This window comes from Bacillus sp. PK6-025, assembly GCF_056530265.1.
The window spans coordinates 447,194-504,864 of the sequence record NZ_CP096509.1; the positions used below are offsets into that span (position 1 = coordinate 447,194).

Here is a 57,671-nt window from a genome sequence, read left to right on the forward strand (position 1 = left end):
GCGTCAAAGCGCTCGACAATGTCCACCTCCGCGTTAAAGCGGGCGAAATCCATGCCCTCTGCGGTGAAAACGGGGCGGGCAAGTCGACTTTGATGAAGGTGCTGAGCGGTGTATATCCGTACGGTACGTATACGGGCGACATTTTGTATAAAGGGGAAGTATGCCAATTCAAAAATATTAAGCAAAGCGAGGAAGCGGGGATCGTCATCATCCACCAGGAGCTGGCGCTCGTCCCCCAGCTTTCCATTGCGGAAAATCTTTTTTTGGGCAATGAACAGGCGAGCCGCGGCGTCATCAATTGGCGAAAAACAAAGCTGGAAACGCTCGAGTTAATGAAAAAAGTCGGGCTTCATGAATCTCCGGATACGCTTGTTTCCCAAATCGGCGTCGGAAAGCAGCAGCTTGTTGAAATCGCCAAAGCGCTGGCAAAAAAGGTGCAGCTCTTGATTTTGGATGAACCGACTGCGGCTTTAAATGAAGCGGACAGCGAGAATCTGCTGCGGCTCTTACTCGAACTGAAAAAACAGGGGATCTCTTCAATTATGATTTCCCATAAATTAAATGAGGTTACGAACGTCGCAGATTCGATTACCGTGCTCCGTGACGGACAGACGATCGAAACGCTTGATGTGCAAAGCGGGCAATTGACCGAAAACCGGATCATCAGAGGCATGGTCGGCAGGGAGCTGCAAAACCGCTATCCTGCCAGAAGCGCCAAGATCGGGGACGTCATCTTTGAAGTGAAGGATTGGACAGTTCATCATCCTCTTCAACAGGACCGCAAAGTGGTAAACACGGCGGCCCTTTCCGTCAAAAGAGGCGAGATCGCAGGAATTGCCGGCTTGATGGGCTCCGGAAGGACGGAGCTGGCGATGAGCATCTTTGGAAGATCATACGGAAAAAACATCTCCGGCACAATCGAAAAAGACGGGCGGGAGCTTTACATCCGCCACCCTGAAGAAGCCATTAAAAACGGCATCGTCTATGTGACGGAGGACCGGAAAGGAAACGGTCTGATTCTGGATGACAGCATTAAAGAAAACATTACGCTGTCCAAACTGGAGAAGGTGTCGAGCCGATTGGTGATGGACGAGCGCCGCGAAAAACATGAAGCGGAGGATTTTCGCAGGAAATTGAACATCAAGACGCCCGACATCGGCCAGCGGACCGGAAATTTAAGCGGAGGCAACCAGCAGAAGGTCATGCTGAGCAAGTGGATTTTTGCGGAGCCTGACATTTTAATTTTGGATGAACCGACGCGCGGCATCGATGTCGGCGCCAAATACGAAATCTATGGCGTCATCAATCAGCTTGCCGAAGCAGGTAAAGCGGTTATTATGATTTCTTCGGAGCTTCCCGAGCTGCTGGGAATGTGCGACAGAATCTATACGATGTGTGAAGGGGAAATCACCGCTGAATTTTCCAAAGAAGAAGCTGATCAGGAGAAGCTGATGAAATATATGACCATCCGCATGAAGAGAGGGGGAGAGGCGTATGCAGACACCGGTGCAAACGGATAAAGACCGCGCTCAGCCCGGTTACTTTCAGCTGTTTCGCGACATGTATAAGCAGAACATCCGGAAATACAGCATGGTCATTGCGCTCGTGTTTATTATGCTGCTGTTTCAAATACTGACAGACGGAATTTTGCTGAGGCCGCTGAACATTACGAACTTGATTTTGCAAAACAGCTACATTCTCATTTTAGCCATCGGGATGATGCTCGTCATCATTACGGGACACATTGATTTATCAGTCGGTTCAGTCGCCGCTTTTGTCGGCGCCGTCTCCGCGATGATGATCATCGAAAACGATATGCCGCTGTTTGCGGCGGTCGTTCTGTCGTTGCTTCTGGGAGCGGCAATCGGCGCCTGGCAGGGATTTTGGATCGCTTATGTCAAGATTCCGGCCTTCATCGTGACGCTGGCGGGAATGCTATTGTTCAGAGGACTCACGATGATCGTGCTTGAGGGGAAATCGATCGCTCCATTTCCCGTGTCCTTTCAAAAAATGGCGTCCGGCTTTATCCCGGACTGGCTGAACGGAGGCGCGCTCCATATGACGACGATTGTCGCCGGAGCGGGAGTGTCGATTCTTTATCTCGTGTATCAGCTTCAGCAGAGAAACATGCAGAAGAAATTCCAATTTGACTTGCAGGGAAAAGGTCTGTTTGCAGTTAAGGTGTTTTTTATCATCGCCATTATCAACCTTTTTACCTACATTCTCGCGACGTACGAAGGCATACCTCTCATTTTGATCACATTGTTCATCTTAATCGCCGGGTATACATTCGTTATGAAAAAAACCGTCATCGGGCGGAGAATCTACGCAATCGGCGGCAATGAAAAAGCAGCCGAGCTTTCAGGAATCAAAACAAAACGGCTTACCTTTATGGTTTTCGTCAATATGGGCGTCTTAGCTGCTCTTTCCGGATTGATTTTTGCCGCCCGTTTAAACGCGGCCACTCCGAAAGCAGGAAACCTGTTTGAACTTGACGCCATTGCGGCCTGCTTCATCGGCGGTGCTTCAGCTTACGGCGGAATCGGCACGATCGGCGGGGCCATCATCGGCGGCCTTGTCATGGGGGTCATGAACAACGGTATGTCGCTGCTCGGTCTGGGCATTGACTGGCAGCAAGCAATTAAAGGCCTCGTCCTTCTGATTGCCGTTGCATTTGATATTTACAATAAGAATAAAACTTCTTAATTGATAAAGAAAAACCTGTTTTTGAACATCAAAAACAGGTTTTTTCATTATTGCTGGACTGAACGTCCTTCCTGATTCAGTGTGGGGTTTATTTTTTTAGGTTCCGGCAGCAGGATATTCAAAATGCTTGCTGCCGCCAAAATAACGATTGAAAGGTAGAAAGACAGGTTATAGTTGCCTGTTTGGCTGTACCAGACGCCGGGCAAATAAGCGCCGAGCGCCGAACCGAGCTGGTGGCTGAGGAACAGCCAGCCGAGAATGAACCCGACGGAGTACTGCCTGAAATACTGGGTTGCGAGCATTTGCGTCGGGGCGACGGTCGCAAAGTCGACCAAACCGAACAAAACCGCGAAGCAAAGCAGGAGGACCGAGTTGTGGCTCGACAACAAAATGACAAGCGACAGCGCCCTTACGGCATATAAAAAGCACAAAATTTTTCGGCTGCTCCAGCGGTCAGCGACGACGCCGGAAATCAAAATACCGATGATGTTAAACCCGGCCAGCAGGCTGACAGCGGCGCTTGTTACTTCGGTCGAAAACCCGTGGTCATGCGAAAAAGGGATAAGATGGGTATCCATTAACCCCGTCGTTGTAAATCCGCAAATGAAAAACGGCAAGACGAGGAACCAAAACGTTCTTTTGAGAAAAACGGCTTTGTATGGAATCTTTTTAGGCTGGGCGTCCGGCTCTTCTTTTATCTCGCCGCCCTGAGTGCCGCCGATCGGCTGTACATTTTTTTCCGAAGGATGATTCCGCAATAACAAGATGACGATCGGAAATACGATAACAGCTAAAAACAATCCGAGAACGATGACGGTCACTTGCCAGTTAAACCAGTGGATCAACATGAGCGATCCAGGGACAAGCAGCATCTGCCCCGCGCCGAATCCCGCTTCCATAATGCCGAATGCAAGCCCCCGCTTCTCATTGAACCAGTTGGTCACGATCACGGTCGATGCGACATTCGACGCACCGCCGACGCCGAGAGAAACGATGATGCCGTACAAAATAAACAGTTGCCACGGAGAAGTCACGAGATATGTAAAAAAGATGCTCAAGCCGACCAGAAGCGTGCTGAGAGATAAAATGATCCGCGGTCCGAACCGGTCGACAAGCCTGCCGATTACCGGCTGGGATACACCGTAGACAATGAAGCTCAGCATGGAAATAAGCGAAATCGTGCCCCTGTCCATTGAAAATTCCTCTTCCCAAGGCTGAATAAAGGCCCCGAAAGAAAGGCGCACTCCTTGAACGGCCAAAAGCGTCAAAAACGTCACAAAAACGATAATCCAGGCGTAGTGTATTTTCCGTTTCATAGATCCTCCATTTCGTCAGCCTAACTCGGCATCCCAGCGTTCTTCCCGGAGCCGCTGTCCCCATAATAAAGTCTCGTCTTTCACTTCCGTCAGTCTGAATCCGAATTTTTCATACAAAGGCCGCGCTTCAGCCATCGTACTTACCGTCCATAGAAAAATCCGCTCAAATTGATTGTCTTTACAATAATCGATGAGATGCTTCAAAAGGCGCGTGCCGACTCCCTGATGCCGAAAAGCGGCATCGACCAGAAACCATCTGAGCTGTACGGTTTTGCCGGGATGTTTGACGAGCCCGACGCATCCCGCAAACCTTCCGGCGCTCTCTGCGATCCAGATGTTTTCGATATCGGCATCAAATGTTTCGTGAAGGTAATCCAAAAATGAATCGTCCCAGCCGTGTGTCTCCGCATAAAACGCACGTTGTTTTTCGATCATTAGTTTGATATCGTCCGATATATAGTAATCTCTTATGGAAACGTCCGATTTTTCGGGCGGCAGGTGTTCTGACAATATGGATTCAATTGTATTCATCGCCTCCGTCAGCTTTTCCTGATGGGGGCCGTCGATATGCTTCAGCATGTATTCGATTTGCTGATTGGCTTTTGCCTCCAGCTTCTTATAAATGGATTCGCCGAAGCTTGTTAAATAGATATAGTGGTTGCGGCTGTCCTCCTCGCTTCTCTTTTTATAGACCATATTTTCCTTTTCGAACCGCTTCAGGATCCGGCTGACATAGCCCCGGTCCAGGCCGAGCGTATCTTGAATCAGCTTGGCTGTACAATCGGCCGTATTGTGAATTTCGAATAATATCCGGGTTTCCGTCAATGAAAAAGGGCTGTCATAAATATGTTCATTCAGAAAACCGAGCACGTTTGTATAGAATCGATTGAACTTTCTGAATTTTAATGTGATAGAATGATTGATTTCTGTCATCTCAAAACCTCTCTTTCTATAAATCGTTGCTTTAATCAATTATAATAAAATAGTTGATTTAGTCAAGTGTATGGAAATAAAGTTAAAAATGTTAATGATAGATTATATTTTACAAATAAAGAAAGATAAATTCAATCATACAGGAAAATTCATCCACCAGGCAGGAAAGAGGGAAGAAAACAGAGTATATAATCTAACAACCTGTTTTTGTAAGCGTTTAATGTCTGTCTCCGCGTCATATGAAAACGAGGAAGAGAGGATGAAACTTTACGATGGTCAAACCGTATCCCCCGATCAGCCGGAAAGTTCCCCGACTATTGCATGGAGCCGATTACAACCCTGATCAATGGCTTAAATATCCGGACGTTTTAAAAGAAGATATCCGCCTGATGAAGCTGTCCCGCTGCAATGTGATGTCTGTCGGCATTTTCTCATGGGTTTCGCTCGAGCCTGAAGAAGGAAGGTTTACATTTGATTGGCTCGATCAGGTTCTTGATACTTTCAAGGAAAACGGAATTTATGCGTTCTTGGCTACACCGAGCGGTGCCAGACCGGCTTGGATGTCCAAAAAGTATCCCGAGGTGCTGAGAACGGAGCGCAACCGGATCAGAAACCTTCACGGAAAGCGGCACAATCATTGCTATACGTCGCCTGTCTACCGCAGGAAAACGGCGATTATAAACGGAAGGCTTGCGGAGCGCTATGCGCATCACCCGGCTGTCATCGGCTGGCATATCTCCAATGAATACGGCGGAGAGTGTCATTGTGAACTTTGCCAAGATAAGTTCAGAGAGTGGCTGCTCGCGAAATATAAAACGCTGGACCGCCTTAACCATGCATGGTGGACATCGTTTTGGAGCCACACCTATACAGATTGGGACGAGATCGAGTCGCCGGCTCCGCACGGCGAGGATGCTGTTCACGGTTTGAATTTGGACTGGAAGCGTTTTGTCACGGATCAGACGGTTGATTTTTGCCGGCATGAAATTGCCCATGTCCGTTCTTTTAACCCCGACCTGCCCGTGACGACGAATTTTATGGGAACATACGCCGGATTGAATTATTGGAAGTTCGCCGACTTGCTTGATGTCATCTCGTGGGATTCTTATCCGGCATGGCACAACAGCCGGCAGGAAGACAGCCGGCTTGGAGCCGATATTGCTTTTGTTCATGATATCAATCGGTCTCTTAAAGGCGGCCGGCCGTTCATGCTGATGGAAAGTACGCCGAGCATGACGAACTGGCAGGACGTCAGCAAGCTGAAGCGCCCCGGTATGCACGAATTGTCATCATTACAGGCAGTCGCTCACGGATCGGACACTGTTCAGTATTTTCAATGGCGGAAAAGCCGCGGCTCAAGCGAAAAGTTTCACGGGGCAGTCGTTGATCATGCGGGATCAGAGCATACGCGCGTTTTCCAGGAAGTAAAAAAACTTGGGGAAAAGCTCGAAAAACTTGAGGATGTCGCAGGAACGACAGTCGAACCCGAGGCCGCGATTATATTTGACTGGGAGAATCGCTGGGCTTTGGAAGACGCCCAAGGTCCGCGCAATATCGGCATGCATTATGAACGGACAGCCAAATCGTTTTATGAACCGTTTTGGCGTGAAGGTGTACCGGTTGATGTGATTCATATGGAGGCCGATTTCTCCCGCTATAAGCTTTTGGTCGCCCCGATGCTCTACATGCTGAAAGAAGGCACCGCCGAAAGGATTGAACAGTTCGTTCAAAACGGGGGTACATTTGTCGCCACTTATTGGTCGGGCATTGTCAATGAGAATGATCTTGTGTTCTTGGGAGGGTTTCCTGGAGGCTTAAGAAAAACGCTCGGGATTTGGTCTGAGGAGATCGATGCGCTTCATGACGGACAGAAAAATACGATTGTGATGGATGCAGATAACCGGCTCGGGTTAAGCGGGAGCTATGAAACCAGTGAGCTTTGCGACCTGATTCATTTAGAAGGAGCCGAAGCGCTCGCTCTGTACGGGGAAGATTTTTACGCGGGCCGGCCCGCGCTGACGGTCAATTTGTTCGGAGACGGGAAGGCCTACTATATCGCTTCAAGGAATGAGGCGGCGTTCCAAGAGGCGTTTATATCGAGGCTCATTGAAGAGTGCGGGATTGCCAAAGTGCTCGATACAGAGCTTCCGAAAGGCGTCACCGCCCAGCTCCGCACAGACGGCCGCCACGATTATATTTTCGTGATGAATTTTACAGCGGAAAACCGCACGGTCTCGCTTCCGGAAGAAACATATACGGACGTCTTAAAAGGAACCCGGAAAAAAGGCGCTCTCAAACTGGTTCCATACGGAACGAGCATTTTGCGGAGAAGCCGCAAAGCCTAGGAATCCTCATTCTTCAGGCCGACGCTTCGTGCAAAATGCAGCAGCGAGCAGGAAAATGACAGCTGAAGTATACGCCAACACACCTTGATCGAAAACGCAGAGAAGCACGACATTTGATAAAACAGCCAACATGATAAACACTACAGCATAAAGATTTAGACGCAATACCATCCCTCCATTAATTGTTATCTTAACATGAAGGGATGTGAAAAATCCGCGGGAAATACCCGCGGATCCGTCCTTATTTGGCTCGGTTTTTCAGTTTTCGGGGATCGACCTGATCATCGATATCAGGTTTGTCGTCCAGCGCGTCGGCGATTTTTTCCCAGGAGACAATTTTGAAGTTCTGATTGGCCGGTTGTCCATTTTCCGTATTTTCGCCGTCTTGGGCGACAAAGATGCCGTATGGATATGTTTTGCCGAGGCCGAAGCCGATGACGTCGATTCCATCGGTATCGCTTGTCCCGTCGATTTCTTTGCCGTCCTCAATTGAAAAAGCAGTGACGTAGTCGTTTTTCCCGCGCCGGTCATAGATGGCATAGCGGTTATCGCCCTGACTGGACGCGATCAAATACCCTTCTCCGTCTTCTCCGTAGTAAATCGTCAGCCCTTCAATATCAGAAGTTAGATGCGGTCCGTCGGCACGATCGACGATTTTTCCTTTATCTCCGCCGTCCGGCTCGGCGCTGAAAGACCAAATCGCAACGTCTTCTTCGGCGATGTACATTTTGCCGTATTCATCATCTGCCGCAAGCCCTTCTGTTTGAGAGCTCATTTTGAATGAGCGGACCTTTTTGCCCTCGACTTGTCCTTTTCCGTTGTCAAACAGTTCATATTGCTCGAATTCTCCGTTCTTTCCGGTCACCATGGCGTAGAACTTGCCGGTTTTCTGGCTGTGATACAGGCTGAAGCCATATACCTCCTGGATATCGGTTTGAATAGGTTTTTGAGGATTGACGATGTTCTTCAGCTTGCTTTTTTCGCCGTCAAAGGCGTAAATTTCAACCGTGTTTTTGCCGTCTGACCGGTTTGAGGCCCCGGCAATATCAATTTTTTTGCCATCGAGCGGAAAATTGTAGCGCAGGTCGACATTGTTTAATTTGCCAAACGGATAGGCCGCAAGCTGTTTTCCCTTCAAATCATAGACGATTAAGCCCGACTTTTTGTTTGTGGTGATGAGCCTGCTTTTTTCAGGCTGCTTCGGATGAACCCAAATCGCCGGGTCATCTGCCGCGTCGTCAGGGGTATCCACCGGCTCTGTCTCTGCATCGGCAGTCACCGTGAATTCTTTGTGAGCCGCAGCTTCGTTATGGGGGAGACTGCTCCATGAGGGAGACCATAAGGATGCTGCGAGTGTTGATAAAGCGAGCGTTTTGTAAAAGTTCATATATTAACCTCCTTTTCATAACATTTATCCTAGCAAACCAATGAAAATTATCATTTGAGGGTATGTAAACTTTTGTTAAAAGTGATGGCTAAAAAAGACCGCCGATACTCTAGAGTACGAAACCCAAAGAAAACCCCCGGAATTTTTTCCGGGGGCTGCCTTTAACATCGCTATCTCTCAATGAATCGGAATGTATATCTCAAACGCAAGTTCGTTTAAATCCCCATCCATCGGGTAAAATTCCAATTGTGTAAAAGCGTCACAATTTAAACGAAGACCTTGATCTTTGATCCATTGATATACTTTTTGATAAGTCACTTCAGGCCGCTCATGCTGCGGATGCCTTGTCTGAGCATATGTTAGAGCGGGCGCCTGATAGCTGATCATTCCTTCCGGAAGGGTTTCAGGGAGGTTCTCCGTCTCCATTAATATATAAAAAGTGAATTCCCCTTCGCCGTGATGATCCGATATGGCCCACATGCCGCTGTCTTCTTGAACACCGACTATTTCTCCGCGCCGGTCTTTCAGCTGCTGAATGACGCCGTGGAGCTTTTTCGCCCGGGCTTCTTCGAATGAAACGGTTTGTGAAAAGCCAACACCGGCAAATCCGGGCTTTGCTGTCTTTTTGATCTCCAAATTTTATCCTCCCATCCTGCACCGATTGGTTATTCAGTTATTCGCTGGACAAGAAGCAAATCCTTCAGAAAAGGAGTATCGCCTGTTGCTTTTTAATTGACACCCTTCATAAATTTCTGAATTTTCGGTGACAGCAACATCAAAATGATTCCGAGCAGGATGGATACACCGCCGATGACTCCGAAGTAGGCGATCTCTGTATCAGCGCTGTAAAATCTGACGATCTGTGCATTGATAGCCTGTGCAGAAGCGTTTGACAGGAACCACAGGCTCATCGTCTGCGCTGAGAATGCCGCAGGAGCCAGCTTTGACGTTGCGGATAGCCCGACTGGAGACAAGCACAATTCCCCTAGAACGACGATCAGGAAGCTGAGCACAAGCCACATTGGATTGGCAAGTGATTCAGTGCCGTTGATATAAGCAGGGAAAATCATGACGACAAATGAAAGTCCGGCTAAAATCAAGCCGAGTGAAAATTTCGTCGGCGTTGAGGGCTGACGGTTGCCGAGCCTCATCCAAATCCATGCGAAAACCGGTGCAAGCACAACGATGAACAACGGATTCAGCGACTGGAACCAAGATGAGTGCAATTGGACACCTAAAAATTCTAAATGAGTGCGTTTATCTGCATAGGTGGCTAAAATATTGGCGCCTTGTTCCTGAATCGCCCAAAACATCATCGATGCGACAAACAGCGGAATGTAAGCTGTGAGACGGGAACGTTCATCACTCGTCGTTTTGGAGCTTTTAAACATAACGATGAAATAAATCAGCGGGATCAAAATACCGAGACAGCTGACAATCATCGTAAACAGCTCAATTGTCATCCAGCCCATAAAGACGGAATAGCCAAAGATGGCAGCGATCACCAAAACACCGATTCCAATCCGTCCGAATACCATTTTTCTTTCAGCGGGTGTCAGCGGATTCGGTACCGTTCTTCCGGCCGGTCCGAGGTTTTTCTTCCGTGTCGCCAAATAGGTCAGCAGCCCGAACAGCATGCCGATGGCAGCAAGGCTGAAGCCGAGATGGTAGTTGTATGTCTGGCCGACTGTGCCGACGATAATCGGCGCAAGAAATCCGCCAAGGTTGATCCCCATATAAAAGATGCTGAAACCTGAATCGCGCCGGGTGTCTTCAGGGCTGTATAACTCGCCGACAACGCTTGATACGTTTGGTTTTAAAAGGCCTGTCCCAATGATGATCAAGAACATGCTGATGAAAAACGCGGGGACGCTTCCCGGGAATGACAAAAGTATGTGTCCGAACATAATGAGCACGCCGCCGTAAAACACGGTGTTTGCAGTTCCGAGGAGCCTGTCCGCTATCCAGCCTCCGATGATGCCGGACATATAGACGAGGGAACCGTATACGGCCATAATCGAGTTTGCTGTGGTTTGATCAAATCCGAGGCCGCCTTTTGTTACCTCTGTATACAAATAGTAGATAAGGATGGCTCTCATACCGTAGTATGAAAAACGCTCCCAAAATTCAGTGAAGAATAAAGTGAAGAGTCCGCGGGGATGTCCAAAAAACCCCTTTTGCGGAATGTTTTGAAAAGTTTCTTTTTGATGGTTTGACATTCGCAATACTCCTTCTCTTTCTATGTCTATTATAAAAATCATATTCTTATATAATGTTCGTGTCAATACACCTTCAATCGATTTGAATTTTTGATCGCTAATGCAACAAGTTGTGAAGCGCTTTACAAGCGGATAGTAAAAACTTTTGGAAAAAAAATTAGATGAAAAGATTTTTTAATAAAATTTTACCTATCTTATGTACAAGCGGATTTTACTAGATTGGCATATATATATCGGAAACCGTTTTACAAAAGGAGGCTGAAAACAGCGTGCAGCAGCAACCTGAGGAAATGAGAATGACAGTGGTTGACGCGACAAAGTTCGGTGCTGTCGGCGACGGCAAAACAGACTCCACAAATGCGATCAACGAATGTTTGGCGTGGACAAAGTCGATGGGATACAACACGGTATGGATACCGAACGGCACGTACCTGATTGACGGGACGAAAAACAGCGACCCGCGTGCTCCGTTTCGCGGAGCCGGCATCAATGTTCCGGGCAATATTGAAATTTTGATGGACGCGGAGACCGTCATCAAGGTAAAACCGAACAGCTCATGGGGATACGCTGCTTTTTATATAGGCGGAACATCCAATGTGAAAATATCCGGAGGCAGCATCATTGGGGAAAGGGGTGAACACACATATACACCGGCGCCGAGACCGACCCATGAATGGGGATTCGGAATTTGTATCGAAGGGGCGTCAAATGTCGTTATTGAACATGTGAGAATAGCCGATTTTACAGGAGACGGAATCATTATCAGCAACGGAGGAGACGGCTATAAGCCGTCAAAGCGTATTAAGGTAACCAATTGTGAAATCAGGCGCTCCAGAAGAAATAATCTGTCAATCACAGGGTGCGACAATGTTCTTGTTGAAGGATGCGAAATTGCAGATGCGGGGACAGGCAACGGCACGGCTCCCCGTTTTGGGATTGATATAGAAGGCTACAGTGAAGGAAACATCGTCTATGAAGAACCCGTTAATGTCATCATCCGAAACAACGTGTTAAAAGGCAATGTCAACAATGCCATTTCCAATTTCAACGGCACTTCTGTCATCATCGAAGGCAATATCGCAGACAGTACCATTTCATACGGATACGGGACGAGTACGACGATTGCAAACAATATCATCAAGAAAAATCCCGAATCCACCGGACAGAGCATCGGAATTAACGGCCTCGGTGTAGGGGCTTTGGAAGCAAGAAGCGATGCCGTTATAAAGGGGAATTTGATTTCGGGTTTTACGACAGGCATCGATATCCGCGGAAAAAGCGTTTTTGCCACGGGAAATCAAATCCGTGATTTTGTAAATGCCGGAATTCTTGCTTATCAAGCGTCGCAAATCTTCATTGAAGGGAATAATATCGAAAACGACGTGCCTGAGCAAAGGTCCGGCACCGCTCTCAGCATCACGCAATCAGACAATGTAACGTTTTCCGGCAATCAGATCGCAAATGTCGTACTTGCGGTCAGGAGCACAGGCAATGACGTCCAAATAAAGGATAACGTCATCAAGCAATTCTCCAGAGGCATCTGGATATCGCAAGGAAATGCTGTGATAGAAGGAAACTTTATTTCGCCGGCCGGCTTTCAAACGGTGCCGGAGTCATATGCCGTATCCGTCACAAATACGGCTTCTGCAGTCATTCGGAAAAACACCTTCACCCGCTTCAGAAACTTTCCAATATACTGCTCGACAAATGAGCATACAAAAATTATCGGAAACGACATCGAAGATTCTCCGCTGATTGTCACGCTGTATCTCACCCGCGGAACCCACGAGATTATTGGCAATACGATCACGCTCGGCAGGCCGACCTTGCCGGCTATCCTCATTTATCTCGACCAATCGTCGAACTCGGCGATCCTCGACAACACGCTCCGCAGCAATACCGCTGCAAGAGTGACGGCAATTCAAACCAATACGTCCAGGCAAACGCTGATCATCGGCAATACGGTTGTAAAAGGTATGATCCATTCCCACGAGACAGATACGGTTCATGGAAATATTGAAGTTTAAGCTCCCTTTTGATAGGGAGCTTTTTATGTCCTTTTTTTCTTCTTGCGGAAGTTCGCCGAGGCTTCGAGAAAAATGATAAACAAAAATAAAAGGATCATGATCCACTCGCCTACCTCTAAGATGGCAAACGTCAGGGAGTTTATTACGGCTCTTTGCAAGGTCATGCCTTGAAATACATCAAGCATGACAGCAAAAGTCTCTAAGGAAACAAATAATAAAAGCCCGATTCCGATCAGTTTCAACTTTTCACCACTCTCCGTTCCCCGTTATTTTTTCTCTTTTCATAAAGCACTATTCCCCCGGGAATAGTATAAATGTGCTTTTGCAAGGAAAAATATGAAAAACGAAAAGGGGATTCTGACAGCCATGCCATTCTTTTTTAAAGGTCGTCATCAAAAGGATAACAAACAAGAATCTCTTATGAGCGGAGATAAAAACCCGGAAACCATAAAAGTATCCGGGTTTGTGCGTCCCTTGCTTGCCGAAAACCTGAGCGTGATTAAAGAAATAACCGGAAACAGCGCAGATGTCGTCATCCGCAAATTAAAAACGGGCGCTGACGAGAAAATCGAATTGGCCGTCGTTTATGTCGGCGGCATTACAGATGAGAAAGCCATCCATGACTTTTTGCTGGAATCGATCATGAGCTCTGAAGAATTAGCGAAAAAGGAGTACGGACAGGATGTTCTTGAGACGATTGCAGGTGATGCCGTTGCGCTGGGCGGTGTCGAAAAAGAAAAGCGATTAGACAAGATGCTTGAATCGTTGATGGCAGGGGATACGATCATTTTGGCCGAGGGAACGGAAACAGCGGTTATTACGACCACGAAAGGCGGGGAAAAGCGTTCGATCAAGGAGCCTGAAAATCAGCAGGCATTCCGCGGTTCACGTGAGGGATTTATCGAATCTCTCGACACGAATATTTCTTTGGTGCGCCGAATCATTAAAAACCCAAATCTTTGGGTTGAAAAAATGACGATGGGAAGCGTCACAAAAACCGATGTGGCGATCATGTATATCAACGGGGTGTGCGACCCGAAAACGGTGAAAGAAGTCAAAAAAAGGATGGCTGGTATTGAGATCGACAGCATCCTTGAATCGGGGTATATTGAACAGTTTATTGAAGACGCTGTGTTTACGACCTTTCCAACGATATATCATACCGAAAGGCCGGACATGGTCGCAGGGAATCTGCTTGAAGGAAGAATCGCCATCTTTGTTGACGGTACACCGTTTGTCCTGCTTGTCCCTGCCGTTTTTATTCAATTTTTTCAATCTGTTGAGGATTACTATTCACGCTTTGACATTGCGACGTTCATCCGCTTTTTACGCGTGTTGATCTTTTTTATTTCGCTTATTGCACCTGCCGTCTACGTCGGTGCGACGACGTTTCACCAGGAAATGATCCCGACGGAGCTTTTGATCGTAATTGCCGCGCAGCGTGAAATCGTGCCGTTCCCGGCTGTGGTGGAAGCGCTGATCATGGAAATTTCGTTTGAAATTTTGCGAGAGGCGGGCATCCGGCTTCCGAAAGCGATAGGTTCTGCCGTTTCGATTGTGGGAGCCATCGTCATTGGACAGGCGGCTGTTCAGGCGGGGATTGTGTCGCCGGCGATGGTCATCGTCGTAGCGATCACAGCGATTTCAAGTTTTGCCACACCTTCCTTCGCCATGGCGATATCCGCCCGGCTGGTTCGGTTTTTCTTCATATTAGCCGCGGCGACGACGGGTTTTTACGGCATTATTCTTGGACTGATCATCATGTTTGTCCATTTATGCAGCCTCCGTTCGTTCGGTGTTCCATATATGACTCCTTTTGCGCCGTTTATTCTGAAAAACTGGGGCGACTCCATCGTTCGTTTGCCTTGGTGGACACATGAGAAGCGGCCTGAACTGATCGGCAATGACAATAAGGTGCGTCAAGGAGAATACCAGAAACCCAATCCGCCGGAATCAGGCGATATGAAGACAAAACAAGAAGATGGTGATCCAAATGAAACGAAGCCTTAAGATTGTGCTCCTGCTGGCCGCCATTGTTCTTCTTCAAGGATGCTGGGATAAAAGAGAACTGACAGATTTGCTGCTGATCACTGCCATCGGTATTGATAAAGGTAAAAATACAGATTACGAATTGAGCTATCAGATCGTCAATCCGATCAATGTGACAGGAGGCCTTCAAGGCGGACAGGGAGGAGACAGGCCGCCGGTTTCAAGCTATTCTGTGACGGGCAACAATCTGACGGAAATGAGCAGGCACGCGTCGGCGAAAATGTCGAGGGAAATTTATTACTCCCACACGAACCTCGTGGTTGTTGATGAAAAACTCGCCAAGGAAGAAGGCTTGATTAAAATTCTTGATGTTCTTGACCGGGACACCGATTTTCGTTCAACGGCGACGATTATTATTTCCCGCGGCCAAAAAGCGAAAACATTCATCCGGACGCTGACGCCGATCGATAAGATCCCGTCAAATAAAGTAAACAAAACACTGCAATTTACTGAAGAGCATTTGGGAGAACATATGAAGACGAGCGTGCAGGATGTCATCAAGTGCTTGACATCGAAGGCAAAGCACCCGATTATTACTTCTTTTAAAGTATCCGGAAGCAAGGAGAAGGGTGAAAAGATGGAAAACGTGCAGTCTACATCTCCTGAGGCAATAGTCGAAGCGGACGGGCTGGCAGTCATTAAAGAGGGCAAGCTCGTCAACTGGCTTGAAGGCAAAACCGCGCGGGGCGTTTTATGGCTGCGCAATAAAATCAGCAGAACGTATTTGACAACTACATTGAATCACGAAAAAGAAGCCGTCTCATTTGATGTCATCCGCCAAAAAACAAAAATCAGATCACATCTTAAAAACGGCAAACCGGCGATTTCGGTTGAAATAGACATGGAAGGGGACATCGGCGAAACCACTGTGCCGATTCACCTGGATGATCCAAAAGTGCTGAGCGACATCGAAAGGAAGGTGGCAAAGGAGCTGAAAAATGAATTGCAGAATACCATTGACGTTGTTAAGCGAAACAAGACGGATGTTCTGCAATTCGGTGACGTTGTGTATCGCAACCACCCAAAAGTGTGGGAAAAGATGGAGGGCGAATGGAGCAACCGGTATTTTCCTGATACAGATGTCGACATTACGGTTAACGCATATGTACGGAGAACAGGTTTAAGGAACAACCCGAACATTTTGAATCATCACGAAGGGCGTTCTTGAATGAAAGAGAGAGGAGGGCTTTAAATGGAGAAAGCAAAAATCAGTGCTGCACAGCTGTTCGTGCTGATTGTTCTGTTTGAACTCGGCAGCTCTCTGCTGATTTTTCCAGGACAATCTGCCGAACAGGACGCTTGGATCGCGATCTTGTTCGGAACAGCTGGGGGGCTGGCTTTGTTTATGATGCACCACTTTTTCTACCAAGTGAATCCCGATGCCTCTCCCTATGAAACGCTGATGAATATTTTTGGAAAACCGGTTGGCTGGGGCCTGACTTTTATCTACATTGTTTATTATTGTTATATTGCGGCAAGGGTTCTGCGCGATTTTGGCGAAATGCTGCTGACGTCGGCTTATCCGAACACGCCGATTATCTTCGCGAATGGTTTGTTGATTGCAGTTTGTATTTTTACCGTGAGGAAAGGAATCGAAGTCCTGGCCCGTTCAGGCGAGCTGCTGTTTGGCATCATGTTTTGGCTCGCTGTCATAGGCCTCATCTTAATTGTTTCGTCAGGCTTGATTAAACCGAAAGAGCTTTTGCCTATTTTTGGAAATGGACCTGGTCCGATGTTCCATGCCGTGTTCACGCAAACGCTGTATTTTCCGTTTGGCGAAATTATCGTCTTTACATTGATCCTGCCGTATTTAAAAGAAAAGAAACAGGCAAAAAAAGCGGGGCTGTTGGGAATCGCCATCAGCGGCATCATCCTGGCTTTTAATGTGGCATTGAACATCAGCGTGCTTGGCGTCGACCTCAATATGAGGTCGCGCTTCCCATTGCTGAGTACGATCCAGACGATTCAAGTCGCCGAATTTCTGGACAGGCTTGATGTATTTTTCATGCTCGTGCTGGTGATTGGCGGTTTTTTTAAGATGAGCATTTTCATGTATGCCGTAACCGAAGGCGTGACCGTCTTATTCAAGCTTAAAAACCCCTCCAAAATTGTTCATGTCATCGGCATTATTATTTTGATTTTATCTGTCTCCATTGCCAGCAACATTTCGGAGCATGTTAAAGAAGGAATCGAGTTTGTTCCTTTATATGTCCATTTGCCGATGCAGGTGATCTTTCCCGCTTTTATTTGCCTGGTCGCTTATGTGAAAATGAAAAAAAATAAAAAAAAGGCCATGTAATGGATTGACCCCGCCCTTAGGGCACCCTTTAACATGACAGACGAGGTGAGGTTTGATGCTCTATACGGTAAAAGAAGTGGCTCGCTTGGCGAATATCACGGTCAAAACGCTGTACCACTACCATAAGATCGGCCTTTTATGCCCCGCGGAGGTGACGGATGCCGGCTACCGCCTTTACGGGGTAAAAGAGCTGGAACGGCTGCAGCATATCTTGTTTTATCGGGAGCTCGAATTTCCGCTCAAGGAAATTAAGCAAATACTGGACGGCGAAGCTGATCGACTGACGATTTTATCTGAGCAGAAACGTCTTTTTACTGCCCGTTTGGACAGGATAAAACAGCTGATTTCTACGATCGATCTCTCGATTCAGCAGGCCGGGAAAGGAGAAGCAATGGATCAATCAAGCATGTTTAAAGGGTTTTCAAGCAGCAGGGAATGGGAGGACGCACTCGCTGAACAGAACCGCTATTTGAAGGAGGCATATGATGTCGATTTGCTGAGAGGAGAACCGGTCATCGCGGAAGAAATGAATGAAAAAGCTGAAGAGGCAGCCCGTTTTATGAATGGAATGGCCGAAGCGCTCAGAGATGGAGTCAAACACGACCATGAACAAGTAAAGACTGCCATTAAACGGCACCTTAAGTTTTTGGGGATCACGCCCGGCGATTTTCAGACGCAGACACGCTTTTTTATCGAAGATGATTTTCATCGCGGGATGCTTGAAAATCAGCAAACCGGCCTCTCGTATTATTTGGCGGCGGCTGCAGAAGCTTTTGCTTCATCATAAAAGAAGGGGAACGGCTCATGCCGTTCCCCTTATCCTGCTGATCTGCGGTCTTTGACGGTAAAGCCGCCTCTTGAAAGCCGGATGTTGACATCGGATACCTTTGCGATCTGTTCGTCATGGGTGACCATGATGACGCATTTGTTTTCTTGGTGGGCAAGGTTTTGGAAGAGCCGGACGATGTCCTTTGATGTATTTTCATCCAAGTTGCCGGTCGGTTCATCGGCGACGATTAAGTCCGTGTCGCAGCAGAACGCTCTGATGATGGAGACACGCTGCTGCTGCCCGCCGCTTAATGTCAGTACTTTCTGTCTGGCCTGCTTTTCACCGATGCCGACTTTTTCGAGCATCTCCAAAGCGTATTGTTCTTTGTTTTTGACCTGAGATCCGGTAATTTCCATGGCCGACGTGATATTTTGGAGAGCCGTCATATACGGGAGCAGGTTATAGGACTGAAAGACGATCGATACATATTGATTGCGGAAGCTGGTCAGCCCGATTTTTGAAATGTTTTCTCCTTTATACAGGATGTCTCCCTCTTTTGGTACATCAAGTCCGCCTGCCAGCGATAAAAAGGTGGTTTTGCCGGAGCCGGAAGTCCCGACAATCGTATACAAAAGCCCTTGGCTGAATTGAATGCTGATCTCTTCGAAAAGAGGCTGATCCTGATTTTTATACCAATAGCCGACATTCTGAAATTCTAAAATAGTGCCCATGATCTTCACTTCTTTCTATTCTTGTTTTGTTAAAATCGTTTTCGGATGGAGTCTTAAAACAGATATTGACGGAAGGAGCGTCGCGAACAGCGCGATTAAAAGGCCGATGCCGCCGAGTGCCATCAAGTCCCCGAAGGATACTTGAATGTCAAGCTGATCAATGGCCGAGACTTGGGCGGTCCTTTGTCCGAAGAAGCCTCCGCCGCCAAGGCCCATCATTCCGCCTGCAGACTGGCCAGCTGACGTTTGTTCGATTTGCTGGCTCAAGAGCTGGTTCCCGATTTGCCCGGCAATCAAGCTGCCGGTTAATGCTGAGATGCCGATGGCAAGCACTGCGATCATTAAGATTTCGGTCAAAAACTGTCCGATGAGTTTCCAGCGTTTTTCACCGATCGCCATCAGAACGCCCATTTCGTATTTTCTCTCCCTGATTGACATCATGACGATCAGTCCGAGGATCACCGCTCCAGCGATCGTGACGAGATAGACGACATTTTTCGAGAAGGACGCGACATTTTCAATCGGGCCGACCATCTGCTGGTACAACTGATCATTGGCATCCAATGTGAATGTATCCAAATCAATGCCTGTTTTCTTGGCAGCCGCAATGAAAGTGTCGATGTTGGAGGCGTCGTCCATATTGTAGACCGCTTCATCAATCGCGTTTTTATAATCGTCACCTTTTAAGGCCGATGCCGCCGTATATGGTGTGTAGATTTTGTTATAAGGGTTTAAAAAGGCGAAGTTTTGCGCTTGATTGTCTCCGGATGAAGTCGTTTGATAGATTCCGACGATTTTCAAATTGATTGTTGTAGCTTCATCGCTGCTCGTTTTGACTTTGATCGTATCGCCGACTTTCAGAGCGTTTTCTTCGGCAAGCGTTTCTTCAATCACGGCGACTTTTTTATTCACATCATCCTTTGTTAAAGCACGGCCTTCCGTGATCTTGGACGTCCCGTTGGAAAATTCGTCGACAAGGGCTGTGCTTGTCACACCTTCGATTGATACGTCAGCCTGCATCATTTGCCGGCCGCCCTGTTCATTGCCGCCCGGTCCGGCCGGCTGTTCGCTGTTTGAGGCCGAAGAATCCTCGTCACCGCTTTCGATCGGATCGAAATTGTCCGCTAAAGCAGACGTAGAGGAGATGTAGTTATAGCTTTTGACATGGTCAAGGCCCGCAAGCTTCTCGGCTGATTTAACAGAAACGGGGGTCGATTCAAACCTTTTCCGTTCTCCTGATTCCTGCTGTTCTTTCATCATTTTTTCCCTGTCAACTTTGAGCGTGACGCTGCCTCCAAGCTGCTCCCTTGCCAGTTCGCTCGATTTCACGGCCGCCGACTGGATCGTAATTCCTGTCAGCACGAGCACGCAAATCATCGTGAAAACAAACAATTGTAAAAGTGTTTTTCCTTTTTTCGCTTTCATGCTCCAAAAGGCTCGTTTGAAAAAATTCATAACGCGTGATTCCTCCGTATCTATTTCATTTATTATGGCCGCGAAGTCAAACGGCAGCAGGACTTTTGCCTTATGCTTGATTTCATCTTAGCCGCTACTTATGAATAAATTATGACCAAACTGTTGCCAGTCCTTTAAATGTTCAGAATGGAATTGAGAAATGGCTGAGCCCTGTGTAAAATGAATCTAACGTTTGTCTAGCGGAGGCATATTGACGATGAAAATATTAATGATTGAGGATAATTTAAGCGTATGTACAATGACAGAAATGTTTTTTGCAAAAGAAGGATTTGAAACAGAGTTCGTCCATGACGGACTTGAAGGATATAACCGTTTTAAATCGGATGATTGGGATTTGTTGATCATCGATATCATGCTGCCGTCCATGGACGGGGTCACGATCTGCAAAAAGGTCAGGGAAGAGAGCACGGTTCCGATTATTATGCTGACGGCAAAAGATACGGAATCAGACCAGGTGCTCGGTTTTGAGCTCGGAGCTGATGATTATGTGACAAAGCCGTTCAGCCCTTTGGCGCTTGTGGCGAGAATCAAAGCGGTGAGCCGGAGGTATCAAAGCGCCGGCCGGCAGGATTCCGCTGACAGCGACTCGCTTGAAACGGAACATTTTAAAATCAATAAAAAAACGAGAGAAGTGTTTTTGGACGGCGTTCAAATTCAAAATTTGACGCCTAAGGAGTTCGATTTATTGTATTACCTGGTGCAAAGTCCAAAACAGGTTTTCTCAAGGGAGCAGCTGCTTGAGCAGGTTTGGGGATATCAATTCTACGGAGACGAGCGGACGGTTGATGTTCATATTAAAAGGCTGAGAAAAAAGCTTGGCAGCGACTCGCGGCCGTTTCTTTATACCGTATGGGGAGTAGGGTACAAGTTCGATGAAGATTAAGTATCTCTATCAGCTGCTGGCCAGTCACATCACTATATTAATCATGGCTTTTCTCATTACCGGGGCGCTGTTTTCCCACTTTGTCAAAGACTTTGCATACGAGAGCAAAGTCGATGAGCTGTCTTCATACGGCTATCGCATCATGGGCGAAATGGAGATGCGGCCAAAAGGCGCACCGGCCATTATGAAGCCGTTTGAGGAAATTTTGCGAAGCAGGAAGATCAGCTTCTTTCTTTTTAATGAAAAGAAAGAGGTCTTGATGACGCCGGCCGATTTGCGGCCGCGAAAGCTGCTGCTCAGTGATGAAGAATGGAAAGAGCTTAAAGATGGAAAGGCCGTGGTCGTCAAAACCGATTTTAACCGTTTTAATGAGGAAGTATCGGTTGTGGCGCTGCCCAACATCGTCAACAATGAATTTCAGGGAGGCATTCTGCTGACCGCTCCGATCAGCGGGACCGAGGAAATGATCAGCGACATGAACCGCTTTATGCTCTTTACGGCGGCGGGTGTTATCTTAGTCGCTATTCTTCTAAGCTGGCTGACGTCCAAATTCCATGTCGCCCGCATTCAGAAGCTCCGCGATGCAACGAAAAAAGTCGCCGCCGGAGATTATGACATCCATATCGAAAACCGCAATAAGGATGAGATCGGTGATTTGGGCGACGATTTTAACATTATGGCTCGCAAGTTAAAAAGCTCAAGCGAAGAAATCGACAGGCTTGAAAAGCGAAGAAGGCAGTTTATCACTGACGTCTCACATGAGCTGAAGACGCCGCTGACGACGATCAGCGGTTTAGTGGAAGGGATGAACAGCCAGACGATACCCGAAGATCAGCAGGATAAATGTATGAAGCTGATTACGGAGGAGACAAAAAGGCTGATTCGCCTCGTCAACGAAAACCTTGATTATGAAAAAATCCGTTCCAATCAGATTACACTGCAAAAACTGCATTATCCGCTGATCGAAGTGTTTGAAATCATTAAAGAGCAGCTGGCGCTTCAGGCTGAGGAGAAACAGAATCAGCTGATCCTCGATGTGGAGGATCATGTGATGGTCAATGCCGATTACGACCGGCTCATCCAGATACTCGTCAATATTACGAAAAACAGTATTCAATTCACAACGAACGGAACCGTTTGGCTGAGAGGCCGGGAAGACTATAAGGAGACGGTGATCGAAATAGAGGATACCGGAATCGGCATTGATGAAAAGGATATTGAAAACATTTGGGATCGTTTTTATAAAGCAGATTTATCACGGACGAACACCCCTTACGGAGAATACGGGCTGGGGCTGTCGATTGTCAGACAGCTCGTCGCCCTGCACAACGGTACGGTAGAGATTGAAAGTGAGAAAAACAAAGGAACAAAATTTATCATCCGTCTGCCGCTGACAGCGAGAGATGATGATGAATAGAAACCCGCCAGACAGCGTCTGGCGGGTTTTGTTAATCTTTAATTTTGAATTTCTGGATCAGGTGCTGCAGCTCTTCGGCGTTTTGCGCGAGGATCTGTGATGCGGCGGCGATTTCTTCCATTGAAGCAAGCTGCTCCTGAGTTGCCGCACTAACCGTTTGCGTGCCTCCCGCTGCTGTTTCGGCTACTTCTTTGACGCCGGAAATGGCGGTTTCGATTTCGCTTGCGCCGGCTGTCAGGTTTTTCACCAAGTTTGTCACGTCATTGATCTGTGTGACGACCTCCGTAATCGAGTTTTCGATTTTTTGGAACGCGCCTCCCGCTTCATGAACGACGACAAGTCCTTCTTTGACTTCGCCGGTTGCCGAAATGACCGAGTTCATTGTCTGCTTCGTATCGTTTTGAATGATCGTAATCAATCTTGTAATCTGTTCTGCTGAGCGGGCCGATTGCTCGGCTAATTTCCTGACTTCATCCGCGACGACGGCAAAGCCTTTTCCTTGTTCTCCCGCCCGGGCCGCTTCAATGGCCGCGTTTAAAGCAAGCAGGTTCGTTTGTTCAGCGATGCTCGTAATCACTTCGGTAATATTTCCGATCTCATTGGAACGCTCTGTTAAATGTTTAAATGCTTCTGAGAGCGAGACGACCGTTTCATTAATAGACTTCATTTGAGTGCTCACTTTATCAATGGCTTTCGTGCCTTCAAGCGACATCTTCGCCGTCTGGTCAGCGGTGGCGGCCGCTTTTTCGGCATTTGAAGAAATTCTTCCGGCAAACTCGGTCATTCCCATAATAACGGTTCTGCTGTTTTCAACGCTTTCCACCTGCTGATCGGAGCCTACTGCAAGCTCCTGGATCGTTGTTGAGATGTACTCGCTCGCCTTTGTGCTTTCATCCGCACTGGCGCTCAGCTCTTGTGATGAAGAAGCAACTTGGTGCGACGTTTCGCCGACCGTTTCAATGATCGAACGGACGCCTCCTACCATTTTGTTAAATGATGATGTCAGCAATCCCAATTCATCTTTCGATTGATATGTTCCTTTGACAGTAAAATCGCCTTGCTCAGTTTCTGCGAACAGCGCCTGAATGTCTTTGATCGGCTTTGTGATCAGCCTTGTCATTAAGAGGCCGATCGAGATGGATAAAACAAGCGCTACAGCAATGACAATGATGAGAAGCGTGATGATTGAACCGGCTTCTTTAGAATCCTGCTGATAGATTGTTTTGGCGTTATCAGCATTTAAGGTTTGAATGTCTTCAATGAGCTGGTTGACCGTTTCTCTTTGAGGCTCCATCTTTTTTAGATAGACGTCATATGCTTTATCATTTTCGTTCTTCACCGCCAAGCTGAGCATCTCGCTGCTGATATCTTGCAATTTCTTGTATTCGGTTTTGAAATTTTCGTATTTTTTAGAGACGTTGTCCATTAATTTCAGCTGATCGATTTTTTCCATTAAGGTGCTGTTTTCTTCGTTTTTTTCCCTAATGTGTTTTTGCAATGTTTCATTTCGATCGTTGTCTTTCGTCACCATCAGCTCGAATTTGTACGTATCAATATCAAGGTTGTTCGCTTTTAAATTTGCAAACAACTGGTTGGGAACCAATTGATCTTGATAGATGATCTCTGAACCTTTGGAAAGCTTGTTCAGCCCGCCTATCCCCTGGATGCCGACAATCGACAAAGCCAGCGCTGAAATGATAATGATGACAAATAGTTTGCTTCTGATTTTTATATTTTTCAACAGATTCATAAGTGTTCTCCCATCAGTTTATTTACTTTACATATCGGCTTTCAAAACGGTTTTGTGAATGAATTTAAGGCAGGCAATTTTAGGGAAGGGTATATTTTCTGACAGCAAAAAAACCCCATAAAAAAAGGGGTTTTTTTAAACGAGAACTTTTGCGAAAAATTCCTGGTATAACGCGCGGACCGCTTGTTTTTCCTGAGCTTCCTTAACGCCGAACATCATGCTGACTTCCGAGGAGCCCTGGTTGATCATTTCGATGTTGACACGCGCATCGGACAATGCTTTTGACGCTCTTGCCGTCGTTCCGACGTTATGGCGCATGGCTTCGCCGACGACCATAATCAGGGCAATATTGTGTTCAATCGTCACTTCATCGGCATCCAGTTCTTCCTTAATCCGTTTGATTATCCGTTTTTCTGCTGCTTGATCCATTTGATCCTGCCTTAAAATGATCGTAATATCATCAATGCCGGATGGAATGTGTTCATACGTCAGTCCGTCATCTTCAAGGATTTGCAGAACGCGGCGTCCGAAGCCGATTTCGCGGTTCATTAAATATTTGCTGATGTAAATGCTGCAAAATCCGCTGTCGCTGGCGATCCCGACGACAGGTCCGTTCGTATTGTCGCGTGTGGTGACAACTCTTGTCCCCTCCGCGTCCGGATTGTTTGTATTTTTGATCTGAACCGGTATGCGCGCCCGGAAAGCAGGGATCAATGCTTCATCATGAAAGACGGAAAAGCCTGCATACGACAACTCCCTCATTTCCCGGTATGTCAGCTCGCGGATTTCTTTCGGGTTGGATACGATCGCCGGGTTGACAGAATAAACGGCGTCAACGTCAGTGAAGTTTTCATACAACTCGGCTTTCAATCCATTCGCTAAAATGGAACCTGTAATGTCAGAGCCGCTTCGCGAAAACGTCATGACTTCGCCTTCCCGGCTGAATCCGAAGAAGCCGGGAAAGATGATGATGCCCTTTTGCTGTCTCAGCTGAAACAGATTGTCATACGACTCGGGCAGGACTTGTGCGTTGCCTGGCTCGCTCGTCACAAACAGCCCGGCGTCTTTTGGACTGACATAGTGCGCTTCAACTCCCTGGTGCCTGAAGTAAGCCGCTACCAATTTGGCATTGTTATCTTCGCCGCTTGCTTTGACCGCATCGATAAACCGTTCCGGATTTGTTTTATCACCTTCGAGCAGCTGAAGCAGGTCGGCCCGGACCCGGTCGATCACGACATCGTCAAGTCCGAGCTCAAGCGCGATATCGGCATATCGTCCGACAATCGCCTCAACCAGATCGGGCGCTTTTTTTGATGATAAGTACTGTTCGGCGCATTCGATTAAAAGGTCCGTTACTTTCGTATCCTCGGGGTGCCGTTTTCCGGGTGCTGATACAACGACGGCCTTCCTTTCCGGATCAGAAGTGACAATTTGAAATACTTTCTCTAGCTGAGCCCCTGAAGCGAGCGAGCTGCCCCCAAATTTAACGACTTTCATTTGTTACATCTCCCAAAGTTTAAATTTTCGAAATAAATTTAATCTTAATTATTGCGCTTTTTACAAGAAGAATCAAGGTTTTTCTTTCACGAATGAACAAATGTATTTTTGAGGAGGACTAAAGATGGGGAAATCGCATGGTTTCAACCTTTGTATCTATTAATCTTATTGACTATGTCAGAAAAAATGGTAAGATATATGAAGACCCTTATTGATAATGATAATCATTAACGTCGGCGGAGGGGTTTGCTTTGTTGTGCAAGGAGGCTACTGCAGCATGAAATTACGATACTTATTGCTAATGCTCATCATTCTTTCAATCAGCTCGATATTCATCGGCGTTAAGGAGCTTTCGCCTCTTGATCTTTTCCGCTTTAACGAGGACGAAATTCAAACGCTTTACATAAGTAGAATTCCGCGCTTGATTAGCATCGTGCTTGCGGGAATGAGCTTGAGCATTTGCGGGCTGATCATGCAGCAGCTAACGCGCAATAAATTTGTTTCACCGACCACCGCTGGAACGATGGATTGGGCGAGGCTCGGTGTGATCATTGCGATCGTGCTTTTTTCGTCTGCAGGAATTGTGGTTAAAATACTGTTTGCCTTTGTTTTTGCACTGTTTGGCAGTTTTTTGTTCGTCAAAATTTTGGACAGAATCAAGTTCAAAGATGCGATCTTCATCCCTCTCGTCGGTATGATGCTCGGAAGTGTTGTCAGCGCCATCTCCACTTTCATGGCTTATCAGTACAATATCATTCAAAACGTCAATGCATGGTTTGAAGGGAATTTTTCGCTGGTCATGAAGGGGAGGTATGAGCTCTTATTTCTGAGTATACCGCTCGTTATCATTGCCTATCTGTTCGCCAATAAATTTACGTTGGCCGGGATGGGGGAGTCTTTTTCCATCAATCTTGGATTGAATTATAAGCGGGTGGTCAATATCGGATTGATCATCGTATCTATTATTTCGTCCGTCGTCATCCTGACGGTCGGCACGCTTCCCTTTTTGGGATTGATCATCCCGAACATCGTGTCCATCTACAGGGGAGATCATTTGAAAAACAGCCTGCCTCATACGGCGGTTCTCGGAGCCGTTTTCGTCTTGTTTTGCGATATAGCGGGACGTCTCGTCATTTACCCGTACGAAATTTCGGTTGGTTTGATGGTCGGCATCATCGGGAGCGGCGTTTTTCTTTACTTGCTTTTAAGGAGAAAAGCCTATGCGTCATAAACAGAAAATGCTTATACTCATCGTGATAGCGGCAGCCTGCATCGGCTTGTTTCTGTTCTACGGATTGCCGTCTGTATGGGAATATGCGCTTCCGCGGAGGTTTGCCAAAGTTTTTGCGATCATCGTTGTCGGTACAGCCATTGCGTATTCGTCGATGATTTTCCAAACGATCACAAACAACAGAATTTTGACGCCGAGCATTCTCGGACTCGATTCTCTCTATGTTCTGCTGCAAACCGGGATTATTTACTTTTTCGGTGCAGCCAAACTTGCCGATCTTGGTAAAAACGGCAATTTTTTATTGTCAACCGGTTTGATGGTCTGTTTTTCATTTGTGTTGTTTTTCCTGATGTTTCGCCGCGGGGGAAGGCACATCTTCTTGCTGCTGTTAGTTGGAATCGTATGCGGCACATTGTTCAGAAGCCTGTCATCCTTTATGCAAATGCTGATCGATCCGAACGAGTTTCAAGTTGTTCAAAACAAGATGTTTGCCAGCTTCAACAATTTGAACACGGACATTTTAATGCTTGCTTCGCTCATCATTCTGGCGATTCTCGTTTACGCTTGGCGGTATAATCCGTACTTTGATGTCATTTCGCTCGGCAGGGATCAAGCCGTCAACCTCGGAATCGATTACGACCGGACGGTGAAGAAAATGCTGATCGTCGTCGCCGTTCTCGTCTCCGTGTCTACTGCACTTGTAGGGCCGATCACATTTTTGGGGCTGCTCGTCGTCAATGTGGCGCGGGAAGTATTTAAAACGTATAAGCACAGCGTCCTGATTCCCGGAGCGGTTTTGTTCAGCATCATTGCGCTTGTCGGGGGCCAGTTCATTGTTGAAAAACTGTTTGGTTTAACGGTGACGCTTGTTGTGATCATTGATTTTATCGGCGGGATTTATTTTATTTACCTGTTGCTGAAGGAGCGTAAATGATGATAGAAGTACAAGATATCATGAAACAATTCGGAGAGCAGACCGTTGTTCATCCCACGACTTTAACGATAAAAAAAGGAATGATCACGTCCTTCATCGGACCGAACGGAGCGGGGAAAAGCACGCTTTTGTCCATCATCAGCAGGCTGATCGGCATGGACGCCGGAAAAGTGCTGATTGACGGCAAGGAAATCAGCGCATACAAAAGCAATGATTTAGCCAAAAAAATCAGCATTTTAAAGCAGTCCAACCAGATCAACATCAGGCTGACTGTCAGGGAGCTCGTCAGTTTCGGCAGATTTCCTTATTCACAGGGAAGGCTCTCGAAAGAGGACTGGGCATATGTCGACGAAGCGATTGATTATATGAAGCTGAGAGAGATTGAGCATAAACACCTCGATCAGTTGAGCGGCGGCCAGTGCCAGCGTGCTTTTATCGCAATGGTCATCGCTCAGGATACCGACTATATATTGCTTGATGAACCATTAAATAACCTCGATATGAAACATTCAGTAGAGATAATGAAGCTCTTGAAAGACCTTGTCGAAAATCGCGGTAAAACGATCGTCATTGTCATTCATGACATTAATTTTGCCTCGGTTTATTCAGACAGAATCGCAGCCCTGAAAAACGGGCGGATTGTAAAAGAGGGGCCGGCGGAAGACATTATCCAAACGCCGGTGCTGAAAGACATCTATGATATGGACATTCCGATCCAACAAATCGGAGACCAAAAAATCTGTGTATATTTTAAATGATGAGGTGACTTGAATTGAAAAAACTATCTTTATTGATTATGGCATTGATAACCGTTCTTGTCGTATCCGCCTGCGGAAACAAAGCTGCTGATACAGATGCAAAATCTTCCTCTAAAAAAGAAACCGTCACAATTAAACATAACAGCGGTACAACAGATGTACCGAAAAACCCGAAAAAAGTCGTTGTCTTCAACTTTGGAATGCTTGACACGCTTGACGAGCTTGGCTTGAGCGATCGCGTTGTCGGCCTTCCGAAACAAACCCTCCCGTCTTACTTGAAAAAATACAAAGACAGTAAATACGAAAGCGTCGGCGGACTAAAAGAGCCTGATTTTGAAAAAATTGCAGAGCTTGACCCCGATTTGATCATCATCGAAGGCAGACAGTCTGAGCAGTATGACGAGTTTAAAAGGATCGCACCGACGATCGACATCGAGCTTGACCAGAAGAACTACATGAACAGTTTTAAAGAAAATACCGAAAATATTGGAAAAATCTTCGGTAAAGAAGATGCTGTCAAAGAAGCTCTTGCGAAAATCGATGATAAAGTAGAGAAAGCCAACAAGCTTGCGAAAGAAAAAGGCGGCAAAGGATTGGTCGTCTTAACAAGCGATAAACAAATCAGCGCATATGGAAGCGGCTCAAGATTCGGTTTGATCCATGATGTGCTCGGCGTTGAACCTGTCGACAAAAACATCGAGGCTTCCCTTCACGGTCAAAGCGTCTCTTCCGAGTATATTTCTGAAAAGAACCCTGATTACCTGTTTGTCATCGACCGAAGCGCTGCCATCGGCGAAAAAGGAACAGCAAAAGAAGTCATTGAAAATGAAATTGTAAAATCAACAAAAGCTTATAAAAAGAGCCATATCACATATCTTGATCCAGGTTACTGGTACCTGTCAGGCGGAGGTCTTGAGTCCGTATCTGAAATGGTGACAGAAGTTGAAAATGGATTAAAATAAAAGAGCGAGGCTGCCGGTGTATCCGGCAGCCTTTTTGTCTGTTCAGGAGAAGAATTCGAATGATATTCATTTCATATGAAAGGAGACGCAGAGCAGGTCTTCATGCTTCTTACGCTGCAAGGGATCAAATATATCAAACCATATAAAAACACGCCAGTTTGATTGAACTGGCGTGTCAGGATCAGCGCGCCGGCTGGCCTTGTTTGTCGGCCTGCGGCTTCTTTTTCAATGTGAACGAAAGGATAAATCCGATCAGCGCCAAGACAGCGGCCACGATAAAGGCGGAATTCATGCCGTGAATGAGCGCATTTAACGGGTTAGATGCGGCAGCGTTTTTGGCTGAATTGCTCATGACAGAAATCAAAACGGCCGTGCCGATTGAACCGCCGATCTGGCGCATCGTATTGTTCATCGCTGTTCCGTGCGGGATGAGATGCATCGGAAGTGCATTGATGCCAGCGGTTGTGAGAGGCATCATAATCATGGAAGTGCCCATCATCCGCAGCGTATAAATGACGATAATAAATGTCAGCGAAGTATCCATTTGCAGATCCGCAAACGGGATCGACGTCAGCAGCAAGACGGCAAAACCGATAATCGCAAGACCTTTTCCGCCGATCTTGTCAAAAATCCGGCCGATGATCGGCGACATGATGCCCATTGCTATCGCGCCCGGCAGAAGCATCAGCCCGGAATCGAAAGCTGTCACGTCTCTGACGTTTTGCGTATACAGCGGCAAAATGGTTTCAGTACCGATCATTAATGCAAAAACGATCATACCGAGGAGCGTTGTTATCGTAAAAGTCCACGATTGGAAAACGCGAAACTCGAGTATCGGCCTTTTGATTCTTAATTGTCTAGAGATAAAGAAGAACAGAGCGACCGCACCGACTGCAAAGGAAATTAAAACGGTATTGCTTCCCCAGCCTTCTGATCCGGCGTTGCTGAAACCGTACAATAAACCGCCGAAACCCAGGCTGGACAGGATAATAGATAAGATGTCCACTGATGTTTCTCTCAATTTCGTAACGTTTTTCATCAGTAAGATGACAAGCACAAGATCAATCAGGGCAATTGGCAGAATAATATAAAATAAGTATCTCCATGTAAAGCTGTCGACGATCCAGCCTGACAATGTCGGTCCGATGGCCGGTGCAAATGCGATGACCAAACCGACCATACCCATTGCAGCCCCGCGTTTTTCAACCGGGAAAATCGTTAAAAAGATCGTCTGCATGAGCGGCATCATAATTCCCGCACCCGCGGCCTGGATGATTCGCGCCGCAAGGAGAACCGGGAAGTTAGGCGCAACTGCGCCGACGACCGTTCCCGCCACAAAGATGCTCATCGCGGCGATGACGAGCGCGCGGCTCGAAAATTTTTCGATTAAAAAGGCGGTAATCGGAATGAGAATCCCGTTTGTCAGCATGAACGCCGTTGTCAGCCATTGAGCTTTTGTAGCGTCTATGTTTAAGTCTGCCATAATATGCGGCAGTGCCGTAACCAGAAGCGTTTGGTTCAAGATCGCGATAAACGCCCCTGCAATGAGCAAACCTACGATGATATTTCTGTTGTATGTCTGTTGTTCAGTTCCTGTGTTCATATCAATCCCTCTTATTCTTTGATACTAATTGTTTGTATTTGTGAAACATCGCATTGTAGCGCCTCGATTTTTCCAAGGTAATCAAGGAGAGCCTTAATTAAATACGTGCGGGGCTCATTGGCGAAAAGCTCCTCGCTCAGCAAATCTGCGGCAGACAGCAATTCTGTCACGGAAACGTCGTCTTGTGGCAGCGAGGAAATCTTGTTTTTCAGTTTTTGCAAAAGGTCTTCAAGCAATTCCTCTTTTTTGGGCGGTGCCCAGCATGATGAGAAATTCGTATAGGAGGCAATAATGTCTTCATTTAATGAACTTTTCTGATCTTCGTTCAGCTTTTTCTCTATGAAGAGATCCAGAACCGACATAATGAATGGCGGAATCGTTTTAACGTCGGGCTGCGCTTTTCCAGTGCCGACTAAAAACAGGAATTCTCTCATCAAACCGTGGAAAATGATGACGATATCCCATATAAACGGTTCCACCTCTTCGCCGTACGCTTGAATGATAGAGTCTTTATGCCAGCTGATGATCAGCGATTTTGTTTCTTTCAGATGCTTTTTAAATACCGCGGTATCCGGAGACGATCCCTCATTGGAGAGGAAATTGATAAATTGGCGGTTTTCCCTGAATTCCGTAATCTCCAAAGCGATTTTTTTAGCGAGTCTTTCTTTTGGCGTCAGCGAGGTTTCCGTATTGATGATGGCGCTTTTGTTCAGCATTTCATGCTTTCTGAACTTGATCAATGCCAGCAGAAGATCTTCTTTAGATTGAAACAGTTTATAAATAGATGCTTTTGACATTTTGCATTCTTCAGCGATCGCTTGCATTGCAACGTTATGATAGCCTTTTTGGGCAAACAGCTTTTTGGCGGCCCTTAAGACTGCTGCTCTTTTTTCGTTCATTCCGGCTCCTTCTTTCGCAATGATAAAACTCATGGGTTACGAAAAAACCCATGAGTTTTCATAAATGAAATATTAACAGACCGAACTGTTTAGGTCAACGATTTTGTTTTGGGTTACGATGAAGGCTGATCCAATCGGCAGCTTCGCCGTATGAAAGGACTCCGTCCGTCATATGACTGAAGGAGCCGCGGGTGATGATGTCTTCACCGATCTTTTTCACCAGCGACAGGGCGGCTCTGAACGGGGCGGATCCGCAGCTGATTCTTTCGATCCCCAGTTCGGAAAGAATTTGTAAAGAGGGAGTGTGTGAGCCGGCCAGTACGTTGAGTGGTCCGGGTATATCTTTTCTCAGCCCGGCAATGGTGCCTGTATCATTGGCTCCGGGGATAAATATGCAGTCCGCGCCTGCTTGTCTGTACCGATTTGCCCGCCGGACGGCTGTTTGAAGCCGGGAACCGGGAGCGTCTGCATTGAGCCAGTATACATCCGTGCGGGCATTGATCAAAACAGGAAGGTTCAGTTTTTTGACAGCCGCAATTTTTTCTTCCATTAATGTTGCATCACAAAGCGGCCGGCAGGGGTCTTTCGTTCCGTCTTCAATATTCATACCGACAACGCCGGCCGCTGCGGCTTTTTTTGCGTTTTCAGCAACTGCTTCCGGTGATTGGCCGTAACCCGCTTCAAGATCTGCGCTGACGGGAATATCGACGGCATCCGTGATGGTTTTCAGGACGGAAAGCAATGTTTCAAAAGGGAGATGTTCGCCGTCGGGATAGCCGAGGGACATGGCAATTCCGGCGCTGGTTGTGCCGACTGCTTTAAAACCGCAGTTTTGAAACGCTTTGGCGCTGGCCGCATCCCAGGCATTCGGCAGAACGAACGGGCCTGACTGATGATGGAGGTCTAGAAATGCTTTATATTTTGCAAATGGTTTCATGTGTTCCACTCCTTTTTTACATAGTGTAAAGGTAAAGACCTTCGATGCTCATCGAAATGTGGAATGGAACGCATGAAAAAAGGCTATCGATCACCGATAGCCTAAAGTATCTATTCGAGTTTAAATCCTTGTTTCTCAAGCATCTCACGGATGTGAGGATAATACACTTTATTGTAATAAGCGGATATGCCCTGAGACCAGTTTCTTGTTTCCTGTCCGTTTGTCCGTTTTGTCATGTATTCGGATATTTCTTCATCGTACGCGTCGATCAGCGGTTTTAAGTCAGGTTGATAGGTTTCGCTGTGCCTTACCGCTTGTTCAGGAAGTCGCGGCTTTTTCGCGGAGCGGTCCGCCGGATGGCCGACGACAAGCCCTGCGACAGGGAAGACGTATTCGGGAATATTGAGCAGCTCGATCAGTTCTTCTGCACGGCCGCGGACAGCGCCGATCGGCACAGTGCCAAGCCCCATCGATTCAGCGGCCGCTGTGGCCGTACCGAGAGCGATGCCTGCGTCGACAGCTCCGACAAGCACGGATTCCATTCCGTCTGTGATCGCAAGCGTTTCGCCGTTTTTCTCAAGGGCGATTTTCGCACGGTTGAAGTCCGCGCAGAACAAAAGGAAAACGGGGGCCTGCTCGATCCAGACCTGTCCGCCGGCCAATTCGGCGATTTTCTTTTTCCGTTCTTCATCTTGAACCGTAATCACGGTGACCTGCTGGCCGTTGATTGAAGTCGGTGCGGCTTGAACGGCTTGAATGATCTTGTCCAGCTGTTCAGGGTTCACGGGCTCATCTGTATAGCTGCGAATCGATCTATGGTCTGTCAATGATTTCAATACTTCATTCATTTAAACGTCATCCTTTCTTTAATCCGGTGTGTGCGTTTTAACCACATTCAGCGGTTCTGATAAAAGGTCGCCCGCGGCTTGAACGAAAGCTTGAAAGTGCTCTGTCTGATTATGGGCGTCAATTGCGTTTTGATCTTTCCATTGCTCAAGCATGACAAATGTATTGGCATGTTCGGTATCTTCAAACAGCTGGTATTGGGCATTGCCGGCTTCAGCTCTTGAATGTTTAAGCAGCGGTTGTACGCTTTCGAGAAAGGCGTTGCGTTTTTCTGGTTTTACTTTCATATAGGCTTGCAATACGATCATCGGTTCAAACCTCCGTCATGTCATTTAGAATTCCTTTGCGTGTACGTTATATACACAGTGAATTGATTGTTCGAAAATCATCGAACAATTGCATCGTAACATGTCTTTGCTTTGGCGGCAACCTATTTGCCTTCTTGACGAATTGTCTTGAAGCTAGGATTATGATACATTTAACCCATGAAAACAAATGAAATGAAGTTAACATCTGTTCTCCATGCCTTGAGTGATCCATACAGGCTTGAGATTGTCAAAGCCCTGGCTGACACAGCCGAGAAAACGTGCGGTACATGCACAAATCTCAATATCGCAAAGTCTACGCTGTCCCACCATTTCAAGGTGCTGAGAGAAGCGGGACTGCTCAAAGTCCGCATTGAAGGGAAGCATCATTATTACTCCCTCTGCAAACGGGAATTGGAGGAGCAGTTTCCGGGACTGATTGAGGCGGTTCTCCAGGTAGAGAAGGAACGGTGGTAAACGGGCAGACGTTGGCTTTCTAAAGCCAAGTTGATACCGGCAGGAGCGAACCTGCCGGTATTTTTTAAAACTTCTCATCACCGCATACCGCTTCATAAAGCTTGGCAGTCCCTTTGTCGATCTGATCGGCAGCGATTTTAGCAAATCCAAGCACGAGCGATACTGTTCCTTCATGTTTTGTCTGCTCTTTCTTTAACGTAAACCGGTTCATGCCGTAAACCTCGACCCGTCTATCCTTTGCTCTTGATAAAACCTCTTCTTCACTTCTATCTGTTTCAAAATCGGCCACAAAGTGAAGGCCTGCGCTTTCGCCTTTAATTTTCACCCGGCCGTTAAAGGTTTTGACAAGGCTTCCGATCAGCCTTGTCCGCTTTTCTTCGTAAATCTGGTTCATTTTCTTGATGTGCTTTTGGTATTCCCCCGATTCGATCAATTCCTGCAAGGCGAGCTGTGTTAAAACGCTGCTCGATTGAATCGAGAAATGGTGCCTTTTTCTATATCGCTTCAGCAGCTTTTGCGGCAGTACCATATAGCTGATTCTCAGGCCCGGAAGAAGCGATTTTGAAAACGTGCCGATATAGATGACTTTCTCAGAGCGGTCAAGGCTTTGCAGGGCGGGGATCGTATCGCTCCCGTATTTGAATTCGCTGTCATAATCGTCTTCCACAATATAGCGGTTTTCCCCGTCGGAAACCCAGTTTAAAAGCTGAATCCTTCTCGATACCGGCATAATGATTCCTGTTGGAAACTGGTGTGAAGGCGTGACAAATAAAACATCCGGATTCAGACGGTGAATCTCGCTGATCCGCATTCCTTTATGATCGAGCTGAATCGTGGCCACTTCTTTCCCTTCATTTTTCAGCAGTCGAAAAATGCGGCTGTATCCCGGCTCCTCCATCGCATAGACGGCTGAGGCGGGGAGAAGATCCTGAAGCGTATGAATTAAGGACTGCGTGCCTGCGCTGATCACGATTTGTTCGGGGTGACACTTGACGCCTCTCGTTAAAGCGATAAAGCGTGCGATCGTTTGGCGCACTTCGTAGACACCTTGCGGATGCGTCATTTCTCCAAGTTCGTTTACATGAGAAGAAACCGCTTTCTGTTCACAGCGAAGCCATGTTTTAAATGGAAAATGCGCCGTATCGACGCTCATATGGGAAAACGATATCCAGCCGTCTTTGCGTGCCGGCTTTTCAACCAGTTCTTTTTCCAATTGAAAAGGGCCGGGATGGCGGCTGGCATGGAACGTTTCGATCTGCTCTACAAAAAAGCCTTTTCTTTCACGTGAATAAAGATAACCTTCTGCCAGAAGCTGCTGGTAGGCAGCGTTGACCGAATTAATGCTGACGTTCAATGCTTCGGCGAGCTCGCGCTTGGAAGGGAGTTTTTTTCCCGGCAAAAGATTGCGGCTGAAAATTTCTTCTTTAATCCGTTGATAGATTTGGTGATAAATATAATCCGCATCCTTGGAGCGGTCAATCGGTATCGTAATCATAGCGCCTCCCCTCTGGTACCATTGAAAATTAATGATTGGTACTTTTCATCATACCAAAAAATATTCAGAATTATAAGAAATAAGAGTGGGGGAGAGATTTTTTATGAGTCTGAACACAAAAGCATTCACAACGGAAGATTGGCAGGCCAAACGGGATCAATTTGTGGCAAGGGGTGTCTCCAACGGAAACCGTCATCTGGCCGCTAAAGGGGAAGGGGCCGTTTTATACGATATTGACGGGCGCCGTTTTATCGATTTTGCCGGGGCGATCGGTACATTAAATGTCGGGCATTCACATCCGAAAGTTGTAGAAGCTGTCAAGCAACAGGCCGAACAGCTCATTCATCCCGGTTTTAACGTCATGATGTATCCGGCCTATGTCGAATTGGCGGAAAAGCTTTGCCGGCTTGCACCGGGCTCACACGAGAAAAAAGCGATTTTCCTGAACTCGGGGGCGGAAGCCGTAGAAAACGCCGTGAAAATATCCAGAAAATATACGAAGCGTCAAGCCGTCGTTTCTTTTACCCGCGGATTCCACGGGCGCACAAACATGACGATGAGCATGACGAGCAAGGTTAAACCATACAAATTTGGATTCGGTCCATTTGCACCTGAGGTATATCAGGCACCGTTTCCTTACTACTATAGAAAGCCTGAAGGGATGACTGATGAAAGTTACGATGACATGGTTATTCAGGCGTTTGACGATTTCTTCGTCTCGTCTGTTGCGCCGGAGACAGTTGCTTGTGTTGTCATGGAGCCGGTGCAGGGAGAAGGAGGATTTATTATTCCTTCCAAACGGTTTGTGCAGCATGTCGCAGCCTTCTGTCAAAAACACGGCATCGTTTTTGTCGCCGATGAGATCCAAACAGGCTTTTCCAGAACAGGCAAATATTTTGCGATTGAGCATTTTGATGTCGTTCCTGATCTTGTGACGGTGTCAAAATCGCTGGCTGCCGGTGTTCCGCTCAGCGGTGTCATCGGCCGGGCGGAAATGCTTGATGCGGCGGATCCGGGGGAACTCGGGGGCACATACGCCGGAAGTCCGCTTGGATGCGTAGCCGCTTTGGCAGTGCTCGATATTATCGAATCGGAACAGCTCAACAAACGCTCTGAAGAAATCGGCAAAGCCATTGAAGAGCGAGCGCATGAATGGAAGGTGAAATATCCGCAGATTGGTGAAGTTCGCAGACTTGGCGCGATGGCGGCGCTTGAAATTGTCCGGGACGAAAAGACACGGGAGCCGGACAAAGCCGCTGCGGCCAAGATTGCCAAGTACGCCAATGAACACGGCCTGCTCTTGTTGACGGCAGGTATCAATGGCAACATTATCCGTTTTCTGTCTCCGCTTGTTATTACTGATGAATTGCTTGAGGAAGGGTTCGGCATCATCGAAGAAGCGCTGAAACAGCTCTAGTTTGACATCTTCTAAAGGAAGGGGCGGATATAGATGGGTAAACAGCAAATGAAAAAAACGATGTCGCAGACGGATGTGCTATTTTTAGCAATCGGGGCTATGCTCGGCTGGGGCTGGGTCGTCCTTTCCGGCGACTGGATTTCGACAGCCGGTTTTTTGGGCAGCACCATCGCATTTATCATCGGCGGCATACTGGTCATCTTAATCGGGTTAACATACGCGGAGCTGTCTTCTGCCATCCCTGAAACGGGGGGCGGCTTGATTTTCGTCTACAGGGCGTTTGGTCGGAAAACGGCTTTTGTCGCCGCTTGGGGTGTGCTTTTCGGCTATGTTTCGGTGATCACATTTGAGGCGGTCGCATTGCCGACTGTCATCGATTACGTCCTGCCTGTCGAACATCAGGGGTTTCTCTGGTCGCTTAGCGGCTGGGACGTGTATGTCACTTGGGTGTTGATCGGTTCAGGGGGTGCGGTCGTCCTGACCGCGCTCAATTACTTCGGCGTCAAGCCGGCCGCGATTTTTCAGTCGGTTTTTACGATCGCGATTATCGCCACGGGCTTTCTCCTTTTGGGCGGCGCCTTGGTAAACGGTGATGTCGAACATGTACAGCCCCTTTTTAAAGACGGGTTCTCCGGGATGATGTCCGTCCTCGTCATGATACCGTTTCTGTTTGTCGGATTTGACGTCATCCCACAGGTTGCGGCTGAAATTAATGCCCCGAAAAAAATCATCGGCAAAATTTTGATTATTTCGATTGTCAGTGCGGTCGTGTTTTATTTGCTGATTGTTTTCGGCGTGACGATGGGGCTGTCAGAAAGCGAGCTTGCAACGACTTCTTTGGCGACCGCGGATGCAATGGTCAATCTGCTCGGGAACCAGCTGTTCGGCACGGTGCTTGTCCTCGGCGGAGTCGCCGGCATCATTACAAGCTGGAACGCATTTATCATCGGCGCGAGCCGCATTCTGTTTGCCATGTCTGAAAAAGGCATGGTGCCGAAATGGTTCGGTTTCATCCATCCGAAGTATAAAACGCCGACGAACGCGATTTTGTTTCTGGGAGCGCTGGCATTTTTTGCACCGCTGCTCGGGCGCCCTGCCCTTGTTTGGATCGTCAATGCAGGGGGAACAGGTATTATAGTCGGATATTTGATCGTGTCGATTGCATTCATGAAACTGAGAAAGACAGAGCCGGATTTAAACAGGCCGTATAAAATCAATAAGTGGAAAACGACGGGTATATCTGCTATCCTCTTAAGTGTTATCTTTCTTGCCTTTTATTTGCCAGGCATGCCGGCCGCGCTCACATGGCCGTATGAGTGGCTGATCTTGGCAGGATGGACATTGATCGGTTTTCTTTTATACAACAGCAGTTCAAAACGTAAAGGGGAGGAGATTCAACATGACCAGCATGCTAGAAGTATATAATCCTGCGACTGGAGAAAAAATCAAATCGGTTCCCCAGCAATCTGCAAAGGAAGTCGAAGAGGCAGTCGTACGCTCGCATGAAGCATTTCAAAAATGGTCGAAAACATCGGCTTCAGAACGAGCGGGCTTACTGAAAAAATGGTTCGATTTGATTGTGGAGCAGAAGGACGAGCTGGCAAAATTAATTACGCTTGAAAACGGCAAGCCGTACGCTGAAGCACAGGGAGAAGTCATATATAGCGCAGGCTATATCGAATGGTATGCGGAGGAAGCAAAACGCATCTACGGAAGAACGGTTCCCGCATCTGTGACGAACAAGCGCATCATCGTCACGCGCCAGGGAGTCGGTCCTGTTGCGGCGATTACCCCGTGGAACTTTCCGGCGGCGATGATCACGCGAAAAGCGGCACCGGCTTTGGCGGCAGGCTGTACCTTTATCATCAAGCCTGCGCCTGACACGCCTTTAACGGCGCTTGAGCTCGTTCGCCTCGGCCACGAAGCGGGCATTCCGAAAGACGTCCTTCAGTGTGTGATCGGCGACGGAAAAGAGATCGGTTCTATTTTTACAAGCCATCCGCTGATCCGCAAGATTACGTTTACCGGGTCAACGCCTGTCGGCAAACATTTAATGAAAAACAGCGCCGAGACGGTGAAGCATGTGTCAATGGAGCTCGGCGGCCATGCTCCGCTGATCGTTGATGAAGATGCCAACATCGACCTCGCCGTTAAACAGACGATGCTGTCGAAATACAGGAATGCCGGACAAACGTGCGTCTGTGCAAACCGTCTGATCGTTCATGAATCGGTTAAGGATGAATTTGCAGAAAAACTCCGCGCGGAAGTCGCCAAGCTGAAAGTCGGAAACGGACTTGAAGAAGGTGTATCAATCGGCCCGGTCATCAATAAAAACGGCTTCCAAAAAATCGTTGATCAAATCAATGACGCGGTGGATAAAGGGGCGAAAGTTCTCATCGGCGCCGAATACGAAAGCGATGATGAGAAATCATGCTACTTTGTCCACCCGACAGTGCTGACGGATGTTGATCCTTCAATGACGATCATGCATGAGGAAACATTCGGTCCCGTTGCGCCGATTACGACTTTTAAAACGCTGGACGAAGCAGTCAAGCTCGCCAATGATACGCCTTACGGTTTAGCGGCATACTTCTTTACGGAAAACTACCGCCGCGGCATCTATTTATCCGAAAATCTTGATTACGGCATTCTCGGCTGGAATGATGGCGGACCGTCAACCGTTCAGGCGCCTTTCGGCGGCATGAAGGAAAGCGGCATCGGACGCGAAGGCGGACAGGAAGGCATCGAGCCGTATTTGGAAACAAAATATTTGTCTATCGGTTTGGATGAATAACAAGACAACATGAAAACCCGCCCGCATATCCACGGGCGGTTTTTTACGCTTTCACTTGTTCAGCGTTCATTTTATTCTTTTTGGGCTGATAGGAAATATAAAAAATGCCCAGCAGAAGCAATGCGATTCCGGCCCAGGAAACAAGAGGCAGCGATTCCTTGACAAGCACGGTTCCTAAAAGCGACGCCGTGAGCGGTTCAGCCAGCGACAGGGTCACCGCTGTTGAGGCGGGTACTTTTGCCAATCCTGTCGTAAATAACAGGTACGCGGCACCGGTTGCAATGACGCCGATATAGAGGCTGACAGCCGATCCCTGAACCGATAAGATCCAGCTCAAATCGTACAGAAACAACAACGGGGCAAGCAATACAGCGCTTAAAAAGAACACGGTGCCTGTGACAGCCTCCGGCTTCTGCTGTTGCAGGAGCTTTTTGCTTGTCAGCGTATAGACGGCAAAGGAAAGACCGGCGCCGAGTGCGAGCAATATGCCGAGAAAGCTCCCTCCCGATGAGGCGGAAGGGATGAATAACAAGGATACGCCTGCTATCGCTGCAGCCGTTGCGATCCACCATTTCGCTTGGGGTACTTTTTTGAACACGAGCCATTCGAGGCAGCCGGCGATAATCGGAGCGCTGCCGATGGCGACGACCGTTCCGACGGCGATCCCTGAGAGACTGACAGCTGAAAAAAAGAAAGGCTGATAAAATGCCATGCTCAATGCTGCGATAATCAGCGTTTTAACGGGCCAGCCGCTGCGTTTTAATTGACCGCGCAAAGCCGCGAACAAGAGCAGGGTGATGCCGCCGACCGCCATTCTGACAGCGCCGAACACAAGAGGCGCCGCTTCTTCAGGCGCGAACGCCTGGGTTGTTCCCGTCGTTCCCCATAAAATGGCCGCAAGCAAGACAAACAGAATCGATACTTTCATACTCCGATCTCTCCCTACTCAATCATTCAGAACTTTTTCTATTGTAAGATAAGTTTGTCAATTTTTGAATCACCGTATTGGAAATTTTCCTGCAAAGAGGATATATTCAACGCTGGCCGAATTCATATAATGCCCTAAAACAATTAAAGTCGGAGGAAGCGGATGAAAAAACGAACAGTTTTATTATTTTTGGCGATCTTGGTTGCGGGTTGTGCGAGCGCCCAAGAAAATGATGAACAAACCAAATGGGTGAACAGCGAACAGGAAGCGATTGAGGACGGTATTCGTTACGAGAACATCACAAAAGACGATATTATAGACAAAATCGATTTAAACGGCGAACAAGTCGTCGTTTTTCGATTCGGCGATTCGGAGGGAGAGGGAATTTGCCTCGCTCACATCAAACGGGAAAACGGCAAATATCAATGGTACCGCGACTTAAATTACGCAATTGTAAAATCGGATCACCCGAAAACGGAGAGTGCGGAAGCTTCTTCACCGTTCACAACGCCTAAGGGAAGCAAGTACACGTTATATACAGGGGATGCCGCTCGCCTGAATGGAACATTTGAGACTGATGACGGGCTTCATTTAGAGGCGGTGGTCGATCAAAAAACGGGCATGTATTATCAGATCGTGCGGGATTCGAACTGAAATGGGCACAAAAAGGCTGTCGGGATATTCCCGACAGCTTTTCATTTTTACGCTTTCTTTTTGCGCACTGTCAAGAGCAGCGCAGCACCCCCAAGAAGCACGGCGAGGATCGACAGGATGAGGGAAGCGGTTTGAATCCCTTGTCCGGCTTGACCGTCTTCGTTTTCTGCGGCTGTGTTTTGTTTCGTTGAAGCGCCGTGTGCGTCAACCGTTTCGTGCCCGAGCTTTGCAGCATCGACAATGCTTGTGATCGCATGCGGGGTATCGGCGTTTTCATCGCCGGTCCACTCGACAATCGTGCCGTCTTTATAATATTGGTAAGCGTTCCAGGCGGCCTTTTGTTCTTTGTCAGGGTTTTTGGCGGTGAAAGTAAACTGTTGGAATTCACCAGGCTGAATGCCGCCGTTTTCGGCTTCCCACGTCACCCTTGTCACTTTCTCGTTTTTACCGGTTTCAGTGCTTGTTTTCCAGCCTGGCACCGGTTCATACTGCTGAAATTCAACACCGTCCGGCATGCTGAGAACGACCTTGGTTGTGGCGTTGTCTTTTTCAACCGGTACTTTGACGGTGTATGTTTCCCATGAGCCTGCTGCTGATTCTCCCGGTTTTACCGTGACATGTGCGCTGACAGGCACGGAGAAAAGCAAAAATGATGCTAGGATTGCACCCAGCCATAATGTTTTTTTAAACATAATCAAAACTCCTTTTTATTAATTTTTGCATTGAAAACCGTTCTGATCTCCTCAAATGACGCCGTTAACCCGTGAACGCGGATTTTCCAGATGCCGTCTTCGCTTAAATTTAAATTTTTCGTTTGAAAAACGCCGTCTTTATTTTTGCTGAGGCTGAACGTGCTCTCTTTGTCATCCCCGAAAAGCCCGGTTTTCTCAACGGTTAATTCGATTTTTTGAATATCTTTGACGACGTCTCCTTTTCTGTTTCTGACTGTGACTTCAAACGCATTTGAGCCCGGCATGTTCGGGCTGATTCGGAGCGACAGCGTGTTTCCTTCCGTCAATTGCTTCGTCTCACTGAAAGGCTGCGGCAGCGGTGCGGGCGGACTTGGAATATTGGTGAAAACCGCCGTGGTCACCAGAATGAGAAGTCCGACCGCCCATTCAGCCTTCAGCGAACGGGCGCCCTGCTGTTTCGGTGCTTTTCTAAAACGGAAATAGTGTAATGCCCCGAGTCCGATCATGAGAAGAACGAGGGCCGCTTTTACAAGGAGCGCTTTTCCGTAAGCCGTCCCTAGCAGGTTATCCAGTGTGTGAACAATGAAGAAGCTGTTGAAAAGGCCCGAGAATATAAGAAGCCCTGCAGAAGCGAGCGCCCATGGCGAGAAGCGCCGAATGGTTTCCCATATTAAACTTTTGTCAGGCTTCAGCCAGTCTTTTCCGAAAAACAGCACAAACATCGCGAGTCCGCCCGTCCAAATGGAAGCAGTATTCAGATGGATGAAGTTCATCACGATTGTCATATAGCCGGCGCTCGTCGAAGCGGCATGGCCGTCGAGCGATTTGACGAACAAAAGCCCGGCAAAAAGGAACAGGCTCAAGATCGCGCTCTTCAGACCTTTTCTGTTCGAACAAAAAACAAGCAAGGCGATGATGGCGATGTTGATCAGCCACAGCATTCCGCCCGTCGTATTCAGAAGCGTTTCTTGCAAAAGCGAAGGCTGGAAAGCCCCGATCCAGGAAACGCCCGCGTTTACTTTGGTTTGCAGGGGCAGCTGAATGATGATGGCGGCCCCTGTCAATAAGAGCGCCGCATTCTTGATCCGCTTCAGACGGCGCCGTTTGCCACCCGGCCAGCCGTTTTCAGGGCGGTACCATACGAGCTGAAAGAGAGCGGCCCCCATGAACAGGGAGAAACCGGTATACAAAAGGACGCGTTCCATGACGGTATCGGCTGCCGGCAGGCCTGATGCTTGTTTTTGTTGATCTTTCGGCAGCCCGCCTTGAATGTTTCCGATGCTGAAAGGGATCGTGCCTGATACGGGATGCCCGTCTGCTGATACAGCTCTCCATTCGGCCGAGTAGATATCATCCTTCAATTTCGGTTTCAGCATGACGGTCATGATTTTGGCGTTTTGCGGATCGATTTCCGTTTTGCCGGAATCAACGCGCTCACCCGACGAATTTCTGACCGTTATCGAATGAAACCCGTTCTGAATCGCTTCATTGAATTCGATCTTGATTTCTGCAGGCGCTTTTTTCAGCTCCTGATTTTCAGCGGGAGTTGATTTTACGATATATGCGTGAGCAAAAGCGGCTTTTGGCAGCAGAATGATACAAAGAACAGCGAGAACTGTCCAGAGTGTTGCTCTTTTCATCACATTCATCCAATCTTTTAACAAAATTTCACGTCTTCAGGCTGCAGCAGCTGTTCTTCATCGTTTTCTGGACGAGAAGCGCGGCATCGTCAAACGATAACAGCTGCCCGCCAAAGCCTTTTTTGAATTTCCGTGCATCCGCTTCAGAAGCGAAAGGGATCGCCTGCGGCTCGCAGCAGTTCAAATGAAGATTCGTATCCAGCAAAAAGACGGCGGCTTTGGCGCTGATCGTCGTATCTAGCAAAAAATCCCTGCAGATTATCTGGGAGACGTCATCTTTCACTTTCTCATAGCGGAGCATTGCGCAATGGGCACAGCAAAATTGTTCAATTTGACTGTCGTTTTTTACAATTTGCACGGAAAGCCTCGAGCCTGCCCCTTTTCCGCACACGACGCAAAGCTGCCCAAGCTGCTGCTTCGGCTTGTTTAGCGTGATTCCGCCTGCCGTCTTGATGACCTGTCCGTTTTCAACAAGCGGTTTAATGTCGCGGTAAACGGTCATTTCAGAGACGTTCAGCCTTTTCGAAATTTCTGAAATGCGCAGAGATTCTTCTTCTTTGACCCACGCCAATATCTGCTGTCTTCTTTTAATCGGTAGCATTCTCCTCCTCCATTCCTTATGTTCTTTACTTATAAGCCTAGTAGATTGCAGGAAAAGAAACAAGCAGAACGTGATAAAAAATGTGATAAAATGTTGAACTTTAACATCGGCGGCCAAAGCCGTTAAATCGTCATCAATGAGTACTGGTCAAACCGTCCTGTTTCTAAAATTTTTTGTCAGGAAATGTAACAGGTTTGAACGCTTTAGCGATGCAATGTGAAATAATAATCCAGAGCAAAGCTGCAGAGAGGAGGGGAGAAAATGGGGAAACAAAGGCTGGTTTTAATAGGAAACGGCATGGCCGGAGTTCGCACGGCCGAAGAAATTTTACAACACGGCGGGAACCAGTTTGAGATCGTCATCATCGGCAGTGAACCACACCTCAGCTATAATCGGATTCTGCTGTCTTCTGTCCTTCAGGGAGAAACGGATTGGAACGATGTGATGACAAAAAGCCGGAGCTGGTATGAAGAAAACGGGATTACACTTTATACAGGGGAAACGGCTGTCGCAATCCATACGGTTAAACAGACGGTGGCGACAGATCAAAACCGCGAAATCGCTTATGACAAACTGATTATTGCGACGGGCTCTTCCCCGTTTATTCTCCCGGTTCATGGTGCAGATAAAGAAGGGGTATATGGTTTTAGAACAATAGACGATTGCCGGGCATTGATAAAGGCATCAAAGCGGTTTAAAAAAGCGGCCGTTATCGGCGGGGGAATTTTGGGCCTTGAGGCGGCGCGAGGGTTGGCAAACCTCGGGATGAAGGTTGATGTGATTCACCACTCTTCCTGCATCATGCAGAACCAGCTTGATCCGCCGGCATCTGCCATGCTCCAGAAAGAGCTGGAGCGCCAAGGGATTCATTTTCATTTGGATAAAGATGCAGAGGCGATTTTAGGAAGATCCCGCGCCAAGGGTGTGCGGTTTAAAGACGGGACGAAGATCAGCGCCGATCTCATCGTCATGGCTGCCGGTGTCAGACCGAATATCGAACTGGCCAAGGCAAGCGGTATTGCAACCAACAGGGCGATCATTGTCAGCGACTATATGGAGACAAATGTGCCAAATGTCTACGCCGTCGGTGAATGCGCGGAGCATAACGGAACGGTCTATGGCTTAGTCAAGCCATTGTATGAACAGGGGAAAGTGCTGGCCAAACATATTTGCGGCCTCGAATGTGTTGGTTATCAGGGCTCCGTCCAGTCCGCAGCTTTAAAAATGTCCGGCATCGATGTCTTTTCGGCAGGGAAAATCACAGAGGACGACTCGACGACGGCTATTAAACTTTTTGACGAAGCGGCAGGAGTCTATAAAAAAGCGGTTTTTCAAGAGGATAAAATGGCCGGCGTGATTTTATACGGAGACACCAGCGGCAGCCGAAGGCTGTTGGAAAGCATCATCAAACAAAGGGATATTACCGTTGTCAAAAAAGAGCTGTTTCAATCGGAAGAAGACAGTTCAGTCGCTTCTATGGCGCTTGGTGAAACGATCTGCCAATGCAACGCGGTTTCAAAAGGCGCGATCATGGAAGCCATACAGACGCACGGTTTAAAGACGGCCGAGGAGGTCAAAGGCTGTACAAATGCTTCCGGATCATGCGGCGGCTGCAGGCCGTTAGTCGAAGAACTGCTGCTCCATACCGCTGAACAGGATGATTACGTATCTGCGGCGGAACAGCCGATGTGCGCCTGCACTTCATTCACGGAAGATGAAGTCGTGAACGAAATACAGATAAGAAATCTTTCTTCCGTTCACGAAGTCATCTCGGCGCTCGGCTGGAAAAACAGCAGCGGCTGCCGGATTTGCTTGCCCGCGATTCACTACTATTTAAAAATGATCCGTCCGGACATCATCTATGAGGAGCGCGACAAGGAGTCGGATATAATGATTCCGCAAATGTACGGAGGCCGAACGAATGCCGAAGAGCTGAAGCGCATTGCAGAAGTGATTGAAAAGTATCAAATACAAGAGGTGTACATGACACACCATCAGAGATTAAAGCTTGCTGGTATCAAGCCGGAGTATATAGAGCGCGTGAAAGAAGAACTCGGCATGCCGCATTGCCCGCCGCCTCAGCATGGGATTGCCGCGGTTAAAACGTGCACATGCGGTTCACGAGGCGAACCACAGATACAAACATTGGCGGCAGACTTGGAAAAAGCAGCAGAATCCCTCCTCATTCCGGCCAAGGTCTCGATCGGGGTGTCGGGCTGTTTGGATGATTGCGTGTACGCTTCAGTTCATGACATCGGACTTCTCAAAGTAAACGGGGGCTGGGAGATTTATGCGGGCGGCCAAGGAGGCCAGCATGCTTCTCCGGGAGAGCTGCTTTCAGTAGCCGACTCGGCGGAGGAAGCGGGGGAATTCATGAAAGGCCTTCTTCAATATTACCGGGAAACAGCAAATTATCTCGAGAAGGTCGGGCATTGGATTGAACGCGCCGGCATCATTCATATCCGGGAAGTTTTATTTGACAACGGACTTCGCGGCCAGCTGATCGAACGGCTTGAAAAAGAGAAGCGGCTGGCTCAGCAAGAAACGATAAAAGGGCTGATGTGAATTGACAGAACGATTGCTAAAGTACTTTCGCACGAAGCAAAAAGAAGTGCAATCCGAAAAAACGTATGACACCCAATGTCCATTTTGCAGCATGCAGTGCAAAATGCACCTCATTGAACAGACAATTGTGACAAGAAAAAAATACACGGCGGTCGGAAAAGACAATCCGACGACAAAAGGACGGCTGTGCATGAAAGGGATGAACGCCCACCAGCATGCCTTTCATTCGGAGAGGATCACCCATCCGCTGATCAAAAAAAACGGCGACTTCGTCCGTGTGACATGGGATGAAGCGCTTCAGTACATCAAACAGCAAGTAACAGCGATCCAGCATGAAGATGGCCGCGATGCTTTGGGTGTATACGGCAGCGCGTCCATTACAAACGAAGAAGCGTATTTGCTGGGGAAGTTCGCCCGCGTCGCCCTGAAGACGAAGCATATTGACTACAACGGCAGGCTTTGCATGTCGGCGGCCGCTACAGCTGCAAATCAAACCTTTGGAATGGACCGGGGGCTGACAAATGCCCTTTCCGAGATCCCCCATGCAAGGGTCATCATCCTCGCAGGTACGAATATCGCAGAGTGCCAGCCGACGATCATGCCGTATTTTGAAGAAGCGAAGCAAAACGGGGCCTACATCATTGTCATCGATCCCCGCGAAACGGCAACGGCCAAGATCGCCGATCTGCATTTGAAAATCAAGCCGGGGACAGACGCCGCGCTCGCAAACGGTATGCTGAAAGTCATCATTGAAGGACAGCTGACAGACGGAGCTTTTCTCAGAGAGAGAGCTGAAGGTTTTGAAGAGGTCAAGCGCCATGTGGCGTCTTTATCACTTGAAGACATTTCGGCCAAAACCGGGATACAAATCGAGCAGATTAAAAAAGCTGCAGTAAAATTTGCCCGTGAGGAGACGGGAATGCTGTTCACGGCAAGAGGGATTGAACAGCAAACGGACGGAACGGCTGCCGTCAGAAATTTACTGAATATTCTAATATCAACTGGGAAAATCGGCAAATTTGCTTGCGGCTACGGCGCCGTCACCGGACAAGGAAATGGGCAGGGGGCGCGGGAGCACGGCCAGAAAGCAGATCAGCTGCCAGGGTACCGGTCGATTGAAAACGAAGCTGACCGCGCTTATATTGCGGATGTTTGGGGCATAAAAGCTGAAGACCTTCCAGGAAAAGGTGTATCCGCCTATGAAATGATGGAGAAAGTTCATGAAGGCGAAATTACCGGGATGTTTTTAATGTGTTCAAACCCTGTTGTATCCAGTCCGAACGCAGGCTTTGTCAAATCCGCTTTGGGAAAATTAAAGTTTTTTGCCGCCGTTGATTTGTTTCTTTCTGAAACGGCTAGACTCGCGGACGTCATTCTCCCCGCATCATCCTATCTCGAGGACGAAGGAACGATGACCAATCTGGAAGGCAGAGTGACATTAAGGGAAGCCTCAAAACCGTGCCCCGGTGAAGCGAGGCATGACTGGCAAATGATTTGCGATATTGCTGCTGCGCTTGGAAAAGGCCGTTATTTCTCATATCGATCGGCAGAGGATGTTTTTAATGAATTAAGAAAAGCGAGCCGCGGCGGAATTGCCGACTATTCGGGCATCACTTATGAACGTCTGAGAAAGGAAGGCGGCATTTTATGGCCTTGTCCCGAACAGGGACACCCCGGGACACAGCGCCTGTTTGAATCATCCTTTGCCCACCCGGACAAAAAAGCGAAAATGTGCGTCGTCCCGAACGAACCAATGATCAAAAAAGATGAACCGACTGAAGAGTATCCCCTTTATCTGACGACCGGAAGGGTGATGTCTCATTATTTAACCGGAGTACAGACGAGAAGGAGCGCTGCACTCAAGGCCAGACACTTTGAATCATTTATGGAAATTCATCCGAAAACGGCGGAAAAATACAACATTAGCGACAGGGTGCTGGTCAGGGTGGAGTCAAAAAGAGGCAGCATCATTGTCAGGAGCAAATTATCGGAAGCCATCAGGCCGGATACCATTTTTGTGCCGATGCATTGGGCAGATTCGCAAAATGTGAACGATTTGATAGCGGAAACGCTCGATCCGTCTTGCAGAATGCCGGGATTTAAGGTTTGCTCCGTAAAAATTCGTCCGTCAGTTGACAATTATGTGAATAAATTGTCATAAAAAGTCATAAAAAGTTTACAAAATTAACTATAATTTGTGATAGTTTTAAAGATGTAAACAGAATACTTGTTTAGGGCGTATAGTGAATTGTTTTGAAAAAGGGGAGGATCATAGTGAAAAAAAAGCAGCTAGTCCTGGTAGGGAACGGTATGGCCGGGGTCAGGGCCGTTGAAGAAATTCTTAAAATTTCAAGCGAAGAGTTTCAGATCACGATTTTTGGAAACGAACCGCACCCAAACTATAACCGGATTCTTCTTTCCAAAGTGCTTCAAGGAGATACGGATGTTAAGGACATTACACTGAATGATTGGGATTGGTATGAAGAAAACGGGATTCAGCTGTATACGGGGGAAGAAGTCGTTAAAGTTGATCCGGAGTCCAAAACCGTCATCACGGATGCGGGAAGAGTCCAGCCGTATGATGAACTGATTTTGGCGACAGGTTCTCTCCCTTTTATTCTGCCATTGCCCGGAGCGGATAAAGAAGGTGTAACAGCATTCCGTGATATCAAGGATACGGATATCATGCTCGAAGCTTCCAAAACGTACAAAAAAGCAGCCGTTATCGGCGGCGGATTGCTGGGACTGGAAGCAGCGCGCGGACTTCTTAACCTTGGCATGGACGTTACCGTTATCCACCTCGCGCCATATTTGATGGAGCGTCAGCTTGATGCAACCGCAGGACGGCTTTTGCAAAAAGAGCTGGAGAAGCAGGGCATGAAATTTTTGCTGGAAAAGCAGACAGAAGAAATTTACGGAGAAACACGTGTCGAAGGCTTAAAATTCAAAGACGGCTCAATGCTTGAAGCCGATTTGGTCGTCATGGCGGTCGGAATCAAGCCGAACGTTCAGCTCGGCAAAGACTGCGGCCTTCCGGTAAACAGAGGAATCGTCGTCAATGATTACATGGAAACCGAAGTTCCCAACATTTATGCTGTCGGAGAATGTGCGGAACATAGAGGCATTGCCTACGGACTTGTCGCGCCTCTTTATGAACAGGCGAAAGTGCTTGCCAAAAAAATCTGCGGCGTTGAAACAGCTCCGTATGAAGGGTCTGTTTTATCAACCCAGCTGAAGGTTTCCGGTGTTGAGGTCTTTTCTGCCGGTGATTTTAATGAGGATGACGGAGAAGACAAAAAAGCGCTTAAAGTGTTTGACGAACAGGACGGAATCTACAAGAAAATTGTTCTGCGCGGCAATCAGGTGATCGGCGCCGTACTGTTCGGAGACAGCAGCGAAGGTAACAGGCTGTTTTCCATGATTCAAAAAGGAGCAGATATTTCAGATACTTCTAAAATTTCAATCTTGCAGCCTTTGAATCAGGAAGAAGGCATGAGCTTGACCGCTGCGATGAGCGACGATGAGATCGTATGCGGCTGTAACGGCGTTTCGAAAGGAATGATCATTCAGGCGATCAAAGAGCAGGGCTGCACATCGACGGATGAAATTAAAGCCTGCACAGGCGCATCACGTTCTTGCGGAGGATGTAAGCCGCTTGTCGCTGAGATTCTTCAGCATACGCTCGGCTCAGAGTTTGATGCTTCAGCACAAAAAGAAGCGATTTGCGGATGTACGGACCTGTCAAGAGACGAAATCGTGGCCGAAATCAGAGAAAAAGGGCTGACCCATACGAAAGAAGTCATGAACGTGCTCGGCTGGAAAACGGCGGAAGGCTGTTCCAAATGCCGCCCTGCGCTTAACTACTACCTCGGCATGATCAATCCGAAGGAATATGAAGATGAAAGAGAATCCCGCTTCGTCAATGAACGGATGCACGCCAACATTCAAAAAGACGGCACATATTCAGTTGTACCGCGGATGTACGGCGGGGTTACCAATTCGAATGATTTGCGGCGCATCGCTGATGTCGTCGACAAATATGAAATTCCGCTAGTGAAAATGACCGGCGGCCAGCGGATCGACCTGATCGGCGTCAAAAAAGAAGATCTTCCGAAAGTATGGGCTGATCTTGACATGCCTTCAGGATTTGCTTACGGAAAAACGCTCAGAACCGTAAAAACGTGTGTCGGCGAACAGTTCTGCCGCTTCGGCACGCAAGACTCAATGGCCCTCGGAATTGACCTTGAGAAAAAATTTGAAGGGCTCTACACGCCTCACAAAATTAAAATGGCGGTTTCCGCTTGTCCGAGAAACTGCGCTGAATCCGGCATTAAAGATATCGGCGTCGTCGGCATCGACGGTGGCTGGGAAATTTACGTCGGCGGAAACGGAGGCACGCATTTGCGCGCAGGCGATCTGTTAATGAAAGTCAAAACGGCTGAAGAAGTCATCGAAATCACAGGCGCGTATCTCCAATACTATCGTGAAACAGCCAACTATTTAGAACGGACATCTGCTTGGATCGAACGTGTCGGCTTGTCCCACGTCCAATCCGTATTGAATGATAAAGAAAAACGCAAAGAACTGAATGACCGCATCAATCAAGCGCTGTCTGTCCATAAAGACCCGTGGAAAGACTTTTTGGAAGACGAAAAGACAACAAAACAGCTATTCGAAAATGTTGTCACTTCTTAAAATGAGAAATCAACTTGAGGAGGAATTCACATGGTGAACAAGAACTTAACAAAGGTGTTTGTTTCGAAGATCGGGGATTTGCCGAATCAGCTTGGGAAGACAGTGCTTATCGAGGACAAGGAAATCGCGGTATTCAAGCTTTCAAACGGCAATGTCCGCGCGATTGAAAACCGCTGCCCCCACAAAGGGGGCGTTCTTGCCGAAGGAATGGTAAGCGGCAAATTCGTCTTCTGTCCGATGCACGACTGGAAGATCAGCCTTGAAGACGGCAAAGTCCAAGAGCCTGATACAGGGTGTGTTCAGACATACGAAACGGTCGTTGAAGGCGAAGATTTGTATATCGTTTATTAAACGGCTCAAAGACATGTATTGTCAAAAGCCTCAAGGGTCGCTGAATGTGCTCCCTCTTTATTAAAAAAACAAACGCGTTCACAGAATCGGCAGATGGAAGGATGACAGTTGATGGGGAATGGGAAAGTATATTTTGTCGGGGCCGGACCGGGCGATTCAGGATTGATCACATTAAAAGGAAGAAAGCTGATCGAGGCGGCGGATGTCATATTGTATGACAGGCTCGTCAATTCCCGGCTGCTTGAGCATGCAAAAGCATCATGTGAATTTGTCTACTGCGGCAAGCTCCCGGACCGCCATTATATGAAACAAAGTGAAATCAATGCACTGCTCATTGAAAAGGGGCTGAAAGGCCTCAAAGTGGTCCGGCTGAAAGGAGGAGACCCGAGCGTGTTCGGCAGAGTCGGAGAAGAAGCGGCAGCCGTCAGCGAACACGGCATCCCGTACGAAATGGTGCCCGGCATTACATCGGGAATCGCCGCGCCTCTTTATGCCGGACTGCCTGTGACCCACCGCGATTTCGCTTCATCCTTTGCCGTTGTCACCGCCCATGATAAATCGGGCAAACCGGAAATGAATTGGGAAGGGCTGGCCAAAGGCGTCCAAACCCTCGTCTTTTACATGGGGATCAAAAACCTTGGTTATATATGCGAGCAGCTGATGAAACACGGCAAGTCTCCCCTTGTTCCCGCGATGGTCATCCAATGGGGCACATGGGGCCGGCAGCGGAGCGTTAAAGGGACATTGCAGAATATCAGGGAAAAAATAACCGAGCATCAAATTAAAAATCCCGCGATCATCGTCATCGGCGACATCGTATCATTCAGGCAGAACAGCTGGTTTGAAGAAAAGCCTTTGATCGGGCTGAACATGATGGCGGTCAAAAGCTGTGAAGAAGAACGAGTCCCGGTGGAGACGCTTCGTGAACAAGGCGCTGAAGTTGTTGAATGGCCGAAATGGAAATCACTCGAAACGGTGCCTGACGATACAGTTTTAGAGCGAATTGCTTCTTTTGACAGCCTGCTGTTCACCTCAAGTGCGTCACTGCGCAGATTTTTCAGCCGGCTTGCCGCTTTGAAGATCGATGTCAGGGAAATGCGCGGCCGGCTCTACGCTTCAGATCTGCATGTAAAAGCAGCTCTTGAAGAACGGGGATTTTCCGCTTTTCTGCAGGCGGAAATGCCGGTTTCGGACAGCTGTTTGCTGATCGGCAGCCGGGAAGCCGTGCAAAATCAACCGCACTCCGGTTGTGAGGTATTGATTACACATGACAGGATGATCGACAGCCGCTTTACATCGATCATTAAACGGGAGATCGAGGAGTTTCCTGTTGATATCGTGATCTTTGCGAATCGAACATGCGTCGAGCTGTTCGTAAACGAGGCTGAGACAATCGGCCTCCATCCGGAAAAAACGGCTGCCCGTCTGCAGGCGGTCTGCCTCACGGAAGAAGCGGGGAAGAAGGCTGCAGCCGCAGGGTTTCAGCGCGTTCATATTGTGAATGAACGCGACCGCCTTCCTGATATCATCAAAGGGATCAACCGCACAGCCGAATTTGTCTGCCAGAACTGAAAAAAGCAGGGGTAACCCTGCTTTTTTAGCGTGCGGAACTGCTTCCGAACAACACCTCTTTTAAATAGCAAAGGTCTGCCTCTATATGCTTCCTCATTGATTCGGCAGCCTTGGCGTCATTTCTGTCCTGCATGTGACGCAGAATCTCCTCGTGCTGATTGATGATGTCAAGGGTGCGCGCCGGTTTTTCAAGGTTTTTGCTCCGATAGAAAAAGGTCAGCGACCGCAAATCAAGCAGCTGTTTTTGCAGGCGTTCGTTTTCGCTCGTTTCGATGATGACATCATGAAATTGCGTATTTAGGCGAAGAAGTGCATTGGCCGACTCCGGACTTTGGGTTTCCTGGTGCTTACGCGCTTCAGAGAGCGTTTCGGAAATGAGCTCCAGTGTTGCATTTGAAGCAAGGCGGGTTGCCAATGAAACGGCCAGGGATTCGAGCGCCTGGCGGCATTGGTATATTTCTTCAAGGTCTTTGATTGTCGGTTCATAAACTGTAATTTTTGATTTATCATCTATCGATAATAATCCTTCTTGTTCAAGTGTCCGAATCGCCTCCCTGACGGGGCTGCGGCTCACTTGCAGCTCCTTGGCGATTTTGGATTCGTAGATCCGTTCGCCGGGTCGATATCCTCCTTTAATAATCATATCTTTTAAATAATGATGGACTTGATCATGATAAGAGACTGCACGTTGTATGGAAAACTTCACGCTGTTCACCTCGTTTATTTTTCACTGCGGAAATCACTAATAGTCTAGCAAAAAGAGAGAAATACCATCAACCTAAAATTACCATAATATTGAGTATTTTGTGACAAAAAAGTGTTGACTGCCATTAGCTGTCCGTTATAATTAAGTTATAACTGTCGACAGTCGGCAGCTTACTTTTTATTTACTATTGTAAGCGCTTTATCGATAGAGGGGAAGGGGGATTTTTGATGAAATCAAGCGTTGTGTCAGCATGGGATATGCTTTGGAGATCACACCGGGAAGCAAAGAGGCTGCTTTTGTTCGCCATGCCTGTCAGGGCGGGAAAAGATGCTGATTTAAAGATCAAGTCGGAGCAAACCATGAAGGAAGAAAAGCCGCCGAGCTATAAAACGCCTCAGAAAATCGGACTGCTGCTAGGTCCTGCATTGTTTTTCGCCGTCCTTTTGTTCTTTTTTCCCGAGGGTCTGAGCCATGAAGGAAGAATGGTATTGGCGACCACGTTGTGGGTTGCGGTATGGTGGATTACGGAAGCTGTTCCGATTCCGGCTGCATCATTGCTGCCGATCGTGCTGCTTCCGCTGACCGGGGCGCTGGAAGGGGCAGCTGTCACGTCAAGCTACGGCGATCCAATCGTTTTTTTATTTTTAGGAGGCTTTTTGATTGCACTTGCGATGGAGCGCTGGAATCTTCATAAACGGATCGCGCTTAATATCATTTCTGTAGTGGGAACGAGCACGTCAAGGATCGTCCTCGGGTTTATGGCGGCCACAGGGTTTTTGTCCATGTGGGTCTCAAATACGGCCGCGGTGATGATGATGCTTCCGATTGGAACCGCTATCATTCATCAGGTATCAGCCGTCATGAAATCTGAAAGAAAAGATTTAGCCGGAGAAGAAGCGAAATTTTCAAAAGCGCTGATCTTCAGCATCGGGTATGCGGGGACGATCGGCGGACTCGGTACGCTAATCGGCACACCGCCAAACATTATTTTGGCGGCCAATATTAAGAAGCTGTACGGAGTTGAAGTGTCTTTCGGGGGGTGGATGGCTTTTGCCGTTCCGGTCGTTGTCATTTTGCTTGTAGCGGTATGGCTGTACTTAACGAAAGTGGCGCATCCGATCAAGATGAAGGAGCTTCCGGGCGGAAAAGAATTGATTCTCGAAGAAAAAAGAAAGCTCGGAAAGATGAGCTTTGAAGAAACAATGGTTCTGCTTGTCTTCGGGTTTGCCGCGTTTATGTGGGTGACGAGGACATTTTTATGGGATGACAAAATACCCGGTATTGACGATACAATGATTGCGATATTCGCAGCTTCATTGCTCTTCTTGATCCCTTCGCTCAATAAAGGGGGCAGGGTATTGGACTGGTCGGTTTCGAAGGACTTGCCGTGGGGGATTCTCCTTTTATTCGGAGGAGGCTTGGCGCTCGCGACCGGTTTTAAAGAAACGGGTCTCGCCGAGTGGATCGGCGGAAGGCTTACGGTATTGGATGGATTTAACTTTGTGGTCATTGTTGTTATCTCAGCGGCATTGGTTCTCTTTTTGACGGAGATTACGTCGAATACGGCTACGGCGACTATGATTCTGCCTGTACTGGCCTCGCTCGCTTTAGCGCTGAATGTTCACCCGTACGCATTAATGGTGCCTGCTGCAATGGCGGCAAACTGCGCCTTCATGTTGCCGGTCGGCACGCCGCCGAATGCAATTATTTTCGCATCGGGCAAATTGAAGATCAGCGAGATGGTTCGAACCGGCTTTGTTATTAATATTTTCACACTGATTTTAATCGTCGGAGCTGTGTTCTACATTCTGCCGAATTTATGGGGAGTGGATCTGACCGTCTTCCCGGACAATCTGAAATCGAATTGATGAAGCAAAGCCGGGGGCTTAGACCCCGGCTTTTTGTCATGGTGGAATGTTTGAGCGTTCAGCAGCTTCATTCTGTGTCATCGCGTTAAATAAAAGAGAAAAAAATGAAACTGCGGTATAATCATGTAAAAAAGGATGATCAGCGTGAACAATTCTCTACTGCCGCATCGATACCCGTTTCTATTCATTGACCGTGTTGTTGAGAGCGAGCCGGGAAAATGGGTGAAAGGATATAAATTCATAACGGAAAACGACTGGTTTATCACGGAAAACCAAAAGGAAATGCCATTTTCTATTATCATTGAAGCGCTGGCTCAAACCGCTGCATTTACTGCGCTCAAAGACCCGGCTGAGATCGGCTTTCTGTCTTCGGTGAAAAAAGCTGAATACACCGGCAAGGTCTTTGTGGGAGACAAACTTGATCTTTATTTTGAAGTTTCCCGCTTTAAAAGAGGGTTTTTATTCGGCAACGGAACCGCCTCAGTAAACGGAAAACCGGCAGCGAAAGCGGAGATCGGGATTTTTATGGAAGAGAAGTGAAAGCGGGGGATAAAATTGATAGAATTAAAGCCTGTCGCGTTTGTGAAAAACTTGCGGACTGTGCCGCAGGATGATCATTGGGGCGATGTGATTTCTGAAATTAATTTGGCTGAAGATATTCATCCGGACGCTTTAAAAGGGATCGAAGCATTTTCTCATTTGGACATTATCTTTTACTTTCATCAAGTAAAAGAGGATCAAATACAATATCAGGCGAGGCGCCCGAGAAACAATCAAAACTATCCTGAGACAGGCATTTTCGCCCAACGGGGAAAAAACAGACCCAACAGGCTCGGCGCAACCGTTGTGACACTCCTTGAAAAATCCGGGAGCAAGCTTGTAGTGAAAGGGTTGGATGCGATTGACGGAACACCTGTAATCGATATCAAACCGGTAA

49 protein-coding genes and 1 pseudogene (2 of these 50 running past the window's edge) are annotated in these 57,671 nt (G+C 47.7%); 27 read left to right on the top strand and 23 right to left on the bottom strand.

Annotation, left to right across the window (positions count from 1 at the left end; translation table 11 throughout):
* Both mmsA and mmsB read left to right on the top strand, forming a co-directional pair.
* Nucleotides 1–1,520, top strand: the 3' portion of a protein-coding gene (gene mmsA, locus M1D67_RS02295; RefSeq protein WP_079289541.1) for a multiple monosaccharide ABC transporter ATP-binding protein. It extends 49 nt beyond the left edge of the window; 1,520 of the gene's 1,569 nt are visible here — the last part of the coding sequence; its start codon lies off the left edge, out of view; it ends in the stop codon at nucleotides 1,518–1,520.
* Nucleotides 1,495–2,706, top strand: a complete 1,212-nt coding sequence (gene mmsB, locus M1D67_RS02300; protein ID WP_020450150.1) for a multiple monosaccharide ABC transporter permease — start codon at nucleotides 1,495–1,497, stop codon at nucleotides 2,704–2,706. The genes mmsA and mmsB overlap by 26 nt, the downstream gene beginning before the upstream one ends.
* Before the next feature lie 47 nt (nucleotides 2,707–2,753).
* Here the strand turns inward: mmsB and M1D67_RS02305 are convergent, their stop codons facing one another.
* Both M1D67_RS02305 and M1D67_RS02310 read right to left on the bottom strand, forming a co-directional pair.
* Complete coding sequence (locus M1D67_RS02305) at nucleotides 2,754–4,022, bottom strand: MFS transporter (protein WP_026580532.1); 1,269 nt, start codon at nucleotides 4,020–4,022, stop codon at nucleotides 2,754–2,756.
* A gap of 15 nt (nucleotides 4,023–4,037) precedes the next feature.
* On the bottom strand, nucleotides 4,038–4,955 hold the full coding sequence (locus tag M1D67_RS02310; RefSeq protein ID WP_020450152.1) for a bifunctional helix-turn-helix transcriptional regulator/GNAT family N-acetyltransferase: 918 nt from the start codon (nucleotides 4,953–4,955) through the stop codon (nucleotides 4,038–4,040).
* Between the two features lie 272 nt (nucleotides 4,956–5,227).
* Here M1D67_RS02310 and M1D67_RS02315 point away from each other — a divergent pair, with 272 nt between their 5' ends.
* Nucleotides 5,228–7,300, top strand: coding sequence for a beta-galactosidase (locus tag M1D67_RS02315; protein WP_020450153.1), 2,073 nt, complete (start codon nucleotides 5,228–5,230; stop codon nucleotides 7,298–7,300).
* A gap of 6 nt (nucleotides 7,301–7,306) precedes the next feature.
* Here M1D67_RS02315 and M1D67_RS02320 read toward each other — a convergent pair whose 3' ends face one another.
* From M1D67_RS02320 to M1D67_RS02335, 4 genes are all read right to left on the bottom strand, one after another.
* Nucleotides 7,307–7,465, bottom strand: a complete 159-nt coding sequence (locus M1D67_RS02320) for a hypothetical protein (protein ID WP_165389270.1) — start codon at nucleotides 7,463–7,465, stop codon at nucleotides 7,307–7,309.
* 76 nt (nucleotides 7,466–7,541) lie between these two features.
* Nucleotides 7,542–8,687, bottom strand: coding sequence for a phytase (locus tag M1D67_RS02325; RefSeq protein WP_020450155.1), 1,146 nt, complete (start codon nucleotides 8,685–8,687; stop codon nucleotides 7,542–7,544).
* A 177-nt stretch (nucleotides 8,688–8,864) separates the two neighbouring features.
* Nucleotides 8,865–9,323, bottom strand: a complete 459-nt coding sequence (locus M1D67_RS02330) for a GyrI-like domain-containing protein (protein ID WP_026580533.1) — start codon at nucleotides 9,321–9,323, stop codon at nucleotides 8,865–8,867.
* Between the two features lie 92 nt (nucleotides 9,324–9,415).
* Nucleotides 9,416–10,906 carry a peptide MFS transporter gene (locus M1D67_RS02335; RefSeq protein WP_020450157.1) on the bottom strand — a complete coding sequence of 497 codons (1,491 nt, stop codon included), beginning with the start codon at nucleotides 10,904–10,906 and terminating at the stop codon, nucleotides 9,416–9,418.
* A 290-nt stretch (nucleotides 10,907–11,196) separates the two neighbouring features.
* Here M1D67_RS02335 and M1D67_RS02340 point away from each other — a divergent pair, with 290 nt between their 5' ends.
* On the top strand, nucleotides 11,197–12,933 hold the full coding sequence (locus M1D67_RS02340; RefSeq protein WP_479831835.1) for a right-handed parallel beta-helix repeat-containing protein: 1,737 nt from the start codon (nucleotides 11,197–11,199) through the stop codon (nucleotides 12,931–12,933).
* Between the two features lie 23 nt (nucleotides 12,934–12,956).
* On the opposite strand, the gene M1D67_RS02345 is transcribed toward M1D67_RS02340, so the two are convergent.
* Nucleotides 12,957–13,175 carry a YczF family membrane protein gene (locus M1D67_RS02345; RefSeq protein ID WP_026580535.1) on the bottom strand — a complete coding sequence of 73 codons (219 nt, stop codon included), beginning with the start codon at nucleotides 13,173–13,175 and terminating at the stop codon, nucleotides 12,957–12,959.
* Nucleotides 13,176–13,299: 124 nt separating this feature from the next.
* Between M1D67_RS02345 and M1D67_RS02350 the strand changes: the two genes are divergently transcribed.
* From M1D67_RS02350 to M1D67_RS02365, 4 genes are read left to right on the top strand one after another with little or no spacing between them, the layout of a single operon-like run.
* The gene (locus M1D67_RS02350; protein ID WP_186438603.1) at nucleotides 13,300–14,943 is read left to right on the top strand and encodes a spore germination protein; all 1,644 of its coding nucleotides are present in this window, start codon (nucleotides 13,300–13,302) and stop codon (nucleotides 14,941–14,943) included.
* Entirely contained in the window at nucleotides 14,927–16,150 is a 1,224-nt protein-coding gene (locus tag M1D67_RS02355) for a Ger(x)C family spore germination protein (RefSeq protein ID WP_145930089.1), read from the top strand. Before M1D67_RS02350 ends, M1D67_RS02355 begins: the two co-directional genes overlap by 17 nt.
* 24 nt (nucleotides 16,151–16,174) lie before the next feature.
* Nucleotides 16,175–17,281 carry a GerAB/ArcD/ProY family transporter gene (locus M1D67_RS02360; RefSeq protein WP_145930088.1) on the top strand — a complete coding sequence of 369 codons (1,107 nt, stop codon included), beginning with the start codon at nucleotides 16,175–16,177 and terminating at the stop codon, nucleotides 17,279–17,281.
* A 55-nt stretch (nucleotides 17,282–17,336) separates the two neighbouring features.
* Nucleotides 17,337–18,068, top strand: coding sequence for a MerR family transcriptional regulator (locus M1D67_RS02365; protein ID WP_026580539.1), 732 nt, complete (start codon nucleotides 17,337–17,339; stop codon nucleotides 18,066–18,068).
* Between the two features lie 29 nt (nucleotides 18,069–18,097).
* Here M1D67_RS02365 and M1D67_RS02370 read toward each other — a convergent pair whose 3' ends face one another.
* Both M1D67_RS02370 and M1D67_RS02375 read right to left on the bottom strand, forming a co-directional pair.
* Entirely contained in the window at nucleotides 18,098–18,781 is a 684-nt protein-coding gene (locus M1D67_RS02370; protein ID WP_101561623.1) for an ABC transporter ATP-binding protein, read from the bottom strand.
* Between the two features lie 15 nt (nucleotides 18,782–18,796).
* Nucleotides 18,797–20,236, bottom strand: a complete 1,440-nt coding sequence (locus M1D67_RS02375; protein ID WP_105980707.1) for an ABC transporter permease — start codon at nucleotides 20,234–20,236, stop codon at nucleotides 18,797–18,799.
* Nucleotides 20,237–20,453: 217 nt separating this feature from the next.
* Between M1D67_RS02375 and M1D67_RS02380 the strand changes: the two genes are divergently transcribed.
* Entirely contained in the window at nucleotides 20,454–21,140 is a 687-nt protein-coding gene (locus M1D67_RS02380; protein WP_026580542.1) for a response regulator transcription factor, read from the top strand.
* A complete protein-coding gene (locus M1D67_RS02385) occupies nucleotides 21,130–22,557 on the top strand; it encodes a sensor histidine kinase (protein ID WP_039073204.1) in 1,428 nt (475 codons plus the stop codon). Before M1D67_RS02380 ends, M1D67_RS02385 begins: the two co-directional genes overlap by 11 nt.
* Nucleotides 22,558–22,588: 31 nt before the next feature.
* Here M1D67_RS02385 and M1D67_RS02390 read toward each other — a convergent pair whose 3' ends face one another.
* From M1D67_RS02390 to M1D67_RS02400, 3 genes and pseudogenes are all read right to left on the bottom strand, one after another.
* The gene (locus tag M1D67_RS02390; protein WP_373367326.1) at nucleotides 22,589–23,542 is read right to left on the bottom strand and encodes a methyl-accepting chemotaxis protein; all 954 of its coding nucleotides are present in this window, start codon (nucleotides 23,540–23,542) and stop codon (nucleotides 22,589–22,591) included.
* Nucleotides 23,543–23,590: 48 nt separating this feature from the next.
* Nucleotides 23,591–24,307 (bottom strand): annotated as a pseudogene (locus tag M1D67_RS02395) (MCP four helix bundle domain-containing protein); the annotation flags it as partial.
* A 135-nt stretch (nucleotides 24,308–24,442) separates the two neighbouring features.
* A complete protein-coding gene (locus M1D67_RS02400; protein ID WP_039073206.1) occupies nucleotides 24,443–25,804 on the bottom strand; it encodes an aspartate kinase in 1,362 nt (453 codons plus the stop codon).
* 277 nt (nucleotides 25,805–26,081) lie between these two features.
* On the opposite strand from M1D67_RS02400, the gene M1D67_RS02405 reads away from it, so the two are divergent.
* Genes M1D67_RS02405 through M1D67_RS02420 form a run of 4 tightly spaced genes read left to right on the top strand, consistent with a single transcriptional unit; the run spans nucleotide 26,082 to nucleotide 29,689 of the window.
* Nucleotides 26,082–27,035: an ABC transporter permease gene (locus M1D67_RS02405; RefSeq protein WP_026580546.1), complete on the top strand. Its 954-nt coding sequence runs from the start codon at nucleotides 26,082–26,084 to the stop codon at nucleotides 27,033–27,035.
* Nucleotides 27,025–27,969, top strand: a complete 945-nt coding sequence (locus tag M1D67_RS02410) for an iron chelate uptake ABC transporter family permease subunit (RefSeq protein WP_020450171.1) — start codon at nucleotides 27,025–27,027, stop codon at nucleotides 27,967–27,969. Before M1D67_RS02405 ends, M1D67_RS02410 begins: the two co-directional genes overlap by 11 nt.
* The gene (locus tag M1D67_RS02415) at nucleotides 27,969–28,727 is read left to right on the top strand and encodes an iron ABC transporter ATP-binding protein (protein WP_479831571.1); all 759 of its coding nucleotides are present in this window, start codon (nucleotides 27,969–27,971) and stop codon (nucleotides 28,725–28,727) included. Before M1D67_RS02410 ends, M1D67_RS02415 begins: the two co-directional genes overlap by 1 nt.
* A gap of 14 nt (nucleotides 28,728–28,741) precedes the next feature.
* Nucleotides 28,742–29,689, top strand: coding sequence for a siderophore ABC transporter substrate-binding protein (locus M1D67_RS02420; protein WP_023855630.1), 948 nt, complete (start codon nucleotides 28,742–28,744; stop codon nucleotides 29,687–29,689).
* A gap of 181 nt (nucleotides 29,690–29,870) precedes the next feature.
* Here M1D67_RS02420 and M1D67_RS02425 read toward each other — a convergent pair whose 3' ends face one another.
* The 5 genes from M1D67_RS02425 to M1D67_RS02445 all read right to left on the bottom strand — a co-directional run bounded on the left by M1D67_RS02425 (nucleotide 29,871) and on the right by M1D67_RS02445 (nucleotide 34,282).
* Nucleotides 29,871–31,292, bottom strand: coding sequence for an MDR family MFS transporter (locus tag M1D67_RS02425; protein ID WP_101561618.1), 1,422 nt, complete (start codon nucleotides 31,290–31,292; stop codon nucleotides 29,871–29,873).
* An 11-nt stretch (nucleotides 31,293–31,303) separates the two neighbouring features.
* Entirely contained in the window at nucleotides 31,304–32,191 is an 888-nt protein-coding gene (locus M1D67_RS02430) for a TetR/AcrR family transcriptional regulator (RefSeq protein WP_020450175.1), read from the bottom strand.
* A gap of 94 nt (nucleotides 32,192–32,285) precedes the next feature.
* Nucleotides 32,286–33,128: an isocitrate lyase/PEP mutase family protein gene (locus tag M1D67_RS02435; protein WP_026580549.1), complete on the bottom strand. Its 843-nt coding sequence runs from the start codon at nucleotides 33,126–33,128 to the stop codon at nucleotides 32,286–32,288.
* A gap of 110 nt (nucleotides 33,129–33,238) precedes the next feature.
* Nucleotides 33,239–33,976, bottom strand: a complete 738-nt coding sequence (locus tag M1D67_RS02440) for an NADPH-dependent oxidoreductase (RefSeq protein WP_059231859.1) — start codon at nucleotides 33,974–33,976, stop codon at nucleotides 33,239–33,241.
* An 18-nt stretch (nucleotides 33,977–33,994) separates the two neighbouring features.
* Nucleotides 33,995–34,282 carry a putative quinol monooxygenase gene (locus M1D67_RS02445; protein WP_020450178.1) on the bottom strand — a complete coding sequence of 96 codons (288 nt, stop codon included), beginning with the start codon at nucleotides 34,280–34,282 and terminating at the stop codon, nucleotides 33,995–33,997.
* A 177-nt stretch (nucleotides 34,283–34,459) separates the two neighbouring features.
* Here M1D67_RS02445 and M1D67_RS02450 point away from each other — a divergent pair, with 177 nt between their 5' ends.
* On the top strand, nucleotides 34,460–34,756 hold the full coding sequence (locus M1D67_RS02450) for an ArsR/SmtB family transcription factor (RefSeq protein ID WP_026580551.1): 297 nt from the start codon (nucleotides 34,460–34,462) through the stop codon (nucleotides 34,754–34,756).
* 64 nt (nucleotides 34,757–34,820) lie between these two features.
* Here M1D67_RS02450 and gabR read toward each other — a convergent pair whose 3' ends face one another.
* Entirely contained in the window at nucleotides 34,821–36,251 is a 1,431-nt protein-coding gene (gene gabR / locus M1D67_RS02455; RefSeq protein WP_479831572.1) for a MocR-like transcriptional regulator GabR, read from the bottom strand.
* Between the two features lie 103 nt (nucleotides 36,252–36,354).
* On the opposite strand from gabR, the gene gabT reads away from it, so the two are divergent.
* From gabT to gabD, 3 genes are read left to right on the top strand one after another with little or no spacing between them, the layout of a single operon-like run.
* Complete coding sequence (gabT, locus tag M1D67_RS02460) at nucleotides 36,355–37,668, top strand: 4-aminobutyrate--2-oxoglutarate transaminase (RefSeq protein ID WP_479831573.1); 1,314 nt, start codon at nucleotides 36,355–36,357, stop codon at nucleotides 37,666–37,668.
* A 33-nt stretch (nucleotides 37,669–37,701) separates the two neighbouring features.
* Nucleotides 37,702–39,093: an APC family permease gene (locus tag M1D67_RS02465; protein WP_130569389.1), complete on the top strand. Its 1,392-nt coding sequence runs from the start codon at nucleotides 37,702–37,704 to the stop codon at nucleotides 39,091–39,093.
* A complete protein-coding gene (gene gabD, locus M1D67_RS02470) occupies nucleotides 39,068–40,462 on the top strand; it encodes a succinate-semialdehyde dehydrogenase (RefSeq protein ID WP_130569388.1) in 1,395 nt (464 codons plus the stop codon). The genes M1D67_RS02465 and gabD overlap by 26 nt, the downstream gene beginning before the upstream one ends.
* 43 nt (nucleotides 40,463–40,505) lie before the next feature.
* Here the strand turns inward: gabD and M1D67_RS02475 are convergent, their stop codons facing one another.
* The gene (locus tag M1D67_RS02475; RefSeq protein ID WP_026580556.1) at nucleotides 40,506–41,390 is read right to left on the bottom strand and encodes a DMT family transporter; all 885 of its coding nucleotides are present in this window, start codon (nucleotides 41,388–41,390) and stop codon (nucleotides 40,506–40,508) included.
* Between the two features lie 162 nt (nucleotides 41,391–41,552).
* Between M1D67_RS02475 and M1D67_RS02480 the strand changes: the two genes are divergently transcribed.
* On the top strand, nucleotides 41,553–42,044 hold the full coding sequence (locus M1D67_RS02480; protein ID WP_026580557.1) for a hypothetical protein: 492 nt from the start codon (nucleotides 41,553–41,555) through the stop codon (nucleotides 42,042–42,044).
* Between the two features lie 47 nt (nucleotides 42,045–42,091).
* Here the strand turns inward: M1D67_RS02480 and M1D67_RS02485 are convergent, their stop codons facing one another.
* The 3 genes from M1D67_RS02485 to M1D67_RS02495 are packed head-to-tail and all read right to left on the bottom strand — an operon-like array spanning nucleotide 42,092 to nucleotide 44,977.
* Nucleotides 42,092–42,736: a YcnI family copper-binding membrane protein gene (locus M1D67_RS02485; RefSeq protein WP_396278985.1), complete on the bottom strand. Its 645-nt coding sequence runs from the start codon at nucleotides 42,734–42,736 to the stop codon at nucleotides 42,092–42,094.
* 2 nt (nucleotides 42,737–42,738) lie between these two features.
* Nucleotides 42,739–44,385: a copper resistance protein CopC gene (locus M1D67_RS02490; RefSeq protein ID WP_035400577.1), complete on the bottom strand. Its 1,647-nt coding sequence runs from the start codon at nucleotides 44,383–44,385 to the stop codon at nucleotides 42,739–42,741.
* A gap of 19 nt (nucleotides 44,386–44,404) precedes the next feature.
* Nucleotides 44,405–44,977: a DeoR family transcriptional regulator gene (locus M1D67_RS02495; RefSeq protein WP_039073212.1), complete on the bottom strand. Its 573-nt coding sequence runs from the start codon at nucleotides 44,975–44,977 to the stop codon at nucleotides 44,405–44,407.
* 261 nt (nucleotides 44,978–45,238) lie between these two features.
* On the opposite strand from M1D67_RS02495, the gene nirB (M1D67_RS02500) reads away from it, so the two are divergent.
* From nirB (M1D67_RS02500) to cobA, 5 genes are all read left to right on the top strand, one after another.
* Entirely contained in the window at nucleotides 45,239–47,542 is a 2,304-nt protein-coding gene (nirB, locus tag M1D67_RS02500) for a nitrite reductase large subunit NirB (protein ID WP_479831574.1), read from the top strand.
* Between the two features lies 1 nt (nucleotide 47,543).
* Nucleotides 47,544–49,703, top strand: a complete 2,160-nt coding sequence (nasC, locus tag M1D67_RS02505; RefSeq protein ID WP_224146460.1) for an assimilatory nitrate reductase catalytic subunit NasC — start codon at nucleotides 47,544–47,546, stop codon at nucleotides 49,701–49,703.
* Nucleotides 49,704–49,816: 113 nt separating this feature from the next.
* Nucleotides 49,817–52,237: a nitrite reductase large subunit NirB gene (nirB, locus tag M1D67_RS02510; protein ID WP_023857922.1), complete on the top strand. Its 2,421-nt coding sequence runs from the start codon at nucleotides 49,817–49,819 to the stop codon at nucleotides 52,235–52,237.
* 30 nt (nucleotides 52,238–52,267) lie between these two features.
* The gene (gene nirD, locus M1D67_RS02515; RefSeq protein WP_020450192.1) at nucleotides 52,268–52,588 is read left to right on the top strand and encodes a nitrite reductase small subunit NirD; all 321 of its coding nucleotides are present in this window, start codon (nucleotides 52,268–52,270) and stop codon (nucleotides 52,586–52,588) included.
* 111 nt (nucleotides 52,589–52,699) lie between these two features.
* Entirely contained in the window at nucleotides 52,700–54,160 is a 1,461-nt protein-coding gene (gene cobA, locus M1D67_RS02520) for a uroporphyrinogen-III C-methyltransferase (RefSeq protein WP_075213084.1), read from the top strand.
* Nucleotides 54,161–54,185: 25 nt separating this feature from the next.
* Here cobA and M1D67_RS02525 read toward each other — a convergent pair whose 3' ends face one another.
* A complete protein-coding gene (locus M1D67_RS02525) occupies nucleotides 54,186–54,866 on the bottom strand; it encodes a GntR family transcriptional regulator (RefSeq protein ID WP_023857920.1) in 681 nt (226 codons plus the stop codon).
* A gap of 227 nt (nucleotides 54,867–55,093) precedes the next feature.
* Here M1D67_RS02525 and M1D67_RS02530 point away from each other — a divergent pair, with 227 nt between their 5' ends.
* From M1D67_RS02530 to tsaA, 3 genes are all read left to right on the top strand, one after another.
* Entirely contained in the window at nucleotides 55,094–56,734 is a 1,641-nt protein-coding gene (locus M1D67_RS02530; protein ID WP_023857919.1) for an SLC13 family permease, read from the top strand.
* A 144-nt stretch (nucleotides 56,735–56,878) separates the two neighbouring features.
* The gene (locus tag M1D67_RS02535) at nucleotides 56,879–57,274 is read left to right on the top strand and encodes a 3-hydroxyacyl-ACP dehydratase FabZ family protein (RefSeq protein WP_105979286.1); all 396 of its coding nucleotides are present in this window, start codon (nucleotides 56,879–56,881) and stop codon (nucleotides 57,272–57,274) included.
* 15 nt (nucleotides 57,275–57,289) lie between these two features.
* On the top strand, nucleotides 57,290–57,671 hold the 5' portion of the coding sequence (gene tsaA / locus M1D67_RS02540) for a tRNA (N6-threonylcarbamoyladenosine(37)-N6)-methyltransferase TrmO (RefSeq protein ID WP_023857917.1). It continues 83 nt past the right edge of the window; the window shows 382 of its 465 coding nt (coding positions 1–382); the start codon lies at nucleotides 57,290–57,292; its stop codon lies off the right edge, out of view.

Coding starts and splice junctions, on each gene's coding strand:
- M1D67_RS02315 (WP_020450153.1), top strand. CDS start 5,228: ATGGTCAAACCGTATCCCCCGATCAGCCGGAAAGTTCCCCGACTATTG.
- M1D67_RS02435 (WP_026580549.1), bottom strand. CDS start 33,128: ATGAAACCATTTGCAAAATATAAAGCATTTCTAGACCTCCATCATCAG.
- M1D67_RS02385 (WP_039073204.1), top strand. CDS start 21,130: ATGAAGATTAAGTATCTCTATCAGCTGCTGGCCAGTCACATCACTATA.
- M1D67_RS02485 (WP_396278985.1), bottom strand. CDS start 42,736: ATGTTTAAAAAAACATTATGGCTGGGTGCAATCCTAGCATCATTTTTG.
- gabR (WP_479831572.1), bottom strand. CDS start 36,251: ATGATTACGATACCGATTGACCGCTCCAAGGATGCGGATTATATTTAT.
- M1D67_RS02355 (WP_145930089.1), top strand. CDS start 14,927: ATGAAACGAAGCCTTAAGATTGTGCTCCTGCTGGCCGCCATTGTTCTT.
- M1D67_RS02495 (WP_039073212.1), bottom strand. CDS start 44,977: ATGCTACCGATTAAAAGAAGACAGCAGATATTGGCGTGGGTCAAAGAA.
- M1D67_RS02390 (WP_373367326.1), bottom strand. CDS start 23,542: ATGGTAGGAGGCGTCCGTTCGATCATTGAAACGGTCGGCGAAACGTCG.
- M1D67_RS02335 (WP_020450157.1), bottom strand. CDS start 10,906: ATGTCAAACCATCAAAAAGAAACTTTTCAAAACATTCCGCAAAAGGGG.
- M1D67_RS02440 (WP_059231859.1), bottom strand. CDS start 33,976: ATGAATGAAGTATTGAAATCATTGACAGACCATAGATCGATTCGCAGC.
- M1D67_RS02465 (WP_130569389.1), top strand. CDS start 37,702: ATGGGTAAACAGCAAATGAAAAAAACGATGTCGCAGACGGATGTGCTA.
- M1D67_RS02350 (WP_186438603.1), top strand. CDS start 13,300: ATGCCATTCTTTTTTAAAGGTCGTCATCAAAAGGATAACAAACAAGAA.
- mmsB (WP_020450150.1), top strand. CDS start 1,495: ATGCAGACACCGGTGCAAACGGATAAAGACCGCGCTCAGCCCGGTTAC.
- M1D67_RS02425 (WP_101561618.1), bottom strand. CDS start 31,292: ATGAACACAGGAACTGAACAACAGACATACAACAGAAATATCATCGTA.
- nirD (WP_020450192.1), top strand. CDS start 52,268: ATGGTGAACAAGAACTTAACAAAGGTGTTTGTTTCGAAGATCGGGGAT.
- M1D67_RS02475 (WP_026580556.1), bottom strand. CDS start 41,390: ATGAAAGTATCGATTCTGTTTGTCTTGCTTGCGGCCATTTTATGGGGA.
- gabT (WP_479831573.1), top strand. CDS start 36,355: ATGAGTCTGAACACAAAAGCATTCACAACGGAAGATTGGCAGGCCAAA.
- M1D67_RS02375 (WP_105980707.1), bottom strand. CDS start 20,236: ATGAATTTTTTCAAACGAGCCTTTTGGAGCATGAAAGCGAAAAAAGGA.
- M1D67_RS02325 (WP_020450155.1), bottom strand. CDS start 8,687: ATGAACTTTTACAAAACGCTCGCTTTATCAACACTCGCAGCATCCTTA.
- M1D67_RS02450 (WP_026580551.1), top strand. CDS start 34,460: ATGAAAACAAATGAAATGAAGTTAACATCTGTTCTCCATGCCTTGAGT.
- gabD (WP_130569388.1), top strand. CDS start 39,068: ATGACCAGCATGCTAGAAGTATATAATCCTGCGACTGGAGAAAAAATC.
- M1D67_RS02310 (WP_020450152.1), bottom strand. CDS start 4,955: ATGACAGAAATCAATCATTCTATCACATTAAAATTCAGAAAGTTCAAT.
- M1D67_RS02490 (WP_035400577.1), bottom strand. CDS start 44,385: ATGAATGTGATGAAAAGAGCAACACTCTGGACAGTTCTCGCTGTTCTT.
- M1D67_RS02305 (WP_026580532.1), bottom strand. CDS start 4,022: ATGAAACGGAAAATACACTACGCCTGGATTATCGTTTTTGTGACGTTT.
- M1D67_RS02340 (WP_479831835.1), top strand. CDS start 11,197: ATGAGAATGACAGTGGTTGACGCGACAAAGTTCGGTGCTGTCGGCGAC.
- M1D67_RS02405 (WP_026580546.1), top strand. CDS start 26,082: ATGAAATTACGATACTTATTGCTAATGCTCATCATTCTTTCAATCAGC.
- M1D67_RS02530 (WP_023857919.1), top strand. CDS start 55,094: ATGAAATCAAGCGTTGTGTCAGCATGGGATATGCTTTGGAGATCACAC.
- cobA (WP_075213084.1), top strand. CDS start 52,700: ATGGGGAATGGGAAAGTATATTTTGTCGGGGCCGGACCGGGCGATTCA.
- nirB (WP_479831574.1), top strand. CDS start 45,239: ATGGGGAAACAAAGGCTGGTTTTAATAGGAAACGGCATGGCCGGAGTT.
- M1D67_RS02400 (WP_039073206.1), bottom strand. CDS start 25,804: ATGAAAGTCGTTAAATTTGGGGGCAGCTCGCTCGCTTCAGGGGCTCAG.
- M1D67_RS02445 (WP_020450178.1), bottom strand. CDS start 34,282: ATGATCGTATTGCAAGCCTATATGAAAGTAAAACCAGAAAAACGCAAC.
- M1D67_RS02415 (WP_479831571.1), top strand. CDS start 27,969: ATGATAGAAGTACAAGATATCATGAAACAATTCGGAGAGCAGACCGTT.
- M1D67_RS02430 (WP_020450175.1), bottom strand. CDS start 32,191: ATGAACGAAAAAAGAGCAGCAGTCTTAAGGGCCGCCAAAAAGCTGTTT.
- M1D67_RS02380 (WP_026580542.1), top strand. CDS start 20,454: ATGAAAATATTAATGATTGAGGATAATTTAAGCGTATGTACAATGACA.
- M1D67_RS02410 (WP_020450171.1), top strand. CDS start 27,025: ATGCGTCATAAACAGAAAATGCTTATACTCATCGTGATAGCGGCAGCC.
- M1D67_RS02360 (WP_145930088.1), top strand. CDS start 16,175: ATGGAGAAAGCAAAAATCAGTGCTGCACAGCTGTTCGTGCTGATTGTT.
- M1D67_RS02365 (WP_026580539.1), top strand. CDS start 17,337: ATGCTCTATACGGTAAAAGAAGTGGCTCGCTTGGCGAATATCACGGTC.
- M1D67_RS02370 (WP_101561623.1), bottom strand. CDS start 18,781: ATGGGCACTATTTTAGAATTTCAGAATGTCGGCTATTGGTATAAAAAT.
- M1D67_RS02480 (WP_026580557.1), top strand. CDS start 41,553: ATGAAAAAACGAACAGTTTTATTATTTTTGGCGATCTTGGTTGCGGGT.